This window comes from Streptosporangium sp. NBC_01755 (genome assembly GCF_035917995.1).
GTDB lineage: Bacteria > Actinomycetota > Actinomycetes > Streptosporangiales > Streptosporangiaceae > Streptosporangium.
This window is the reverse complement of record NZ_CP109131.1, coordinates 633073-690544: the sequence shown is the minus strand read 5'-3', so window position 1 is coordinate 690544 and position 57472 is coordinate 633073. Positions and strand designations below refer to the sequence as shown.

The window sequence follows — 57472 nt, the reverse complement described above, 5'->3', positions numbered from 1 at the left end:
CCATCCCGCGCTCGCCTTGTAGCGGCACAGGTAGTTGCGGCGGCCCTTGAGGATCGCGAACGCGGGCTCGTGCGGCAGCTGCGGGGCGAGGGCCTTGGCGAGGCGGGGCAGGTCGCGGTCGACGAGCTGGCGCTGGAGCGCGATGGTGGCGGTGGAGACGACCACGGCCCCCTTGGAGGTCATCGCGTGCCTGATCGAGGGGATCAGGTAGGCCAGCGACTTGCCGGTGCCGGTGCCCGCCTGGACGGCCAGGTGGTCGCCTGACTCGATCGCGTGCTGCACCGCCCTCACCATGGTGATCTGCCCGGGGCGGTCGACCCCGCCCACCGCCTCGACGGCGGTGCTCAGCAGATCCTCAACCGGGGGAATATCCACCTTTGAGGAGACGTCTTTGGATGAGGCGATGGAGTCGGTCGGCACGACAGCCAACCGTACCCGCTCGCCCCGACAAGCGCGGCGGCTCCGGTGGGTCGCCGTGTGCCCGCATCCCCGTATTCAGGAACCTGAGGTTCGTCTCGCATGGCAAACTGGCTGGATCACCCGGCTCATCAATCCTCGTAGGGTCAAAGAAGGTCTACCGTTCCGGTGTCACTGGGGCGGAAGATGGGGACGGAAAGACCGGTTCGGTAGGGTTTCCCGAGGTCGAGTGGACGAATAAAGGCTGGTTAAAGCACTATGTCCTCCATGTCGGAAGTTGTCCCGTTGCCGTCGTTCGGCGAGGTGTTCTTTGACGAGCGTGGCCAGGAGCGCGTGCTCCGGGTCACCTGGCACGAAGGCACGCTGGTGCTGAGCCTGTGGCGTGGCGAGATGTGCACCGCGAGTTTCCGCATGCCCATGAACGATGTGGGGCGGCTGGTCGACACCCTCGACGAGGGCTTCGTCCAGGCCGGTGGGCAGTACCCCGACGAGGTGGGCGAGCCCGTTCACGCCGAGCAGCAGATCCACGGTGACTATCCCGGCACCGGCCAGTACGCCAGGCCGCGGCCCGAGGACTACGCCCAGCCCCAGCAGTATGCCGACCCGGCCGGTCACGTCCCCGTGCCGGACGAGCCCCGCCAGGTCGCCACCCTCGGGCCGAACGACGTGCTCGTCGCGCGAGGAGTGGTGCCTCCCCTGGATCGGCCCGACCGGCCCGACTGGTCCCAGGATCGGATGGCGCCGGGGTACGGCTCCTCGGACGCCGTGCCGCGCGAGAACATGATCGTTAATGACTCCCTGTCCTACGGGCAGCCGCAGTCCTTCGATCCGCTCGGCACGGGCCCCGTGTCCGGCGAGGCCGCCTACCAGATGCCGGGCGACCACTACCCGCCCGCGCAGCAGCCCGCTCCGTACGGGGCGCCGCAGCCGGACCCCTACGCGGTGCCCGCCTCGCAGCCGGACCCCTACGGCACGCCCGCGCCGCAGCCAGCCGACCGGTTCGGCGTCCAGCAGCCCGATCCGTACGATGTGTCGCTCCAGCAGCGGCCCGTCGACCCGTTCGCGCCGCACGCCGAACAGTTCCCCAACTCCGCCCGCCGGCCGGATCCCGACCCCTACGGGCAGGGGCAGCAGAGCTCGACGGACCCCTTCGGGTTCGCCGCCCAGCAGCAGGCCGCCGGCCACGGGACCCCGCAGCCCGATCCGTACGGCTACCCGGCCCCCGCGCAGCCCGATCCCTACGCGTTCGGCACCGCCCAGCCACATCAGGCCGGTCACCCCGCCGACCTCAGGGACCTGTACGGCTCGCCACCCGTCTACCCGCAGCAGGACGTCGATCCGTCCGACCCGCTGGGGCTGGGAGGCCAGTCCGCGCCCGACCAGAGGCTGTCACGCCCCTACCTCCAGGACCCGCCGCACTCCACGGGTGAGAGGCTCCGCCCCGAACAGGGCCACGACGACCGGTACGACCGCCGCCGTGACGAGCACCAGTACGACGACAGGCGCCGCGAGGGACGGCGCCGGGGCGACCGGGGCGACCGGGGCGAACGCGGAGAGTGGTGACCTCCCTGTAGGGGAGGCGAGTTCCCTGGAGCGCGGTCCCGTCGTGTCCCGGCCGAGAGGTCCACGCCCGGGAGGTACCGTCGTTCCGGCCGCCGGGTGTGAAACCCGGCGCCGTGTGGCGGTTTCCGCTGTCCCGGGCGGTTCCCGAGGCGCGCGGAGGCACGGAAACCGATCGATCCTATCGGGCAGGGTGGCGTGGACCAGTCGACCGTGGTGCAGACGCTGGCCGTGTCGGTCCTTGGGATCGGGGTGGCCGCGGTGGTCAGGCGCAGGGGGTGGCCGGCGCCGCTGCTGCTGGTGCTCGTGGGGCTGGTGCTGTCGCCCGTCTTCCCCGAGTACGAGCTCGACCCCGAGCTGATCCTGCTGGTCTTCCTGCCCCCGCTGCTCTATTCGGCGGCGATCGACAGCTCCTATCTGAGGCTCAAGGACTTTCGCCGGCAGATCGGGCTGCTCTCGATCGGCCTGGTGCTGTTCACCACGCTGGTCATCGGGTGGATCACCCATCTGCTCCTGCCCGAGTTGCCGCCGGCCGCCGCGTTCGCGCTGGGCGCGATCGTGGCCCCGCCCGACGCGGTCGCCGCCGTCGCCGTGGCCCGCAGGCTCGGGTTGCCTCGCAGGACGGTCACCATCCTGGTGGGGGAGAGCCTGGCAGCAGCTGACCGTTGTGAGCTGGGCGGGCATGCGCGGAGTGGTCTCCCTCGCCGCGGCCTTCGCCATTCCGCAGACCCTGCAGGGCCGCGACCTGTTGCTCTTTCTCACCTTCTCGGTGGTGATCGGCACCCTCCTCGTCCAGGGCCTGACGTTCCCGGCGCTGATCCGCAGGCTGAAGGTCTCCAACGAGCGGGAGATCTACACCGACAACCTGGCCGAGGCGGCCGCCCAGCAGGCGGCCACCTCCGCCTCGCTGGCCCGGCTGGACGAACTGGTGGGTGAGGGCGTCGACGAGGTCTATCGGGAGGTCGTCGACCAGCTCAGGTCACGCGCCGAGCGCCGCACCCTCAGCGCCTGGGAGCGACTGGGCGGCGGCACGGGACCACAGGGGGAGGAGACGCCCGGCATGGTCTACCGGCGGCTCCGCCGGGAGATGCTGGCGGTCGAGCGCGAGGTTTTCGTACGCCTCCGCGACGAGCGGCGCATCGACGACGAGGTGCTCCGCCGGGTCCTCCAGGAGATCGACTTCGAGGAGGCCATGCTGGAGCGTGACTAGGCGGGTGGCTAGGCGGGTGGCCTCCGTACTCTTGAACATCGTTACAGATCAAGAGATAGGCCCTCGTGCTTGGAAAAGACTTGGAGCTGACATCCCGCACGGCGGAAGGGCCCCGTCGCCGCCGGTCAGCCGATGATTTTGTCCACGTAGCACCACCGCCAGTCCTCGCCCGGTTCGAACGAGGCGACGACCGGATGGCCGATCACCGTCGAGTGGGCGGTGGCGTGCTTGTTGGGGGAGGAGTCGCAGCAGCCGATGTGCCCGCAGGACAGGCACTTGCGCAGGTGAACCCAGCGATCACCCGCCGCGAGGCATTCCTCGCACCCCTGTGGTGTGTGCGGAGGCGGGTCCTGAGCCTCCGCGAGATGCTGACAGAGCTTCATCGGTTACCTCCAGCGTGGAGACCCCCGCCTTCAGGCGGGGGAGGAAACGCGGCACGGTGCCGCGTTTCTGAATGGGTTGCGTAGCCGTAGCCGTCCGCTCTCTGGAGCATGCGAACGTGGCGGTGGCCGATGCCCTGCACGGTGCCGTGCCGGGTGGTGATGTTGAAGTTTCCGGTGGTGCGGACGGCGACCCGGCCGGTGTGAACCCCGGCCTTCTTGCCTGCCGGGACGTTTGCCCGGACCAGGTCACCGGTCTGGAAGCCGCGCACGGTCTTGGTTCGGGGCAGCCGTAGTCGGGGGAACCCGTACTTGTCGGTGCGGGTCCGGCAGTACGTGCCGCGCCCGGTCGCCTTCACCACCAGGACCGTGGACGGCCAGCCGGCTACCACGTCGAGATGGCCGACGCGCAGCGCGTCCAAGGTGTGCGACTTCGCCGCGCCGGTGCGGGTACGGTTCCACTTCGTCCGGCCGCCCGAGCCGGTGGCCACGGGCAGGCCGGTGGCTTCCAACGCCCGCCACAACGCCCACCTGGTGGCGTTGACGGCGGCGGCGTCCCGTAACGGGGCCTTCGCCCGCGCCATGATGCGGGCGAGCACCTTCGGCTCTCCTGCCAGGAACTCCTCGATCGGGGTGGCGTTCTTGGTCTGGTTGCACGGGATGCACGCCAGGGCCAGGTTGCTGATCCGGTCGGAGCCGCCCCGGGAACGCGGGTGAATGTGGTCGAGGTTGAGCGGCACGTCCTGCTTGCCGCAGTACGCGCACGTGCGCCCCCACTTGGCCAGCAGATACTCGCGGACTTCGTATCCGGCGAGCGTTCCCTGCTGGTACGCCACCCCTTCGAGCGGCTTGCCCGCTGACATGGCGTGCGTGTCGAACGCGACGCGCTCGACGTGGACGGCTCGAACGGGCGCCCAGCGCCTCAGGCGTCCAACCCAGGACATGGTCGTGTCCACGCGGTGTCGCAGGGACGGGGCGAGCCACCCCTTCGGTTTGGTGCGGTTGGAGAAACGGGGCGCGCGGTAGCGCAGGTTACGGGAACGGCGGCCCCGGCGCAGCGCGGCCCGCGCGCTGAGCTTGTCGCGGATCCGGCCGCCCCGGTGATCGAGTTGGATGCTGTAGGTGCCGGCACGGTTCCCGTCGCGTTCGGTGAACACGGCGATGCCGGTGTGTTTGGAGCCGGGGTCGATGCCGACCTCGACGCCCTGGAGTGTGGAGTCGGTGGCGGCGCGGTCGCGCAGCCGGATGACGAACGGGGTATGCCGGTGGACCACGGCCCGCCCGGCCGCCAGTAGGCGGCGGGCGCGGGCAGGGTGGCACGGGTCAAGCGGGCGGCCGCGGGAGTCCAGGACGAACACGGCCGGGTGAACCTCACGGTTGGCTCCCTCGGGCGCCGTGGCGCCGTCGGGGTGACGCCGGAGCAGACGGGTGCCGTCCGCTCCGATCTCCCCTCGCCCATGTTCCACGCCGGTTACCGCGTTGAAGTTGAAGCGGTGTCCGCGTCCCGTTTCGTGCCCACCCTCGGGCGTGTCTGCTGACGCGGATTCCAGAGCAGCGGGCTGAGGAAGCACCCGCTGGTGGGTCTGCCGGCCTACGTGAAACGTAGTCGATCGAATGCACCTCCTTCTAGGTGATCGACTCGGGCTGGTCAACGCGGGGCTTCAAGACGCATCGCTGTACCTCAAGCCCCCTCCTTCGGGAGGGGGGCGTTGACGATCTCTCCTTCGTTCGAACACTGCTGATCGTATGGCCGGAGCCGCGCTCCAGCCGACAATGAACCGGCACGACAGGCACCTGCCGCACCGGCTTGTTGGGTAGGGTCTGGGCATGCGACCCCTTCTGCGACGAATCCCCGCCCTCGCCGCCTCAGCGCTCGCCGCCGTCCTGATCACCACCGGTTGCTCCGAGATCCAGGAGGTGAGCCAGGGCATCGACAAGGCACAGCAGTGCGTGCAGGCCGCAGGCATCGTCACCGAGACCGTCTCGAAGGTCTCCGGTCTGCTCGACGACCCCGCCGCGATGGAGCAGGCGCTGAAGGACGGGGGCGCCAAGCTGGGCGACCTGGCCGACAAGGCGGCCAACACCTCGCTGAAGGAGGCGGCCGACGGCGTCTCCAACACCCTGGAGGGCTTCAACGTCCCTGACGCCAACAGTGCCATCGACACCGCGCAGAAGGTGGCGACCGACTCGGTGCGGTGGGTCGAGCAGCTGACCAACGCCTGCGGGTAGCCCTCACCAGCGGAGGTCTCCGTCAACCCGGGTTCTCTAGGGGGAATGTAGCTGAAATAGCGTCGTTCCCATGGAGCCTCCCGACCACGAGCCGGATCCTCGATTCACCCTTGCCAATGAACGCACCTACCTGACCTGGCTGAGCACATCGCTCGCGCTGAGCGCGGGCGGTGTGGCCATGGCCGCGGTCTCCGCCGATATCTTCGTCCCGTGGATGCGGACCCTGCTCGCGGTGGTCCTGGTGTCGTTGTCCGCCCTGGCGGCCGCGATGGCCTACCCCCGCTGGCGCCGCGTCCAGCACGCCCTGCGCAGCTCCGCCCCACTGCCGCCTCCCGCCCTCGCGCCCCTGTTCGGGTACGGTGTGGCGGCGGTCGCCGTGCTCGCCCTGATCCTCATCCTGCTGTCCCGATGAACAGACCCTGGGACGAGGGCCTGCAGAGCGAGCGGACCCAGCTCGCCTGGATACGTACCACCGCCATGCTGGCCGTCACCGGCCTGGCCGGTGCCGGTGTCGCCCTGCGCGCGGGCACGCCCCTGATAGCCATCGTCCCCTTCGTGCCGGCCGTGTTCTGCGCCGGCCTCCTGCTGACCCACACGGGCATCCGCTTCCGCCGAGTCCAAGAGGCACTCCACCAGAGCCGTCCCCTCGACAACCGGGCCGACGCTCTCATCGCCTGGTTCGGCACTCTCGCCACCGTGGCCGGAGCCATCGCCTTCGTGCTGGCAAGGTTCGGAGGGTAAGGAATATGCGGCAAGGTATCGCGGCATGTCACGCACTGTGGGCCGGCCACGCCGACCGGCTGTCCCAGCGCGCCGACCGGTTGCCCGCTCACGCCGACCGGTTGCCCGCTCACGCCGACAGGCTGCCCGAGCTCGCCGATGCGGGTCCGGGCCGGGGCCGGGTCAGGGCCGGTCAGGGATGGGGCTCGCCGCCGAGGGCGACGGTCTCGGCGACCTCCGCGTGGCGCTCGGTCTCCTCGGCGGCGAACCGCTCGGCGTCGAGCCTCTCGGCGATGTCCTCGTCCTGCCACATCAGCCTGTCCAGGCTCTGGCCCGCCATGTCCAGCACACCCATGTCGGCATAGGCCTTCTGCAGGCGGGGGCTCCATAACCCGATGTCCTTGACGCAGGGGACGATACGGCTGAAGAGCAGGGAGCGGAAGATCTTGAGATATTCGGACTTGTCAACACATTCCATGGCCTCGGCGACCTCGGCCTTGTTCAGGCCCAGGTTCTCCCAGGTCTCCCGGCCGCGCAGCCGGTCGCGCATCAGATAGCAGCCCTCGATGACGAAGTCCTCGCGCTCGCGTAGCTCCGACTCGCTGAGCTGGTGGTAGTAGTCGCGCAGCGCCATCCTGCCGAAGGCCACGTGCCGGGCCTCGTCCTGCATCACGTAGGCGAGGATCTGCTTGGGCAGCGGCTTGGTGGTGATGTCGCGCATCACGCCGAAGGCGGCCAGGGCGAGGCCCTCGATGAGCACCTGCATGCCGAGGTAGGGCATGTCCCAGCGGGAGTCGCTCAGCGTGCTGTCGAGCAGCGACTTCAGGTACGGGTTGATGGGGTAGGCCAGCCCCACCTTCTCCTGGAGGAAGCGGGCGTAGGTCTCGGCGTGGCGGGCCTCGTCCATGGTCTGGGTGGCGGCGTAGAACTTGGAGTCGAGGTCGGGGACCGACTCCACGATCCTGGCCGAGCAGATCATCGCGCCCTGTTCCCCGTGCAGGAACTGGGAGAACTGCCAGGCGGCGCCGTGCAGGCGCACCTCCTTGTGCTGCTTTTCGTCCATCCGCTCCCAGAGCGGGGTGCCGTAGATCGCGATGGTGTTGTCGGGGATGCCGAGCACGTTGTACGGGTCGACCTCCAGGTCCCAGTCGATGCGCCTGACCGAGTCCCACTGCTTGTCCTTGCCCTTCTGGTACAGGGCGAGCATGCGATCCCTGCCGTTGTCGTACTCCCAGGTGAAGCGGGCGGCCCCGGCCGCCTCGACGTCCCACGTGGAAAGCTCGGCGGGGATGGTGTAGAGATCGTGTGTCGACATGCGGCCTCCAGGGACGTACACCGTACGTAAAGGACGAGCGTGCCACGTACGCTGTACGTACGTCAATGGAACCGATGAGGGGACAATGGTCATATGCCTGCCGAGCCACTGTCCCGAGCGCGCATCGTCGCCACGGCTATCGACCTGATCGAGCGGGAGGGCGCCGACGCGGTGTCCATGCGCGCGATCGCCGCCGATCTGGGCGTGGGCGTGATGTCGCTCTACAACCATGTGCCGAACAAGGAGGCCCTGCTGGACGCGGTGGCCGAGACCGTCCTGTCGCAGATCGAGTTCACCGACGACCCGGACGCCGAGTGGACCGACCGTGTGCGCATGCAGGCGCTCGCCTTCCGGCAGATCGCGCACCACTACCCGCGGTGCACGATGGTGGTGGTCAGCCGCCAGCTCCGCTCCACTGCGGGGCTGCTCCCGGTGGAGCGGGCGCTGGCCACGCTGCGCGGCGCGGGCTTCGGGGGCGACGAGGCGGTGCGCGCCCTGCGGGTGTTCATCGCCTACATCGTGGGCTCCCTGCTGAGGGAGGTCGGGGTGACCCCGACCTTCGCCCCGGTGCACCGTCCGGACGTTCGCGTCAACGAGGTCGACCCCCTGCTGTTCCCGCAGGTCGGCGAGCTGGCTCCGGAACTCCACGAGTGCGACCACGAGGCGGAGTTCGCCTTCGGCCTTGAGCTGCTCATCCAGGCGATGGCCCTGCAGCTCAAGAGGTGACGCCCGGGACCTCGCAGCCCCGGGCGTCGGGAGAGTGTTCCCTTCCCCTGGACACTCTCCGGGCGGGGTCAGTACCAGTTGCTCGACCGGAAGTGACCCCACGCGCCGCACGGTGACCCGTAGCGGCTCTTGATGTAGCTCAGACCCCAGTGGATCTGCGTGATCGGGTTGTATCGCCAGTCCCCGCCGCTGCCGCCCATCTTCGAGCCGGGCAGTGCCTGCGGAATCCCGTACGCCCCCGAGGAGCGGTTGTAGGCGCGGTGGTTCCAGTTGCTTTCCCTGGTCCAGAGACTGTCCAGGCAGCGGAACTGGCTGTGCGGCCACGCGCGGCGGGAGACGAGACGATAGGCGATCGTCTTGTTCCTGCTCTTGGCGGTCCTCGCGACCGCCTTCACTCTTGGCTTCACCTGGGTGACCCAGGTGAGGCGATGGACGGTTCTCGCCGTCCCCTTCCTGGACGACTCGGCTGTGCTGTCGGCCTGCCCCGACGTCGAGGACCCGACCATCGCCGAGGCGGCGAGAACGGTCACGACTGTGTTGCGCAGAACGAGGTAGCTGTTCACATGGATCCTTGTCCTCGGGCCACGTGCGGAGGCCGCAGGAGGGCACGCGGGTGCCCTCGTGCGGCCGACGATCCGGCGCCCGTGGCTCGGGCGGGGAACGTCCGCGCGGTCTCGCCGGCCTGTTTCCGGCATGAGACGCCGCGGCGGTCTCTCTAGGCGGCTTTCTAGTACGCGGGAGAGCGTCGGACGGCGGATGGGACACGCGAAGGGAAGGTGTTTGCCCGATCTTCTTGATCTACGGGAGATTCGGCGAGGGTCCGGTTACGACCGGCGAATCGCCCATGCGTGGAGACGGTGTGAAAATCACCCCGTCATGGGGTTTCAGATCACCGCTCTGTGATCAGTACCAGCCTCGGGAGCCGAAGTGCGCCCACGCCCGGCACGGCGAGCCGTAGCGCTGCTTGATGTATCCGAGTCCCCATCTGATCTGCGTCCGGGGGTTGGTGCGCCAGTCGCGGCCGGCGGTGGCCATCTTCCCCGCGGGCAGTGCCTGCGGGATGCCGTACGCACCCGAGTGGCGGTTGCGGGCGCGGTGGTTCCAGTTGCTCTCCCTTGTCCAGAGCCTGCTGAGGCAGTCGAACTGGGTCCTGCTCCAGCCGTGCGCGGCCACCATCGGCCTGGCGACGGCCTGGTTGCCGGTTCTCGCCGAGGACGCCTGGGCGACCGTGGTGGTGGTGCCGAGGGTGAGTGCCGAGGCGATCACCAGCACACCGGTACGGCGTAGCGTCGACATGGGACTCCCTTGTGCCTTGGGGGTGAGGGACGGCCGCCACGATGCCCGGCGATTCGTCGCCGGACCAGTCGACATCGCCTGTCAGGAGTCATGTCAAAGATCGGTAAGAGAACGATCAGGGCCTTGGTGAGGGGGGTGCCGTCTCATCTGTGGCTTCTGTCACATTTCACTTTATGGGCGACATAACTCTCAAATGTGACAAGGGGATTAGGGTGCGGAGCATGGGAATCCGTGATATCGCCATCCACACCCTCTCCGACGCGCCCACCACCCTGGCCGAGCTGGCCGGAGAGCGAGCGGTCCTCGTCGTCAACGTCGCTTCCAAATGCGGGCTGACCCCCCAGTACGCCGCTCTCGTCGACCTTCAGCGGACCTACCGCGACCGGGGTTTCACGGTCGTGGGGGTGCCCTGCAACCAGTTCTACGGACAGGAGCCGGGCACCGCGGAGGAGATCCAGGAGTTCTGCTCCACCACCTACGGCGTCGACTTCCCGCTCCTTGCCAAGGCCGAGGTCAACGGCGAAGGCAGGCACCCGCTCTACGACTCGCTCACCCAGACCCCTGATGGGGAGGGCAAGGCCGGCGACGTCGAGTGGAACTTCGAGAAGTTCCTCGTCTCGCGCGACGGGGAGGTGCTGGCCAGGTTCCGGCCGCGCGTCCTGCCCGACGACCCCGCGGTCATCGAGGCGATCGAGAGGTCCCTCTAGCCGCGCAGCTACCCCTGACGATCAGCTCGGTGGGCAGCAGCACCCCGCGTGGCCGTCTGCCGCCGCCGCGCAGCACCAGCTCGGCGGCGCGGTAGCCGATGTCCTGGGCCGGCTGGGCGATCACCGTCAGCGGCGGTGAGCACAGCTCCGCCCAGGGCACGTCGTCGAACATGATCAGAGACAGGTCCCTGGGGATGCGCAGGTCCAGCTCCCTGGCCGCCAGCACCGCCGCCTCGCCCAGCAGGTTGCCCCCCGCCAGCACGGCGGTCAGGTCGGGCCGGTGCTGGAAGAGCCCGGCCGCGGCGGCGTAGGCGGAGTCGCGGCTGCCCCGGGCGGCGACGACCAGTTCCTCGTCGACAAGGGGTCCCAGCGCCTGCCGGAAGAAGGACAGGCGCTGCTCCTGCCCCGGACCGCCCAGGTAGGCGATGCGGCGGTGCCCCAGTCCCTTCAGATAGTCGACCGCGATCCTGATCCCCGCGCGGTCGTCGGCCAGCACCGCCGGGATCTCCTCGTGCCCGGCCGAGAGCCGGTGCGCGAACACGGTGGTCAGCCCGGCCCGCAGGGTCGGCGCCCAACCGTCGCCGTCACCGGAGGGGACCGCGATCACCCGGTCCACGCCCTGTTCGAGCAGCGTGCCGATCAGCTCGGCCTCACGCTCGGGATCGTCGCCGGTTGCGCCCAGGATCACCGGTTCTCCCGCCGAGCGCGCGCAGGTGAGCACGCCGTCGGCCAGGCGGCCGTAGAAGGTGTCGGTGATGTCGGGCAACAGCAGCCCGATCCCGCCCGAGCGCCGCTGGCGGAGATTGCGCCCGAGCGCGCTGGGACGGTAGTCGAGCTGGGCCGCGACGTTCAGCACCCGTTCCCTGGTCTCGGGACTCGCCGACCCGCCGGACAGCACCCGGGACACCGTGGCGACCCCCACCCCGGCCGCCTCGGCCACGTCCTTGATCGTCGTACGACGCATGTTCATGGAAACGATTCCATCATATTTTCCGTTTTCGATCCAGCGCGAAGCGGTAACGACTGCCCTTCTGACAAGCCAGAACCGTTAAGCCTCTTGACAGAGATATCCGTTTCCGGTGAGATGCATGAAAACGTATCCAATATCGGGTGAACGCGGGGTTGGCCCGAGGCGCTAAGGACTTCCATGGCATCCATCGTTCTCAGCAAAGTCGACAAGATCTACGCGGGCGGCGTCAAAGCCGTGAACGGCCTCGACCTTGAGATCAGGGACGGGGAGTTCATGGTGCTGGTCGGGCCGTCCGGCTGTGGCAAGTCCACCGCCCTGCGCATGATCGCCGGGCTTGAGGACATCAGCGGCGGCGAGATCGCCATCGGCGACCGGGTGGTCAACCACCTGCCTCCGAAGGACCGCGACATCGCCATGGTCTTCCAGAACTACGCGCTCTACCCGCACATGACCGTCGAGGAGAACCTCGCCTTCGGTCTGAAGCTCCGCAAGATGCCCAAGGCGGAGATCGCCAAGCGCGTCAACGAGGCGGCCAAGATGCTCGGCCTCGAGCAGTACCTCAAGCGCAAGCCCGCCGCCCTCTCCGGTGGCCAGCGCCAGCGTGTCGCCATGGGCCGAGCCATCGTGCGCGAGCCGCAGGCCTTCCTCATGGACGAACCGCTCTCCAACCTGGACGCCAAGCTCCGCGTCTCCATGCGGGCCTCCCTCAACACCCTGCACGAGCGTCTGGGTGTGACGACCGTCTACGTCACCCACGACCAGGTCGAGGCCATGACCCTCGGCGACCGCGTCTGCGTACTCCGCGACGGCCTGCTCCAGCAGGTCGACACCCCGCAGAACCTCTTCGACAAGCCGGTCAACCTGTTCGTCGCCGGCTTCATGGGCTCCCCGTCGATGAACTTCGTCAACGCCGAGCTGGTGCGCGGTGACGGCGGCGCCGCCGTCGCCTTCGCGGGCTTCAGGCTGCCGGTGCCGAACGAGACCTTCGCCGAGAAGCACGGCCTCGACCAGTACTTCGGCAAGAAGATCATCCTGGGCATCCGCCCCTCCGACTTCGACGACTCGGTCGCCGCCAACGGATCCTCGGGCGGCTGGACCCGCCTGCAGGTCCGCGCCGAGGTCACCGAGGAGCTGGGCTCCGAGATCAACGTGCTCTTCCTGATCGACGCCCCGCCCGTCCAGCACCAGGACACCGTGGCCGCCGCCGACGCCGACGGCGACGAGGAGGCGACGCTGCCGCTGGTGGGCGACAAGTCGCTGTGGACCGCCCGGGTCAACTCCCGCAGCCACGTCCGCCCCGGTCAGAGCATCGAGCTGGTCGTCGACACCCGCAACCTGCACTTCTTCGACCCGGTCTCGGGTCTGGCGATCGGCCACGAGGCCAACACCCGCGTCTGATCGACCCGGCGGCCCGTGAGGTCCGTGAGGCCCGCCCTCGATCGCCCCCGCAGGCCGGAAAGGGCCCGCGCCGCGACCGCCTCCCGTGGCGCGGGCCCTTTCTGTCAGCGTCAGCGGCGTCTTCTGTCAGCGGCGCCGAGCCGTCGGCGTCCTGTCGGCGGTGTCCCGTCGGCGGCCAAGTCGACGTGAGACCTGGCTGATCAGGTTGAGGGGAAGCAACCTGCCGACCCTGACGATGGCCTTGTAACGCAGATCGGGGATGCTCACCAGCACACCACGGGCCAGATCGCGCATGGCCTCGCGGGCGACGTTGTCCGCCGACAGCCACAGGAAGCCGGGGATGCTCGACGTGTCCATCGAGGCGCGCTCGTGGAACTCGGTGTGCACGAAACCCGGGCACAGGGCCATGACCCGCACGCGGGTACCGGCCATCTCCATGGCCGCGGACTCGCTGAAGCTGACCACCCATGCCTTGGACGCGTTGTAGGACCCCCGGGTGAAGAACGCCGCCACCGACGCCACGTTGATCACCGCGCCCCGGTCACGCTCCCTCATTCCCGGCAGCGCGGCCAGCGTCAGCCGCAGCACCGCCTCGCAGTGCAGCCTGAGCATCCGCACCTCCTCCTCCACGGGAACGTCGAGGAAGTTGCCCTGATGACCGAAGCCCGCGTTGTTGACCAGCAGGTCGACCCCCTCGCGGAGCCGCCGTTCCACCGACTCCAGGCCCTCGTCGGTCACCAGGTCGGCGGCGAGCACCTCGCTGCTCACCCCGTAGCGCAGGCGCAGCTTTTCGGCGACCGAGACGAGGCGTTTCTCGTCGCGGGCGACCAGGACGAGTGAGAATCCGTCGGCGGCCAGGCGGCGGGCGAAGGCGGCGCCGATGCCGGCCGTCGCCCCGGTGATCAATGCGGTTGGCATACCCGCAGTCTAGGGATGACGCGGGGCCCAGGGTCGCGTCCATGGACGTGGTGTACGAGCGCCCGAATCCGGTGAGCCGGTCACGGTGGAAAAGCGCGGTGTTGTCCGTGGTGAAAAGCGCGGTGTTGTCCGTGGTGAAAAGCGCGCCGAGGACCGTGGAGTGGTTCAGGGCCGCTCACCGGTGTCGCGTCGTGCGGAGTCGAAGGTCAAAAGCGCGCCGAGGACCGTGGAGTGGTTCAGGGCCGCTCACCGGTACGGGTCCGCCGCGGTGCGGAAGGGTTCGGGGCCGCTGCTCGCCGCCGCCTCGCGCGGGGTACGAAGGTCCGCGGGGCGTCCGGTCAGGGGTCGCCCTCGGCTGAGGTTCCCCCCGTACGACAGCCACCGATGGTGTGGGATCACGAGGTTGCGTCTGAGGGCTTGTAGAGCTCTTCGAACGCGATTGGACTGTTCATGTCGATGCTGGAATGACGCCTATACGGGTTATACCAGCACTCGATCCATTCAAACATCGCGCTGGCCAACTCGGCTCTTGTTGACCATTTATTAACGTCGAGCAGTTCGAGCTGCATCGTTCCCCAGAACGATTCCATCATGGCATTGTCGTAGCAATCTCCGACGGTTCCCATCGAGCCGAGGAGTTCAGCATCGCGGAGCCGTTTCCCATACGAGAACGATGTGTACTGTGTTCCGTGGTCAGAATGCAGGACCGTCTTCTTGCTGGGCGGGTTACGGCGGGCGACGGCCATGACCATCGCGTCGACGACCAGAGCGCTAGTCTGGCTTATGTCGATAGAATGGCCGATGATGCGACGAGAATAGGCGTCCATGACAGCGGCGCAATACAGTTTCCCTTCGTCAGTGGGGTGCTCGGTGATGTCGCTGACCCACAGCCGGTCCGGCGCTTCCACGGTGAAGGCCCGGCGGACCAGATCCTCCTCGGTGGCGGCGTTGACGAGGTTGCGGCGGCCCTTGCGCCGGTAGATGCCCTGGATGCCGGCCTCGCGCATGAGCCGTTCGACGTGCTTGCGGTTGATCTCCAGGTCCAGGCCGAGCGTCAGCTCCGCGTGGACCCGCGGTGAGCCGTAGCTGTAACGTGACGTCTTATGGATGTCACGGATCAGCTTCAATAGTTCGGTGTTTCTTTGGTCGCGTGGAGACTGCGGCCGGCCAACCCAGTCTTTGTAACCCGATCTGGAAATGTTCAACACCCGGCAGGCCACCGCGACAGGAAAGTCATCATCGGCGAGTTCACGGACCAGCGCGTACCCTATTTTGGGAGCACGTTCTCCCGGGCGAAATACGCAGCAGCCCGCTTGAGGATCTCATTCTCCAGCTCAAGCTGCCGGGTTCGACGCCGCAGATCGGAGAGTTCCTTCTTCTCCGCGCTGGTCAGCTTCGCGCCGCCGTTGTCATCGGTGTCGGCCTGGCGCATCCAACTCCGCAGACAGGAATCGCTGATACCCAGGTCTTTAGCAAGGACAGAGACCGGTTTATCACCCTTACGGGCAAGCTCGACGGCACGCTGACGGAACTCGATCGGGTGAGGTGCAGGCACGAAGCACTTCCTTCCCAGCCGACACAGGGTCAACTCAGGTGAGGTGGCCGTGCTACGGGGGGAAGCTCAGGCCGGGTGTGGGGACGAATCGGGCCTTCCACCACGAAAAGCGGCCCACCCGAGGGGTGGCAGTGGCGCCTTCCTTGATCTGGGTGAATCCGCACGCCCCCAGCGTGCCAACTCATCCAGATCATGGAAAATCCCCGATCGTCACCGCCACGGCCCCGCCTCCACGCCCGCCATGACCCGCTTTGCCCCCTCCCGGAGCTCCACCGGCCCGCCCCCGGTCACCCACACCCGCCCAACGCCCGCCACCACCCCGTGCGATGCGTTGCCGGTGAGCGGTCCTGAGCCACTTCGCCGTCCTCGCCGCGTTTTTGATCTTCGGCCCCGTGCGATGTGTTGCCGGTGAGCGGTCCTGAGCCACTTCGCCGCCCTCGCTGCGCTTTTTCCCACGGACGACGCCGCGCTTTTCAACGGCGATCAGCCAGGCGCGACGCAGGTACCGATCTCAAACACTCGTACACCACCTGCGCGGACGCGACCGCCCAGGCGCCTGGCGTGGTGAGATCCTCCAGCACCCGGGGGAGGACGGTCGCCCGTTCCCGAACGGTGGCGGCCGCGAACGGTGGCGGCCGCGGTGGTGGATCCGATCGTCGAACCGCGTGTCAAAGATCGAATAAAGATCGACAATCGTTCGGTAAGGGACGCGAGCCGGGCAAACCATTCGGTGTCATTAGGGGGATAGAACGGGTTCCGGGGACATATCGCTTGTGTTTAAGTGCTCTGTTCCAAGCTTGCTTTTCACCATAGGAGGCCTGAAATGGTCAGAAGATATGTAGTGCCCTTTCTCCTCGCGGTGATAGCCGCTGGTGGACCGGTAGCCGGGGCCACCGCGGCGGCAGCGGCCGGAACCGGCACGATGCCACCCGTGGTCGCCGTGGAGACGCCGCCCTACCCGCCGCGGCCTCAACACCAGCCTCAACACCAGAATCTCGAATCCAGAAACCAGAACAACTCCTCCATAAAACTGGAGAAAAACGGCAGATGCCACAGAAACCACTGCGGCAGGCGCGGCTGCGGGAGAGGCGCCTGCGGGGCCGGCTGCGCGGGAGGCCGGAGGCACTGCTCGCGCCCGCATGCTCAGGGCGCGACCGGCGGACTGCCCTTCACCGGAGCGCCACTGGCGCTGGCGACCGCTGTGGGCGGTGGCCTGCTGGGCATCGGGGTCATCAGCACCCTGATCTCGGTAAGGCGTCGCCGCTCTTCCGATGTCGGCTAGAAGACACCGTTGTCGGCTAGGAGACACCGTTGTCGGCGGAGACACCGTGGGATCGCGATGGCCGGTCTGCTGGCCCTCGCAGTCCTGTCGGCCGGAGGCTGGTCGGCACACCTCGGCCTGAGCGTGCGAGAACACCTGGAGGCGACGAGAAGCGCGTTGCTCCGGCTGCGCGCGGTGGCGGGCGTACACGATCCGGGCCTCATGGCCGGGCCACTCGCGGACGCCCGGTGGCACGCGGCCGAGGCGCGCCGGCTGACCACCGGCGTGCCCTGGTCGACCGTCACCTACCTTCCGGTGCTGGGGAACGCCGCGACGGCCGTGCGAGGGCTGGCGGAGAGCGCCGCGGAGCTGACCGACGTGCTGGGCGGTCTGCAGCGGGCAGGCGCGATGCTCGCCGCGGCGCGAGCACGCTTCCCCGGTGACACGAGGCACCTGCTGGTCGCCGTCAGAACGGCGGAGCCGATCCTGAACGACGCCCTCGGCGGGCTCGCCTGGGTGAGCTCCGGCCTGGCGGCCATCCCGCGGGACACCGGCGTCGACCTGCTGGAGCAGTCCCGCGGCACCGCACTGCGTGAGGTCGAGGAACTGCGTGGCCGGGTCGCCGCCGCGGCGGCCGCCGCCGCGTTGCTCCCCCCCATGCTGGGCGGAGACGGCCCGCGCCGCTATTTCCTGGCGTTCCAGACCAACGCCGAGGCACGCGGCACCGGAGGTCTGGTGGGGGCCTACGGCATCCTGAGGGCCGACCGGGGCCGGATGACCGTCGAGCGCCTCGCGGCCAACACCGCCCTCGCGACGAGTCCGGTACCCGTCGTCCGCCACGGCCGGGACTTCCACCGGCGTTACGGGCCGGGCGCGACCAGGATGTTGTCCGTCTCCAACCTCTCTCCGCACTTCCCGTACGCCGCGGCGACCTGGGCGGGGCTGTGGGAGCGGCAGGGTGGCGAGCGGCTGGACGGCGCCGTCGCCACCGACCCGGTGGGCCTGGCCCGCCTGCTGGAGGTGATCGGCCCGGTCACCCTGCCCGACGGTGAGCAGGTGAGCGCGAGCAACGTCGTCGACCTCACCGAGCGGGAGGCCTACGCCCGCTACCTCGACCCCGCGGCGCGCAAGCGGTTCCTCATCGAGATCGCCGCCGCCGTCGGCGCGGCGCTGCCCGCCGCCCTCGCCGACCCCGTCGCGCTGCTGCCCGTGCTGGGCCACATGGTGAGCGAGCGGCGGATCCAGATCTGGAGCCGGCACGAGGCCGAGCAGCGGCGCCTGTCACGCATGCCGATCAGCGGCGTGCTGCCGACGCGGCGGGGGCCGTTCGCGGGACTGGTGGTCAACAACTCCGCCGGAGGCAAACTCGACTACTACCTGGAGCGCTCCCTCGACTACGAGCTGGGTCCCTGCCGGGGCGGGCTGCGCCCCTCGACGGTGCGGATCCGGCTCACCAACGACGTCCCGCGAGGAACGACGCTGCCCTCCTACGTCACCGGCCGGCTCGACGTCCCCCGGCGCAGCCACCTACCGGGTTCCAACCTGCTCTGGGTGTCGCTGTACGGCGGGTCCGGGGCGAGGATGACCGAGGCCCGGCTCGATGGCCACCGGACGGAGGTCATCAGGGAGATCGAACGCTCCCACCCCGTCTACTCGGCTCTGGTGGAGTTCACCCCCGGGCAGTCCAGGAGGCTGGAGTTCGACTTCAGCGAACCCGCCTCCGCTGAGCCGCCGCTGGTTCCGGTGCAACCGCTGGTCCGTCCCCAGCGGACCCGCGTCACCCAGGACCAGCGGGGTTGCGCCCCCTGACGCCGAACTCCCCGACGGGACAAGCCCGGACCCGTCCCGCGTCGTATCGGCAGAAAAGAGCAAAGGACCGCGCGCCGCGGGCGGCGGCGCACCGAGGGCGATCTACCTTCGCGCCATGATGTTCAGCGAGGGGACTGCCGGGTTTGCCCGGCAGGTGAATTGCTTCCCGGTCATGGCTCCGATGTTTGAAGCGGTCAGGGCTTGGCCGTCGCCCACCTCGGCCGAGGGAGGCGAGAAGCCGCCCTCCTCGGAGAGCGGAGGAGTCACGAAGGCTTCACCGCGGACCGGTGGGAGCGCGCGGGACTCCGCGGCCCTCGTGTCCGGCCCGGGCAGTGGCGAGAGCGCCCCGGCCGGACACGAGGGCTGCGGGCCGCGCTGCTGGCGGGATGTCCGGGAGGCGCAGGTACCGCGAGACGGTGTCCGCTTCCGCGTCCTCTATGTGTGCACCGGCAATGTCTGCCGCTCCCCGCTGGCCGAGCGGCTGACCCGCTCGGCCCTCGGGCCGTGCCCGGCGGTCCAGGTGATCAGCGCGGGCACTCACGCGGAAACGGGACGGGAGATGACGGGGCATGCCCGGCGGGTCCTGATACGGCTCGGCGGCGATCCCACCGGCTTCGGCTCCCGCCCGCTCGTGCCGGAGCTGGTGGCCGCCGCGGACCTCGTGCTGACGGCCACCTGCGGGCACCGCGCGGAATCGGTGGCCGTGCACCTCGCGGCGGCCGCGCGGACCTTCACCATCGCCGAGTTCGGCGTGCTGGCGCGGGCCGTGTCGCCCGAGGAGATCACCCGGCACCGGGATCCCGTACGGCGGGCCCGCGCGCTGGTCGACGAGGTACGGGCGCTGCGCGGGCTGGTCCGGGTGGACCGGCCCGACATCGCCGACCCGTACCGGCGGTCCCGGCTGGTCTACCGGATGGTGGGACGGAGCATCGCGAGGTCGCTCGCCGTCCCGCTCGGGTTGCTCACACATTCACCGGCTTCTTGACCGGCTTCTTGGCCTCGGCCTCGTAGCCGTACCCGTAGTTGTAGCCGTAGTACGTGCCGCTACCGGCCGGGACGAAGTTCAGGACGGTTCCCACCACGCGGGCGCTGATCGACGTCAGCAGCTCCGAGGCGCGGGCCATGTGCTCCCGGCGTGTCCTGCCGTACCGGGCGACGAGTAGCGCGCCGTCGCAGAGCGCGGCGATCGCCGCCGCGTCGGTGATGGGCAGCAGTGGCGGCGCGTCGATGATCACCATGTCGTACGCCCCGGTGAGCTGTGCGAGCACCTCACGCATCCCGCCCGAGCCGAGCAGCTCGCTCGGGTTCGGTGGGATCTGGCCGCTCGGCAGGACGGACAGACCGGCCTCGCCCCAGACCTGGATGACCTCGTTCAGGCGTGCCCTGTCGATCAGCACGTCCGTCAGGCCGACCGACCCCTCGATGCCGAGGTAGCGGGGAATACTGGGACGGCGCAGGTCGCCGTCCACCAGGACGACCCGCCAACCGGCCTGGGCCAGCGTGATCGCCAGGTTGGCGGAGGTCGAGGACTTCCCCTCGCCGGGCAGGCAGCTGGTGACCACGAGCGACTTCGGCTGCCGATCGACGCCGATGAACTGCAGGTTGGTCCGGAGCGCGCGGAACGCCTCGGACCTGGAGGAACGGCCGCGGTTGCGCAGGATCAGGGGGTATTGCCGCGCGTCCCGCTCGTAGCCGATGACCCCGAGGGTCGAGCTGCCCGACGCCTCCTGCAGCGCCTCGGAGGACTTGATGGTCGTATCCAGACGGTCGCGGAAAATGATCACGGCCATGGCGCAGAGCAGCGCGACCAGCACGGCGATCACCAGGTTGGCCAGTGGCTTGGGACTGACGGGCCTCAGGGGGACGTCGGCCTGATCCACTATCGTGATCTTGACGGCGGGGCGGCTGCGCGGAGTGGGCCGCTCGATCTGGTCGATCAGCTCGGCGAACCGGGTCCCCAGGGCGTTGGCCAGTTGGGAGGCCCGTGCGGGGTCGGTGTCGGTGACCGTGGCACGCAGGAACACGGTGCCGGGGACGGCCTCGGTGGTGATGTTCTCCTGGAGGCGCCCGATGTCCTCACCCTCGACGATCTGGCCGACCACCCGGCGGCTGGACAGCAGGCTGGCGTAGGAGTGCACCCGCTGAGCCGACAGCATGCCCGCCTGGTAGGCGGTGGAGAGGCTGCCCTCCCTGTCGTAGCCCGACACCAGCATGGAGATCGTCGCGACGTACTTCGGCGGCGTGTTCGCGGTGATGGCGAGTGCCGCGCCCACCGCCAGGATCACTGAGAGGAGGATGAGCAGCCAACTCCTGCGCGCCAGCCGTACGTAGTAGAGCAGATCCACGGGGTCAACGCCGCCTTTCGCGAATTTTCTGAGGGGGCCTGAGGTGCTGGACCGGTGAGTGGACGTTCACGCCCCGCAGCAGGCCGATGAGAACGGCGGCGATCATGCCCGCGACGACCAGCACGATGAGCGGTGACAGCCGGCCCAGAACCATCGCCAGGCAGAGGGCGCCGGTGATCGCTGTGATCGCGCCCAGCGTCGCGGAGACCGTTCGGGTCCCCAGTCCGATGTGACGTAGCCGGTGAGACAGGTGATCGGTGCCGCCCTGCAACGGTGAGCGGTTCGCCAGCATCCGGGAGAGGAAGACCACGCAGGTGTCGACGGTCGCGACGAAGGTCGGCAGGAGCAGTCCGGCGATCGTCGCGGCCGGCGGCCGTCCCGTGACCAGGACGGCCGCGGAGCAGGCCAGCGTGAATCCGAGGAACAGCGATCCGGAGTCCCCCATGAACATTCTCGCGGGTGCCCAATTGTGCGGCAGGAAGCCCAGACACGCGCAGGTGAGCGCGGCCAGCAGCACCGCGAGCGCGATATGGCCCTGGACCAGGGCCGTGGCCGCGAGGAGAGCGGCGGTCACGGAGGTGACGGTCCCCAGCGCGCCGTCCATGTTGTCCAGCAGGTTGAAGGAGTTCGTCATCACGACGACCCACACCACGGTGAGGGCGCCGTCCAGCCATGTCCCGGTCACGGTCGCCTGGACGCCGGAGAGCACCACCCCGATCGCCACCATGGTCTCCACGGTCAACCTGGTGGCAGCGGAAAGGGGGGCGATGTCGTCGATCAGGCCGAGGACGCACACCGCGGTGGCGGCGAGGAGGATCGCGGCGATCTGCAGATCGGCGAAGCCGATCGCGATCGCGGTGGGCGCGACCGTGCCCGCCGCGATCGCGATGCCGCCGAGGTAGGGGGTCGGGCGGGTGTGGGCCCTGTGCCCGCCGGGGCGGTCGACGAGATCCCAGCGCAGCGCCAGGCGCCTCAGCGGCACGGCGGTCGCCACGCTGAGAAGGCAGGCCGTGCCCGCGGTGAGGGTGATCGTTCCGTTCACCGGGGGCACGCCGCCGGATCGCCGACGGACTCCCTGATGATCTCGGTGAGGATCCTGTCGAGAGAGCGCCGGGGAGCCCAGCCGGTGAGCGCGCGGAGCTTCGCGGTGTCCGGAACCCTGCGGGTCATGTCCTCGAATCCCCGTTCGTAGGCCTCGGAGTAGGGGATGAGGTCGATTCCCGAGGTGGAGTCGGTGAACTCGATGATGAGTTTCGCCAGTTCCATGATGCTCACCTCGTCGGTGGAGCCGATGTTGAAGGTCTCACCGATGGCCGCGTCCTCGTCGAGCAACCGGAGCAGCGCGTCGACGACGTCCGCGACGTGCGCGAAGCACCGGGTCTGGGTCCCGTCGCCGAAGACCGTCAGCGGCGTGGCCGACAGGGCCTGCCGGACGAGGCTCGGGATCACCATGCCGTAGGTCGGACTCTGCCGCGGGCCCACGGTGTTGAACAGCCGGACGACAATCGTCGGCAGGCCGCGTTCCTTGTGATAGGCGTTGGCGAGGATCTCGTCGACGGCCTTGGCGGTGCTGTAGGCCCAGCGGACCACCGCGGGGCTGCCGAGGATGCGGTCGGCGTCCTCGCGCAGCGCGTTGGAGGAGTTCTTGCCGTAGATCTCGCTCGTGCTGGTGATCAGGATCTTCTTCCGGTACCGGTGCGCGGCCTCGATGACGATTTCCGAACCCCGGATGTTGGTCGTCAGCGACCGCAACGGTTGCTCGACGATCAGCTTGACGCCGACCGCGGCGGCCATGTGGACGACGACGTCGCACCGGTGGACCAACTCGTCGACAATGAGTTCGTCCAGGACCGAACCGTGTACGAAACGCAGCTCCGGATGGGGCCGCAGGTTCTCCAGCCGGCCTGTCGAGAGGTTGTCCAGGACGACGACGGAGTCACCGCGCGCGAGCAGCGCGTCGGCCAGATGCGATCCGATGAATCCGCTGCCACCCGTTATCAGATAGCTGGTTCTTGATGCTGTGCTCACGGGGTTTCCTCATCACGTGCTTGGAGAGATCTCTGTTACCGGGAGGAAGCGGTGGTTCACGCGTGCGTGCCGAGCCCCGCCTTGATGCTCGGGACCTGTGACTTCTCGAACCAGGCCACCGTCGTGCGGAGCCCGTCCTCAAGCGGGACGGGGCACACACCGGGGAACAGTTCGCGCAACAGATGGGGAGAGGCCTGGGATTGTCGGATATCGCCTGCCCGCGGCGGCAGGCGGATCGACTCGACCGGGCGGCCGAGGACCTCGGAGAGGACGTCCATCAGGTGCCGGAGGGAGACGAGGGTGCCGAACGCCAGGTTCACCGGCTTCGTGCTCGTCATCCGGTGCACGGCCGCGTCGGCGAGGACCTGGGTCACCGACCCCACGTAGGTGAAGTCCCGCGCCTGGCGGCCGTCGCCGTGCAGCGGCACCGGCTCGCCCCGCAGCGCCGCGGAGACGAACGCCGGGATCACGGCCGCGTAGGCGTGTCCGGCGGTCTGCAGCGGGCCGTAGACGTTGAAGAAGCGGAACGGCAGGACCGGCAGGCCGTAGCTGTGCGCGTAGGCCATCGCGTAGGCCTCGGTGGCGAGCTTGCTGGCCCCGTACGGGCTGAGCGGCCTGGTGGGCAGGTCCTCGTGTTTGTACGGTTCGGGGCTGTCGCCGTACACCGAGGACGAGGAGGCGAGGATCACGTGCGGCCTGCTCGCGCGGCACGCCTCCAGCACGTGCAGGGTGCCGGTCGCGTTGACGGCGTGCGAGGCCAGCGGATCGGCCAGGGAGCGGGGGACCGAGGGCCGGGCGGCGAGGTGGATCACGTGGGTGACGCCGGCCACCAGGTCGGTCAGCAGGTCCCGGTCCAGTATGCTGCCCGTCACGACGTCGGCCTCGACGCCTTCGAGGTTGGCGAGGTCCCCGCTGCTGAGGTCGTCCAGCACCGTGATGTGCCCGACCTCGGGCCGCTCCGCCAGTGCCCGGCATGTGTGCGCGCCGATGAAACCGGCTCCGCCCGTCACCAGTACCCTCATCGGTTGCTTTCCCCCGCCACGAGCCGTCGGCCGGCCTGCCCGCACAGCGACCGGTACAGGTGCTCGGTATCGGAGACGAGGCGCTCCACGCCGAACGCGTACTTCGTCCAGTCGTGGGCGGACTCGCCCATCCGGCGGGCCAGGCCCGGATCGCAGAGCAGGCGGATGGTGTGCGCCGCGAGCTCGGCCGGGTCGGTCGACGCCAGCAGACCGGTGTGCCCGTCCCTGACGACCTCGGCGACGCTTCCCACCCGGGTGGAGACGACCGGCCTGCCCGCCATGCCCGCCTCGATGAGTGTGAGCGGGGTGCCCTCGTTGTCGGAGGTCAGTATGACCACGTCGGCGGCGGCGTAGACGGTCTCCACGTCCTTCCTCCAGTCGAGCAGGTGGAAGGAGTCGCGGACGGGCTCGACGTCCAAGGCGACCTGCCGCCTCAGCTCGCCGCCGCCGCACACGACGAAGCGGCAGCCGGGGATCTGCCTGGACACGGCGTCGGCCACGGCGAGGAACCGGTCGGGCCGCTTCACCTGGGTGAGGCGGCCCACGTACGCCACGACGGGCGCGTCCGGTGGGAGCCCCAGCTCGGCGCGGGCCGTCCCGCGGTCGGGGACCGGTCCCAGCCGGACGCCGGGAGGGATCACCACGTACTGCGAGGGGCGCCCGATCCCGGCCTGGAGCAGATCGTCCCTGACCCTGGACCCCACCGTCACCAGCCGGTCCGACATGGAGGCCAGGATTCGTTCCGAGCGCACGTAGAGCCCGCGCCTGACCGGGGAGAAGTAACCGTGCAGGAGGTGCCCGTGGAAGACGTGCACCCGGGCCGAGGCGACACCGGACAGGCGGGACGCCGTCCTGCCCAGGGCGCCCGCCTTGGCCGTGCGGGTGTGCACGATGTGCGGGCGGAACGTCCGTATGGCGCGGATCAGTGAGAAGAGCGCGCGGCAGTCGTCTCCGGGCCTGACCGACCGGCCGAGGCAGGACACCCGGTGCACCCGGGTTCCCGCGTCGTGCAGCCGGAGGTGGTCGCCCTCGTGCTCGTCGACGTGACCGGTGTAGAGGCGGTGGTCGAACTCGTCGGTGTTCAGCCCTTGCAACAGCCCCGACACCTGGGTGGCGGGGCCGCCGACGTTCATCCTGGCGATTATCTCCATGATACGAATCCGGCCGTCCGGCTTCATAGGGGCTCCTTGATGACGGGCCTGGCTCACGTCGGAGAAACTAGTTCTCCACCCGAGTCGTTTGCCGACGCCATCACGGTGGTGGCGCGATGTTTTTCCCATTCCCTACCTAGGCATGATCTAGTTGGGTCGCCCCAAGTGTTCGCAGTCCACCCTTTGGTCCCCATCGGGAGTGACGACGTGGTGAGTGGCTGTGACGGCGGCATAGCGAAATGGGCCTTTTGCTCTATGTCCGCATTTCTGTGTTTCGCTAGTGGAAAATCATCTGGAGTCCAAACATTCGAGGTCGGTGATGTGCCGCAACGAAGCGATCCAGAAACCGGTGCCGAGTATGGCGACGGCCAGCGCTCCCCAGGCGAAACAGAGCGATGCCTGAAACGGGCCCGAGGCGGTCCAGGCGGCGGCCAGGAGCACGCCCAGGAGCATGACCCCCTCCGCCGAGAGATACGCGAGCCTCCAGCCCGGCCTGCCGAGGGCGAGGGGAAGCACGTTGGACCAGCACACCGATCCCTTCACGCACGCGGCGCCCAGGAGCACCACGGCGACCACGCCGATGTGGGCGTACTGAGCTCCATAGGCCATGCCGATGACGGCGTCGGTCGTCGGGAGCGCGACGGCGAGGGTCGCCGCTCCGGCCACGGTGAACAGCAGGGCCGTGCGCGAGATGTCCCGCCTGATGGGCGCCGTCCCGGCTCCCGCCGTGGCGGCCCGGATGATCCGGGGATAGAGCATCGCGGCCACCGGGACGGCCAGATTGGCGTAGAAGCGGCCGGGGGCCGATGCGATCTTGAGGATGGTCACCAGGTTGGGGCCGCCCAGCAGGCCCGCGAGGGTGAGGATGCCCGAGTCGGAGATTCCGGCCACGCTGGTTCCCATGGACGTCTTCACGGTGAAGGCGACCATGCCCGAGGGCAGCCGGACCCGTGCGACGGCCGGTCCCAGCTCCGCGACGAGCCCACGGGTCGCCAGCAGGTAGAACACCACCGCCATCACCAGCGCGCCCGCGGCCTGGCCCGCCAGGTAGAGCAGGGGCCCGCCGAGAAGGAGCCCGCCGAGGGACAGTCCGAACGACAGAAGCGCGCACCGCGTCCTGAGCGCGCCCAGCGTGCGCAGCCGGTCCGTCAACGCGAAGGCCGCACCCGCCGTGCCGTACGACGCCATGGCCCCGCGGGCGACGATCGCGAGAGCGAGCATGAGCGCGAACTCGTCCGAGACGTGGTCCAGCAGGCGCGCGGTCAGCAGCGCCGTGAGGCTGAGGCCGGTCGCGGCCACGCCGATCGCCACGTCCCAGTGGATCAGGCGCATGAACAGCGCGGAGCCCCGTCCGCTCCGCTGCTGTTCGATGGGGACGAACCGCTGGGCGGCGTTCTCCAGACAGGGGTCGCACAGCAGGAACCAGACGGTCGCGACGGACTGGGCGAAGACCACCTGGCCGGATGTCTCGCTTCCCGTCAGGCGTACCAGGGCGATCAGGCTGAGAGTGGGAAGAACCGCCTCGCCCAGGCCGGCGGCGGTCAGCGATGCGAAGGTCCGCAACTGGCGCCCGCCGGGCGGGCGCATCCGGTGGACGGCGCGTCCGAGAGTGTTGACCATGTCCTAGGAGCAGACCTCGTCGTACAGCCGGTCGAACCAGTCGGCAGCCCGGCTGATGTCCACGAGTTCCGCGCTTTCCCGCGCTCCCTCGCGAAGGCGGGCGTGGGTCTCCGGTTGTGCCGCCCGCAGGATGCCCTCGGCGAGGGCAACGGGATCTTTGGGCCGGACGAGGAGGCCGTTCACCCGATCCTCGATCAGATCGGGTACTCCGCCCACGGCGGTGGACACGACCGGCACGCCCGCGGCGAGAGCCTCCATGACGACCACGGGCAACCCCTCGTAGCAGGAACTGAGTACCAGCAGGTCGGAGGAGGCGATGAGCCGGCCGGCGTCGGGCACGTGACCGAGCAGGCGCACGTTGCCCAGGCCGAGTTCCTCGACCCGGCGGGCCACCCGAGCCTGCAGGGGACCGGATCCGGCGAGAAGGAACACGAGCCGGGGATCTCGCTCCTCGACCCTCGCCGCGGCCTCGACGAGCAACTCGTGGTTCTTCTGCGGGTGGAAGTTGGCGACGTGCACGATCAGGAAGGCGTCCGGGGAGACGTTCCACTCCCGCCTCGTCTGTTCCGATCGGGTCGCCCAACGGCGCTGTTCCGCGACCTGGACGCCGTGCACGCGAACGGACAGGCCACGTGAGCGCCTGCCGGTGCGAGCACGGGCGACCTGCGGAGAGACGGCCACGGTCCGGGTGTCCAGCCAGCCCGTCGCCCGGTCGAGCAGCATCGTCGGCAGCCGGTAGCGCACATTGTGCACGGTCGAGATCAGGGCCGGGCGGGGACTCAGCAGCTGGGACACGGGCCGCAGGAGCGACGCGGGAAGGGGGGAGTGGATGTTGAGAACGTCGGGTTCCAGTCTTCGCACCACGCACGCGAGGCGAGCCGCGCGAAACCAGCGCGGGTAGGTGGTGAGGTCGACGACTCCGATGCCCGCCGCTCGCAGCCGTCCGCTCAGCTCGCGAGTGGAGGCCCGCAGGCATACGACGGTGTAGCGCTTGCCCGTCGGGGGAGCGGCGAGCAGCCTCTCGACAAGCAGTACCTCCGCGCCGCCCACGTCCAGCGTCTTGATCACTTCGCAGACGTGCAGGCTCCTCATGACACGCCCGCGGCAAAGAGAGAGGGCCGTCCGGCCAGGAACGTCTCGTACCACTTCTCGATGTGGCCGGCCACCAGCGGCCAGTCGTGCTCCGCGACGGCCCGCACACCGCGTTGCATCAGCCGCAGGCAGAGCACCTCGTCGTCGAGGACCGTCCGCAGCTGGGTCAGGAGGTCCTCCGCGCTCTGCGTGCGGAAGACGCGGTAGGCGTCCTCGTCCGCGATGGCCGGGTCGAGTGAGGAGTCGGAGGAGACGATGACGGCGGTGCCCAGTGCGAGGGCCTCCATGGGAGCCGTGGGAATGCCCTCCCCGATGGTGGGGAACCTGTGGGAGGCGTGTACGAGGATCTGGGCCCGTCCCATCAGGGAGTAGACGTCGTCGGGGGAGAGGTGCCCGGCGAACTCGATCCCCGAGCCGATCCCGGCGAGCCGCTCAAGCCGGGCGCGTTCGGGGCCGTCCCCCGCGATGACGAGTCGCACGCCAGGACGGGTGGCGCGCAGCCTGTGGAAGGCATGGATGGTCAGCGCGTGGTTCTTCACCTTCACCAGGGAGCCGACGCTGACGATCAGTCCCGGTTCGACGGGATGTCTCTCCCGAAGCCGGGTGAGGTGATCGAAGGCCACGCCGCTGGGAACGATCCGCATCAGCCGGTCCGGTATGCCGGCCGCCAGCAGTCCGGCTCGGGGCCGCTCCCCGGAGACGACGAATCCGTCGATGTGGCGCAGGGCCCACGGCATGATCCGCTGGTGCCGCACCGTGAGAGCACCGTGCACGTGGAGCACGACGGGGATGCCGAGCCGCCGGGCGGCGGCGCCCAGACCGAGCGCCTCACGGTGGTCGCCGTGCAGGTGAACGATGTCGAACCGGCGCGCGCGGCGAAGCGCCCGTGCGCACTCCATGCCGAAGGCGACCACGTCCGATCTGCTGGAGACGGCGCGGCTGACGCCGGTTCGCACCGGCGGGAGCGTCCGCGCGCCGTGCGGGACGTCGCCACGCCGGTGGGCGACGGTCACCGTGTGCCCCCGCAGTGCCTGCTCGTGGACGAGCCGCTCTATGTAGCGCTCTTTCCCCCCGGGTTCGGGCGGGAGCCGGTATCCGATGTGGAGAATCCTCATGTCAGCTTCCCTGAGAGATCTGTTCCTTCGGGCGCTCGGTCACGTCGCCCGGACAGGTGCTCGTCTGGCACGTGTCCGGTGGTCGGTGATGAGAGTGGAGAAGTGTGCCCTGGCTGCCATAGGTCAGCAGGATCGCCTCGGCAGTGGAATAGACCGTCTCCACATCTTTTCTCCAGCCGATCAGGTGGAAATCATGCCGGGGTACACCGGAGAAACTAGCCCGGAATCCGACCTGCCGGGCGGTGCCGTAACGGCGGTGGCGAAATGTTTTCCCATCGTCTACCTGCGCATGATCCAGGCGCTGCGGGCGGAAGGCCGGATCGGCGCATGCTGGAGGTTGTCCTGCCTGTCATGACGTGGCATCCGAGGGTGAGATGCCTCGGGCCACCCGCCTCGAGTGATGGTAATACCTGTGAGAAGCAGGCAAATTCTCGTCGTGTCGTCGTGCCGATACCTGTTCGCGGGGTCATACTGCCTGATCCGTGTGTTTTATCCGAGGCGATGACAGCAGGATTTGGAGTTCATCGTACATATCCTTCTCGAAGAGAGGCGGTGCCATGGGGTCGCGCTGTCGGGCCGCCGAGCGGGCGCCTGGATTCCCGGAGGTCTCCGGAGGTTTCCGGAGTGCGAAGATGCATGCCGCGTTCCAGGGGGCCTGCGGCGGGTGACGTTGAGACGGGCTGGAGGTGATTGTGTATGGAATACATTCTTGTTGCTTTTTGTGTAATTATTTTGGTGTTTCTGGTTCAGGTGAACTTCGAGACGGGTGTGGCGGGGCGAGTGCTTTCGGTGCTGTTGGCGGCTTTCGCGGTCAGGCTGGCCATCCATGTTCTGCTGATCCGAAACGGAGGCATGTGGTACGGCGGGGACAACCTGATCTATGAGATCAAGGCCATGGAGATCGTCGAAGAATGGCGGCGGCAGGGTTTTGACTTCGTCGTTCCCGGAGAGGGCGAGATTCAGAAGTCCGTGGCCCTGCCGTGCAACCTGTTCGCGATTGTGATCTATCTGTGCGGCGGGAAGGCCCCGCTGGCCTGTACGGCTCTCGTCGCTCTCGTTGCCTGTGCGCTGTGCATCGTCATCTACAGGTTTGCGCGACTGCTCGGCGCGGACGAGCGAGCGGCTTTTCTACTGCTTGTCCTCTCGGCATTCACACCGGCATTCCTGGTGCACACGTCCGACATGTTCAAGGACGGTTTCAGTGTTTTCCTGGTGGTTGCCTGCCTCGGTCTGTCCTGTTCGAACATGCAACGCTTTGACATGCGTAAGCTGTTCATGCTCGTACCGTTCATGTGGGCGTTGTGGCACGTACGGCCCTATATGGTTTTCATGTGCATGCCACCTCTGCTGCTCAGCCTCCTGGGCTCCCGGAGGGCACTGTCTCCGCGTATCATGACCGTCTTCGCCATGGCGCTGGTCGGTACCCTTTACTTTTTTGGCGACTTCGCCGGCATCGGCGTCCTGGAAACGATGGAAGATCAGCTGGAGTACGGGCAGTCGGATACCGTTCGTCGTTCCATCTCCAGTCAGGATTCAGGCGTGACGTTCGCGGACGACGGTAACCCGTGGGGTGCGCTCGGTTCCAAACTTCTGTACACGCTTCTGTCTCCGTTCCCCTGGACGGAGGGGAGCATGATGCTGCAGCTGGGGAAGATCGAAGCATTTATCTGGTACTTCCTTCTCTACAGTGCCGTACGGGGGGCTCGCCGGATGTGGTGTTACGACCGCAGGATGCTCTTCGTCCTCCTGCTGTTCATTGTTCCGGGCATTGTCGCCTATGCCACCACCATGGGAAACATCGGCCTCATATTCCGCCAGCGCATGCCGATCCTTATGGTCACAAGCGTGCTCTCGGCGGTGGCGTGGACCCTGCACAAAGGACCGGAAAAGAAATTTTCGAAAGCTCGTGTCCGAGACACCTCTGAGGTGCCCGCGTCACCAGGCTAGGGCGTATGGAGATAACCTCGCCCGCTCATGGTTCTGTGCCGATCCCATCCGAACCGGTGAGAGCCGGTCGATCAGACAGGTTACCGCGGAGCGGGCGGCATCTTTTAAGGTCAGGGTGGCTGCCAACGGCGTTCGCGGGAACCTTCACCGCTGCCGTTCTGAGTTTCTATGGTGTCTCCGCCTGGGATATGGTCGTTTTTGGGGCCTATATCGCACTGGGCCTCGCTCTCCCGGGCGTGCTGCTGATCCGGGCCTTGTACGGCGGTGTCCGCACTCTGGCCGAGGAGATCGCCCTCGGATTAACACTCGGTTATTCTCTGGAAATATTCGCCTATGTCTTCGCCAGGGCCGTCGATGCGCCGCTGCTCGTCCTGGTGTGGCCACTCAGCGCGTACACGCTGTTCATCGCCGTGCCCCGGCTACGGAAACACTGGAGAGGGGTCCCTCGCCCGGGCGCCCCCATCTGGTGGTCGTGGTCGCTGGCGCTGGCGGTCGTCTATCTGGTCGCCTGGAGCGCGATCACGTTCTTCGGCCCTTATGCGCTCACCTGGCCGGGGCTGGGGGCATCCCATGTCGACAGCTCCTTCCACCTGTCTCTGATCGGTGAGCTGAAGCACCACGTGCCCCCCACGGTGCCGGGGGTCGCCGGGGAACCGCTTTTCTATCACTGGTTCATCTACGCGCACCTGGCGGCCGGAAGCTGGGTGACCGGCCTGGAACCGGTGGTTCTGCTTCTCCGGCTGGCCATGCTGCCCATGCTGGCCGCACTCGTCGTCCTCGTGGGCATGCTCGGGCACCGGGTCATCGGCTCGCGTCCAGGCGCGCTGGCGGCTGTCCTGGGTGCGATGTTCATGGCGGCTCCCAGCCTGTATCTGGGAACGAACGGGATATTCACCTGGGGAGGGATTCAGGACGCGGCATGGACCAGCCCGACCCAGACCTTCGGGGCCGTTCTGTTCGCACCGGTGGTGCTCCTGCTCGTCGATCTTCTGGAGGGACGATCACGCCGTGCCGGTAACTGGTTCCTACTGCTGGTCTTCCTCCTGGCGGTGATGGGTTCCAAGGCGACCTACCTGCCGTTGCTGGTGGTGGGACTGGCCGCGGTGACCGCTGTGGAGGCGATCAGGAGCCGCCGGTTGCCGAGATCCCCGCTCATCGCGCTGGGGATCACCACGATGTGTTTCCTCTATGCGCAATTCGTCCTCTTCGGGCGCGCGCAGCAGGGGGTGACCCTTGCCCCCCTGTCTCTGATGGAAAAAATCTGGGGCGACCTGACCGGCCGGCCCTCTGCCGTCGACTTGACCCCGGCGACGGCGGTCGGCATCACATCGGTATACCTGCTGTGCTGGATCGTCACGTGGTGCGGAGTGCTCGGGCTGTTGAGCCGGCCGAGCCTGCTGCTGCGTCCCGCTGTGGTGATCATGCTGAGTATGGGAGCCGCCGGTCTCGGGGGGGTCCTCCTGTTCGGAAGCGCTCATGGGAATCAGCTCTACTTCCTCAGAGCGGCCTACCCCTATATGGCGATCGTCTCCGTCTACGGGCTCTTCGTCGTCGTACGTCAGGCGCGTGCGTCGCGCGGGGCGGTGGCGGTGGCGGCCGGGGTCGGAGTGCTGGCCGCCTACCTGATTCCGCTTCTCTGCGGTGTCGAGATTCCCCGGCGGCCCGGGCAGACGACCGCCGCCCTGTACCTGCCGTACGTCGTCCTGCTGGGTTTCGTCCTGTTGACGGTCGTCGTCCTGATCGCCACCAGACGGGGCTGGAGCCGGTGGGCGCTCGCCCTGACGATGATCGCTTGCATAGGCCTGCCCGCCGCGGCGCACACCCGGGTCCTTTCCGTGCTTCACCGCGTCGCCGAAGACGATCTGGACGGGGTGGTCAGACAGCCGGCGGCCGAGGCGATCCCGCAGGGGGCCCTGGCCGCCGGACGGTGGCTACGGGATCATTCCGGCCCGGACGATGTGATCGCCACGAACGGGCACTGCCGCTGGGGGCACGAGGTTCCCTGCGACGGCCGTCACTCGTGGGTGGCGGCGTTGACCGAACGACGGGTGTTCCTCGAAGGGTGGGCGTACACCGCGAAGAACTGGGATCGCTGGCGGCCGGGCACGGTGCTGGAAAACCAGCCGTTCTGGGACGGTGAGCGAGTCCGATCGAATGACGCGGTGTTCCTCGCGCCCTCGCGGGAGTCGGTCCTGCTCCTGGGAGAACGATATGGAGTGCGCTGGCTTTTCGCCGACAAACGCCGGATGGATCCGGAACGGAAGGTCGATGACTATGCGAACCTACGTTTCACGTCGGGCGACTACGCCGTTTATGAGATTCCAGGCGACTTGAAATGACCAAGATCGACAAGGTGGTTCGGAAAAGCGATGTCGAAGCCTGCGGCATTCGATTCCGCGATCAGGGCTGATATCGGGGGCGGAAAGGCGCGATCTCCGGGTTCATCTTGAGCCCGGAGATCGCGCCTTTCCGCATCGTGGCCGACAGGCCCGATGCGCTGAGGTGGTGACCGGCGACGGCGTCACACGCGCCGGTTCACCGTCACGCTAATCGGCGTCGAACACCACGTCGACCCAGTAGTTGGTGGACTGGTAGGTGCTGGTCGGGAAGGTGCTCGTCGCGCCGTACGTGTAGACGCCGTTGCCGCCTTCCGCGCCACTTGCGAGCGCCAGCAACGGCTCGTTCGTGTATTGCGTGGAAAAATATGGGCGCGTTACCGAGTAGCGCCCGGACACTGTGTGGTAAGAGGCGACATAGGTGGTGTTCGCGTTTACCGCGACTGGTGTCGCGAAGTTCACCTGTTGCCAGCCGGATGCCGTCTCGTTGGTGAAGGTGGCGCTCGCGAGCGACTGCCCGCCGCTCGTCCACAGGGTTCCGACGTGGGTTCCGGTGTTCTCCGAGCCTTTGTAGAATCGGATGCCCCTGATGGTGCCGCTCGTCATCGCCCTGAACTTGACACCGACCGACACGGGCTGACTGTCGGCCTGGGACGGGATGGCGGGTACCTCCTTGTTCTCCCACAGGCTTCCGGACGGCACGAAGGCCACGTCGACCCAGTAGTTGGTCGCCTCGCTGGTGCTGGTCGGGAAGGTGTTCGTCGCGCTGTACGTGTAAACGCCGTTACCGCCCTCATCGCCGTTCTGGAGCGCGAGGAGTGGACCGTTTTGGTATCTTTCAGCAAAATACGATGCTTCTGTCGAGTAATAGCCAGATATAGTGTGATAAGAGGCAATATAGGTGGTGTTCGCGTTTACCGCGACTGGTGTCGCGAAGTTCACCTGTTGCCAGCCGGATGCCGCCTCGTTGGTGAAGGTGGCGCTCGCGAGCGACTGCCCGCCGCTCGTCCACAGGCTTCCAGTATGGGTTCCGGTGTTTTGCGGGCCTTTGTAGAATCGGATGCCCGTGATGGTGCCGCTCGTCAGCGGTTTGAACTTGACGCCGACCACGATGGCGCGGTTGTCGGCCTGAGAGGCGACCGGCGGGATCGTCTGGTCGTCCCACAGACTTCTAGCCGGCACGAACAGCACGTCGACCCAGTAGTTGGTGGATTGGTAGGTGCTGGTCGGGAAGCTGCTTGTCGCGCCGTAGGTGTAAACGCCGTTACCGCCCGATGCCGCGCTCGCCGGTGCGACGAACGGGCCATGCGCGTAGGGCAATGAGAAATATGGGCGTGTTATCGAGTAACCTCCGGGAACCGTGTGGTAGGAGGCGATATAGCTGGTATCTGCGGTTACTGTGATAGGCGTTGCGAAGTTCACCTGTTGCCAGCCGGACGCCGTCTCGTCGGTGAAGGTCGCGCTCGCCAGGAGCTGCCCACTCGAGCTCCATAGGTTGCCGATGTGCGTCCCCGTGTTGGCCGGGCCCTTGTAGAACCGGATGCCCCTGATGACGCCCGCGAACGTGGTCCGGAATTTCACCCCGACCTCGACCGCGTTGGCGTCGGCTGTCGAGGCGGTGGCGGGCACGGTGCTGGGCGGCCAGAGAGTGCAGGCGCTGCACGACGGGTCCACGGTAACCGTGATCGTGGTCGGGATCTCCTGGAGGTTGCCGATGTCGTCAACCGCTCGAACCGCGACCGTGAAGGTTCCAGAACTCAAGGGTGTCCAGCGGTACTTCCAGTTCTCCCGGCCCGTCGCCGGAAGCCAGCTGGTGCCGTCGTCGACCGAGACCTCGACGTCGGCCACGACGCCCCCTCCGGTGTCGGCGGCCGTTCCCTGGATCACGATGGTCGTCAGCGCGGTGCCGGAGGCTCCACTCGCCGGACTCGTGATCGCCGAGGTCGGCGGACTGGTGTCCGTCGACGCGGTGGCCGGGACCAGGCCGGACTGGAGGCTCGCGGGCTGGGAACCCATGTCGGCGAGGAGGTTGACCGTCGCCTGCTGCATCCGGATGTCCGTGGGGGAGCCGGCCCGATCATGGTTGGCGTCCAGCCCCCACGCCCACTGGGTGGTCCCCGCGCCGAAGACGAGCGCACCGCTCGCGCTCCGGTAAAGCGTCAGGTGGTGTGTCGCGCTTCCGACGCCGTAGGTGCTGCCGTAGTCGACCAGGTATTTGGAAGGCAGGTTCACCAGTGTTCCGGAAAGCCTGGCCCGGCCGGTCGGTTCGACCGCGTTCTCAGGTGAGACATCCCATTCGTAGCCGAGCGTTCCATTGGGGAAGACAGCTTTCTGCCCTGCCGGGAGGGTCGCTATGGACGTGTTGCGCCACAGGCGCATCTTGCCGTACTCGGCGGGGACGGTCATCGCGTCGTTGGCGACGCCGTTGACCCTGAACCATGTCCCCGTGACGGCGTTCTCCGGCCTTCCACCGTCCGAGGGCGGGGAGAAACGCGGGTCACGCCAGGTGCCGGTCCACTGGAGGGACGGGTCTATCTTGGCGTTCGCCAACGTCTCCTTGTAGGAGACCAGAGTTCGATACGGGGTGCTCGTCCCGTCACTGCTGTTCTCCCAGCGGGTTTTCCAGAAAATTTCGTTCCCGGAGAAGAAAGCCAGGTGAACGCCGTTGTCCCGGGCGCTCGTGGCGTTGCTCCGCATCTCGTTGGACCAGTACTCGTCATGGCCGGAGGACACGAAGAGCTTGTGTTCGAGAATCTCCGAGCCGCGCGTCGCGGTGTCGACGTTGCTGGTGTAGCTGACGTCGTAGCCGTTGGCCTCGATCCACCTGATCATGGGGTACTCGGAGTCAAAGAACCAGCTCTCCACCGAACCGCCGCAGCAGCCGGAGATGCGGGTGATGAACGGCCGGTTGTAACTGACCTTGTAGGCCCGTCCGGCCGGTGAGATGGAGGAGGAGTACAGGCTGCTGTTGCCGTATCTGTTGTACGCCTGCCAGGTGGCGTCGGAGGTCTGCAGCAGGATCTCCGATCCGCGGTCGTCGTCTCGGACCACGAATATCATCTGGCTGGCGCCGCTCACCCCGTCCTCCCGGATCAGATTCGCGATGTAGACCCCGGAGACCGCGTCGGCCGGCACGGCCCACGAGGCGGACACCGCCCAGGTCCCGCAGTCGACCAGCCCGGTCGCCGCCTGGGTGAAGCAGTCCGGTTGGGCCTGGGGCAGCGGGACCGAGGGCTGGACCGTCGTCACCTTCCGCGCGCCCATGCCGCCGTAGTACCCGATGCGATAGATGTCCACGCGATAGTCGCTTGACTGGGTGTTCACCTTGAACTGGGCGATCTCCCCCTTGTTGACACTCATGTTGGTCACGTATCCCTGGATGTCGGTGCTGCCGCCTCCGGGGATGTTCCACTCGCTGGACGGGTTGCCGGGAAGGTTGTTCTCCAGGCAGATGACCGAGGTCGGCGGGCAGTCCGCGCGGTGCGCCCGGGAGCGGGGGGACGCGTTCGCGATGATCTTCCGCTTGGCCCGCTCGGCGGCGTCGCCGCGGTGCCGGACGTCGGTGTCCACGGCGGTGACCGATTCCCGTGCCTTGCCGGTCACGGTGCCGCTTTCCGCGCCGGTGCCGGGGACCGGACTCCAGGCGGCACAGAGCAGGCTGATCGCGGCGAGGACACCGGTTCGGAAACGGATCGGCACGGTCAGCGGCGACCGTCGTCTGCAGCCGGCCTTCCCGGCGTCGTCTGGGTTCTGTGGCATATGTGACCTCCCGGGCACTTTCTGGGGTGTACATCTCCGCCCGGGACGGAGTAGCGACCAGAAAAGAGACAAGCACGCCGAGGTTACGCCGGAAATGATATTTGAATAACGGCGATTTCTTTACAAAAAGGGTTTTCGCTCCAATATTGGTCTAGAGGACTACTTTTGAGATAAAGGTGATTTTCTCTGGCGGGAATATCAGCTGGAAGTCCAAACAGCCCGTCCCTGGCCTCACATAAAGGACTGGCAAGAAAACCACCGAAAGCCTGCGTCCGGAGTCGTCCGGGGGACGGGCGTCATCATGCTTGCGCTCATGGAGACGACGTCACCGGCGCGGGGTCACGCGCCGAGCCCACCGCCACCCGCACATGTCACCCAGGCAGGTGAGCCGCGCCGCGGTGAACGCCGGCCTGCCCCGCCTCGGATCCCGGGTATCCGAGCCGTACCGCGCTGGTTGCCCGCGGTCTTCGTCGTCGCCCTCACCGTTGCCGCGCTCCTTCTCCACGAGGTGACGGCCGACGATATCATTCGCTTCGCCGCCTACCTCGCCTTCGGCCTGGCCCTGCCCGGCACCCTGATCATCCGGGCGGTCTACCGCGGTGAGCGCACCCTGGCCGAGGAGCTCGCCCTGGGCGTCGCCCTGGGCTACGCCCTGGAGATACCCGCCTACCTCGCCGCCCGCGCCGCCGGCCTGCCCCTGCTCACCCTGGCCTGGCCCGTCACCGTCTACGTCCTCTTCCTGGCCGTGCCCCGCCTGCGCCGGCACTGGAAGAGGCGGCCCCGCCCCGCGGCCCCCATGTGGTGGTCATGGTCACTGGCCCTGGCCATCGCCTACCTCACCGCTCTGGGCGTGGTCCGCTTCTTCCGCGGCCAGGCCCTCGCCTGGCCCGCCCTGGCCACCTATTCGGTCGACATGCCCTTCCACCTGGCCCTGATCGGCGAGCTCAAACACCACGTGCCCCCGACCGTGCCCATGGTCGCCGGCGAACCCCTGCTCTACCACTGGTTCATCTACGCCCACTTCGCCGCGTCCAGCTGGATCACCGGCATCGAACCCCTGGTGCTGCTCTTCCGCCTGGGAGCGCTGCCCATGACGGCCGTGCTGCTGATCCTGCTGGCCATGGTCGCCCGGCGGGTCACCGGCTCCCGCGCCGCCACGCTCCTGGCCGTCGTCGGCACGGTGTTCATGACCGCCCCGAATCTCTACCTGGGGGTGAACATCGGGAACTTCACCTGGAGGGGCTTCCAGTCCTGGACGGGACTCACCCAGACCTTCGGCGCCATGCTGTTCGCCCCGGTCGTCCTGCTCCTCGCCGACCTGCTCGACGGCCGCGGACGCCGGGCCGGCAGATGGCTCCTGCTCGGGGTCTTCCTGGCGGCGGTCATGGGTGCCAAGGCCACCCACCTGCCGCTGCTGGCCGCCGGACTGGCCGCCGTCGCCGGAGTCGAGATGGTCAGGCGGCGCCGGCCGCCGTGGCGGGCGCTCGCCGCGCTCGCCATGACCGCGGTGTGCTTCGGCTACGCGCAGGCGGTGCTGTTCGGCGGTGCGCGGCAGGCGATGACGGTCGACCCCCTCTCCATGCTGCGCCGGGCCTGGGGGGAGCTGACCGGCGGTGCCGGCGCGGCCGAGCCGACGCCGGCCTCGCTGCTGGGTCTCACCGCGCTGTACCTGGTGTGCCTGGCCGTGACCTGGTGCGGGGTCCTCGGGCTGCTGTGCAGGCCGAAACTGCTGCTGCGGCCGATGGTGGTCCTGCTGCTCGGGATGGGCGCCGCGTCCACCGCCGCCGTCCTGCTCCTCGGCCATCCTCATCTCGGCCAGCTCTACTTCTTCGGGGCGACCTATCCCTACTTGATGATCGTCGCGGCCTACGGGCTCGTCGTCGCCGTGCGGCGGGCGCGGATGCCCTCCAGGAGGGTCGCCTGCGCGGTCGGCGCAGGGGTGGTGGCCGCCTGTCTGATCCGCGCGCTCTGCGACGTCCGGGCTCCCCTGAGCGCGGGGCGGTCGGAGTTCGCCCTCTACCTGCCCTACGCCGTGCTGCTCGGCGTTGTCGCCCTGGCGGCCGCCGTGCTGGTCGCGACCGGGCGCCGAGCCCTCCGGAACTGGGTCTTCCTGCTCGTCGCGTTCGCGGCGGTCGGTGCGCCCGCGGCCTGGTGCGCGCGCGTCCTGCCCGTCGCGGGTGACGTTCCGGTGGCTCGTCCCTTCGGTGAGGTCCTGCCGGTGGCGCCCCAGGACGTTCCCGAAGGAGCCGTGACGGTGGCCCGGTGGCTGCGCGCCCACTCCGGCACCGACGATCTGGTCGCCACGAACGTGTACTGCCGTTGGGGGTACGAGGATCCGTGCGACAGCCGTCAGTTCTGGGCGGCGGCTCTGTCGGAGCGGCGCGTGCTCGTCGAGGGATGGACGTACACCTCCGCGAACATGGGCCGCTGGCGTCCGGGACTGCTGCCCGAGTACCTGCCCTTCTCCGACGGCGAGCGGCTCCGGGCGAACGACGAGGCCTTCCGCGCGCCCTCGGCGTCCGCGATGCGACGCCTGCGCGAGGAGTACGGGGTGCGCTGGCTCCTCGTCGACGAACGCCGTCTGGACCCCGGCTCGAAGATCGGGGACTTCGCCGAGCCGAGGTTCCGCTCCGGCGACTACGCGCTCTACCGGCTGGCCGACGGACAGACCGGCGTGATCTAAGACTTGCGTAATGGATCGCCAAGGAACGACGGCGCGACGCGTGTCGGACGGGCCTTTCGTTGTTCACTTCGGCCGTGAACGTAACCGACCTGACGATGGTCCCCTTCAACCGGACGCACATCTCGACGAACGAGCTGGAGTACCTGGGGGAGGCCGTGCGCCGGCGATCCACCTGCGGAGACGGGCCGTTCACCCGGCGGGCGGCCGAGCTCCTCGGAAAGATCACCAGGGCCGGCCAGGTGCTGCTGACCACCTCCTGCACGCACGCGCTGGAGATGTCGGCGATCCTGCTGGATCTCCAGCCCGGCGACGAGGTGATCATGCCGTCGTTCACCTTCGTGTCGACGGCCAACGCCTACGCGCTGCGCGGGGCGGTCCCGGTCTTCGTCGACTGCAGGCCCGACACCCTCAACGTGGACGAGCGGCTGATCGAAGCCGCGATCACCGATCGCACCCGGGCCGTCGTGGTCGTCCACTACGCGGGCATCGCGTGCGCGATGCGGGAGATCGCCGAACTCTGTGACCGGCACTCCCTCACCCTGATCGAGGACAACGCCCACGGCCTGGGCGGGTTCTACCGGGGCCGGCCGCTTGGATCGTTCGGCAGTATGGCCGCGCAGAGCTTCCACGAGACGAAGAACGTGCAGTGCGGGGAGGGAGGCGCGCTGCTCCTGAACGACGCCGGTCTCGTCGCGCGTGCCGAGGTCGTCCGGGAGAAGGGCACCGACCGCAGCCGGTTCTTCCGCGGCCAGGTCGACAAGTACCGGTGGGTGGACATCGGCTCCAGCTACCTGCTGTCCGATGTCCTGGCCTCACAGCTGACCTCACAGCTGGAGTCGTTTGAGGAGGTCCAGTCACGGCGCCATGCCGTCTGGTACCGCTACCACGAGGACCTGGCGGACTGGGCGATCAAAAACGGGGTCTCCCAGCCGGCGATCCCGGAAGGCTGCGCGCATCCGGCGCATCTGTACTACCTGCTGCTCCCGGACCTGGAGAACCGCCAGGCTTTCATCGGCCGTCTCCGGAGCGAAGGCGTGCAGGCGACGTTCCACTACCAGCCCCTGCACGCCGCGCCCGCTGGGGCGCGGTTCGGCCGGGTGGCCCCGGGCGGCTGCCCGGTCACCGAGCGGGTCGCCGACCGTCTCGTCCGGCTGCCGCTCTTCGCCGATCTGGACGAGAGCGGCGTGGCACGAGTGATCGACGCCGTCCGGTCCTACGAGGTGAGCTGATGGCCTGGTGCGACATGATCGGGTCGCGGGCCGTACGGGCCGTGGAGTCGCCGTTGGAATCGGTCCGATTCGGATGCTCCGTGGAGCGGCTCACCGTCCCCGCGGAGGCCGGGACACCGTTCTCCACGATCGCCGAGGCGCTCCTGGGGTCGGCCGCGGACGTCGTCGTGCTCCGGTATCCGGCCGAACACGTCGGCTGGTTCGCGAAGCTGACCGCTTTCGACAGGACGGCCGTGTTCGCGGACTCCCTCGTGTACTGGCGCCTGCGCGCCGGGCGGGGGCGCGAGCCCGCTCCGTCGCCTGACCTGCGGACGTCGGAACCGGTCGACCCCGCCGCGGTGAAGGCGCTGGTCTCCGACATCTTCGGCGCGTACGGGAACCACTACCTGGCCAATCCGCTGTTCGACGCCGCGGAGGCACTGGCGGGCTATCAGGAGTGGGCACTGAGATCCTGTGCCGAGGGGGGATGTCTGGCGTTGGAGGATCGAGGCGCGGGAGCGGAGAGTCCGCGCGTGCTCGGGCTGGCCACGCTGGAGGAGGACGGCCCCCGGACGGAGATCCTGCTGGCCGGGGTGGTCTCCGGCTCGCAGGGGCGTGGGCTGTACGCCCACCTGCTCAGGGCCGTCGAGGACCGCGCGCTGGCACGTGGCGCGGCAGAGGTCGTCATCTCCACCCAGGGGCACAACACGCGGGTGCAGCGGGCATGGGCGAGGTACGGATTCGAGCCCGTCCAGACCTTCCTCACCGTTCATCTGGTCCGGAGCCGGCTCCTGCGTGCGCGGGAAGGCTAGGGCCGCCGGGCCGCGGGGGAAGGGCGGCGGCCGGCGACCCGGCACGCTCGCGCACCACGTACGTCGGGCGGCCCATGCCGTTTCCGTGAATGCGGCCGATGTACTCACCGAGGACTCCGATGGACACCAGCTGGGCGGACGAGAAGAGCGCGACCATCGAGGCGACGGTGGTGAACCCGGCCACGGTGGTGTCGCCCGCGGCGAAACGCCACAGGACGGCGCCCCCCAGCACCAGGCCGATCACGCCGACGAGGAATCCGAGGTAGCTCGCCGCGCGGAGCGGAGCGGTGCTGTAACCGAGGAGCATGTTCATCGCGTGCCCGACCAGCAGGCACGGCGTGTAGTTCGATTGCCCGTGCTCGCGCTCGTTCATGTGCACGCCGACGGAGCCCACCTGTGCGGTGGCCCAGGACAGGGCCACGTCGATCGACGCGTGCGGCCCGGACAAGTCCTCGAAGCCGTCGCGCAGGTGCGTACGGAAGGCCCGGAAGGCGCTTATCGTGCGCGCGGTGCGGATGCCCAGCGCACCGGCCATGGCGGCCTTGACCGACCGGGACGCGAGACTCCGCAGGAACCCGTGCTCCTCGTCGTGCGGGACGCCGTACACGAGGTCGAGGCGGTCGCCTTCGAGGGCGGCCAGCAGCAGGGGGATCTGCTCGGGCGGATGTTGCAGGTCGTCGTCCATGGTGACGACGACCTCGAATGCCGCCTCCCTGATGCCGGCGACCAGCGCGTTGTGCTGCCCGTAGTTCCGGGAGAGCCGGATCGCCCTGACGGCGTCGAACCGGCGGGTCAGCTCGGCGGCGGTCTCCCAGGTGTCGTCCGGGCCTCCGTCGACGACGAGGATCACCTCGTGCCGGACGGACAGGCCACGCAGGACCGGTATGAGCCTGTCCACCAGCGCCGGAAGGGTCCGCGCGGAGCGGTAACACGGAATAACCACCGACACCGACATTAATCCCCCGATTATTGTTCGCCGCCTACTACAATCCTTTTTTGCCCCACTGTCGGATCACGATCCGGAGCGACCGTCACATGGTTGAAGTCGAAAACAGAACCGCCCGGAACGATAATTCGCTTTTCGGGCGGCTGGCCGTGATCTCGGCCTTTGGTGACCACCGCATCACATACCTGCTCGCCGGCGCCATGACGGCCGTGGTGTATTGCGCTCTCCTCGGCCTAGGATTGCTGGCCGCTGAAGATCGCGTCCCCTATCTTTTCCTGGTCGTGGTCAGCCATTTGACGACCGTGGTGATCGTCTACCCCTGGTACCGGCTGGTGGTCTTCCGCGGTTCCGGGGACTCCTGGATCGGGGGCTACCTGCGGTTCTATGCGGTCGGACTGAGCTTCCTGGCGGTGTCCGTCATCGGGGTCCCGCTTCTGGTGGAGCTCGCCGGGATCCCGGTCATGGTGGCCCAGGGGGTGGTGATAGCGACGAGTCCGCCGCTGAGTTATGCGATAAATCGGGCCTGGGTGTTCCGTAATCGAGGAAGAGTTTGAAATCGGCAACACGTCATGCACCGTTCGGTAAAGACGCGGGCCGGTGCGGAGGCGTCGATTCTGGTTCTCGATAAACTCCGGCGGACATGTGGCCGCACGGTCATGCGTTCTTCGCGGAAGGACCCAAAGAGCGTTGAAGGCACTCGTTCTGGCGGGCGGCAAGGGGACGAGGTTGCGCCCGCTGACCCATACCTCGGCGAAACAACTGGTCCCGGTCGCCAACAAGCCGGTGCTCTACTACGGGCTTGAGGCGATCAGGCAGGCCGGTATCACCGGCGTGGGCATCGTCGTCGGCGACACCGGCCACGAGATCCGGGCCGCGGTGGGCGACGGCTCGCGGTTCGGGCTGGACGTCACCTACATCCCCCAGGAGGCTCCCCTCGGGCTGGCGCACTGCGTTCTGATCGCCAAGGAGTTCCTCGCCGACGAGCCGTTCGTGATGTACCTGGGGGACAACTTCCTGGTGGACGGCATCACCGGTCTGGTGGACGACTTCCGTCGGAACGACCACGACGCGCAGATCCTGCTCACCAGGGTCGCCGAACCGCAGTTCTACGGGGTGGCCGAGCTAGGGCCGAAAGGTGAGATCATCGGCCTGGAGGAGAAGCCGGAGCGCCCGCGCAGCGACCTCGCGATCGTCGGGGTCTACATCTTCTCCCCGGCGATCCACGAGGCGGTTCGGGCGATCACCCCGTCGGCGCGCGGCGAACTGGAGATCACCGACGCCGTCTCCTGGCTCGTCGGCAACGGTTTCCGGGTCCACTCGCACCTCGTCAGCGGCTACTGGAAGGACACCGGACGCCTCCAGGACATGCTGGAGTGCAACCGCATCGTCCTCGAACGCGTCGAGCCCGACGTCAGGGGAACCGTGGACGGCCTGAGCGAGATCACTGGGCGGGTCGTCGTCGAGGCGGGCGCGGTGGTGGAGAACTCGATCCTCCGCGGGCCGATCGTGATCGGCGCGGACACCAAGATCCTCTCCTCCTACGTCGGCCCCTTCACCTCGATCGGTTCCGGCTGCCTGGTCGACGGCGCCGAGATCGAATACTCCATCGTGCTCGACGGCTCCTCGGTGCGGGGCGTCTCACGCGTCGCGCACTCCCTGATCGGGCGCAGCGTCGAGGTCAGTCGCGCGGCCGGGGTGTCCAACACCCACGAGCTCATGGTGGGCGACCACAGCAGGATCCAGGTGCGAGGCTGAGAGCCCTCGTCGCCGGCGCTGCCGGGTTCGTCGGGTGGTACCGGACGCCCAGGTGTCAGGGCGCCCGCTCCAAGGAGCGGGCGCCCTGACAGTGGCGTCGGATCCGGGTGTCAGCCGGCCACCGGAGAACCTGGGGCGGAAAGGGCCCGGGTCACTCGTTGAAGACCGGGTCGACCCAGTAGTTCGTCGACTGGTAGCCGAGTGACGGGAAGCCGGCGGTGATGCCGTATCGGTAGATGCCGTTGGGGCCTTCGGCGCCGTTGGCCAGAGCGACCAGGGAGCCGTTGGCGTACTGCGAGGTGAAGTAGGGCCGGGTCACCGAGTAGTTGCCGGATGTGGTGTGGTAGGCGGCGATGTAGGTGGTGCCGGCGGTGACGTTGACGGGTGCCGCGAAGTTGACCTGCTGCCAGCCGGTGGCGGTCTCGTCGGCGGGGGTGGAGGTGGCGCCGACCAGCCGCTCGCCGTTGGCGGCGTACAGGAGCACGGTGTGGGTGCCGGTGTTCTGCGCGCCCTTGTAGAACCGGACCCCGCTCACCTTGCCGTTCGTCGTCGGCTTGAACTTGACGCCGAGGGTGGTTCCCCGCGAGTCGGGCTGCGACAGGACGGCGGGCGTCGCCACCTTGTCCCACAGGCTGTTCGTCGGGACGAACACGACGTCGACCCAGTAGTTCGTCGCCTGGACGCTGCTCGTCGGGAAGGTGCTCGTCGCACCGTAGGTGTAGACGCCGTTGCCGCCCTCGGTGCCGTTGGCCAGGGCGACGAGCGGGCCGTTGGTCTGCGAGGTGGTGAAGTAGGGCCGGGTCACCGAGTAGTTGCCGGACGTGGTGTGGTAGGCGGCGATGTAGGTGGTGCCGGCGGTGATCGGCACCGGTGTCGCGAAGGTGGCCTGCTGCCAGCCGGTGGGGCTCTCGTCGGTGAAGGTGGCGCTGCTCAGGAGGCTGCCGCCGCTCGTCCACAGGCTCCCGGTGTGGGTGCCGGTGTTCTGCGCGCCCTTGTAGAACCGGACGGCGGTCACGGTCCCGCTCGTCGTCGCCCTGAACTTGACGCCGACGGTGATCGGCTGTGGATCCGCCTGCGACGCGGCGGGTGTCCCCGAGTTGTCCCACAGGCTGTCCGAGATGTTCACGGTGACGGGCACCGACGTGCTCGGCGCGAAGTGGATCAGGGCTTCGTGGTCGAAGGTGTCGCCCCCGAGATAGACGGCGATGATCTGATGCTCTCCCCCGACGAGGTCGGATACCGTGATCCGGGCGGGGCCCTGGTCGTCGTGCCAGGCCGAGCCGAGGACCGTCGAACCGTCCTTGAAGACCACTTCGCCGGCCGGCACGATCGAGCCGCTGACCGCCTGCACCGCGGCCGTCAGGGTGATCGGGTACCCGGTCCACGCGGAGCTCGCCGAGACGGTCAGGTTCGTGGTGGTCGGCGGGTCGTTCGGCACGGTGACGCGGGTGTGCGGCAGGCTGTTGGTGCCCTGGATGGAGACCGTGATGCCGAGCCCGAAGGCGCGGCCGATGACGTTGGCGCCGCTGTTCACCCCAACCGAGTTCTGCGCCAGGATGTTGCCGCGGAACGTGCAGTACGTCCCCAGGGTCGCCGTGTCGCCGACCTGCCAGAAGACGTTGTCGGCCTGGGCGCCGCGCAGCAGGGCGATGTTGCTGATGCTGGCCGCGGTGAGGATGGTCGACTTGAAGATGAAGACGGCGCCCGGATCACCCTGGGCGTCAAGGGTGAGGGTTCCGTCGATCGAGAAGTTGCCGCTGGTGCTGTTGTAGACGCCCGGCCCCTTGGTCGTCCCGCCCAGCTGGGGGGACACGGTGGCGGTGGGGGCGCGCCCGACGATGTCGTTGTAGGCGGCGACCGCGTCGGCCTTGGCCTGCGCCGCGGTGGCGTCGGCCAGGTGCGTGCTCCCCGACACCACGCCGGGGGGGAAGCCGACCAGGGTGTTTCCCGGGCTTATCCCGAGGTCGCCGGTGACTGTGGTGGAGTCCGAGTTGCCGACCGAGCTTCCGGCTAGAACCCCGAACGAGGCGGCGCTGCCGATGTCCACCGGATCGATCGCGCGCGTACTCCTGTCGGCCGCGTTCGCGCTTCCCGGTGTGCCGGTGACCGCGCCCATCGCGAGGGCGGCGACCACGGTCGCCTTCAGCACGGTGCGGCCAAAGGCTCGCGTGCGGCGCAGGGAAAGCGGCAGGCGCCGGGGACGCCCGGCGTCGACTGTGGTCGTGGTCGTGGTCGTGGTCGTGGTCGTGGTCGTGGTCGTGTCTGTCGTCTGGTCGAGCGCGTCGCGAACGGGTTTTGACATGCGACACAACTCCTCACTGATCTCGTGCTGTGTCAGGCGCCCGGTACGGTCCGTCACCTGCGAGCTGTCATGAATGGAACTTGAGGCCGCTATCGGGCTTCTGTGATTTGTGGTATTAATCCCAGGAGGCGATTAAAGGCCGGTTGAAAGGTAAATCGCCGAAATGTTGTCACGTGGCGAAGGACGCCGTGCGACACGCTGATGACTGTGCCGTGGAGGGGGGTGTGCGCGAGCCTGTGCGCGATCAAGAAGGTCATATCTCGATATGCGGCTGATAGAAAATTTACTCGGCAGTACTTCCTGATATTACTTATTTTTCGGTACTAAATTGATCTCTGTGCTGTTCGGGGGGATGGAGAGATGAGGTGGGGAGGAGCGGCGGAAGCCCGTCTGACCGCCCGTCGATTGGTTGCTGCATATACATAAAATATATAAATATGTATTTAAAGTTATTGAGTGGTTATTTAGGACTTTAATCCTGCTTTCAATGGCGGGATCGGTCTCGTTCGCGTGCCTGAATGACTCCGGGCATTGGGCGACACGCCCGGAGAGCGACAAGATGGGCGGTGCGGGAAAGCAAGACTCCTACAGTCGAGGTCGTATCTCATCTCGAATCGACGGGGGTTCTGCCGTGAGAGAGAAACTGGTTGTGATCGGCCAGGGTTATGTCGGTCTGCCTCTCGCGATGCGGGCCGTCGAGGCGGGGTTCGACGTGGTGGGCATCGACGTCGACGACCGGAAGGTCAAACGGCTCGATGCCGCCGAGTCCTACGTCGAGGACATCGGGGACGAGACGCTGGCCGCGGCCCACCGCTCCGGCCGCTACCTGGCCGCCACCGACTACGCCGCCGCCGAGGGGTTCGACGTCTGCGTGATAACCGTGCCGACGCCGCTGCGCGAAGGCGTTCCCGACCTGAGCCACATCGGCGAGGCGGGGGAGTCGCTGGCCCCGCTGCTGCGGCGCGGCGCCACAGTGGTGCTGGAGTCCACCACCTATCCGGGAACCACCCGGGAGTACCTGCTGCCACTGCTGGAGGAGGGCTCCGGGCTGCACGCGCCGGAGGACTTCCACCTCGGCTACAGTCCCGAGCGGATCGACCCGGGCAACACGCGCTGGCGCCTGGAGAACACGCCGAAGGTGGTCTCCGGCGTCGACGAGGCGTCCCTGGAGAGGATCCGGGCGTTCTACGCGAGGATCGTGGGCGAGGTCGTCCCGGTCTCCTCGCCGCAGGTGGCCGAGTTGTGCAAGCTCCTGGAGAACACCTTCAGGCATGTCAACATCGCCCTGATGAACGAGTTGTCGATCTTCGCGAGGCAACTCGACATCGACGTCTGGGAGGCCGTCGACGCCGCCTCCACCAAGCCGTTCGGCTACCTGCGCTTCACTCCCGGGCCCGGTGTCGGCGGGCACTGCCTGCCGATCGACCCGTCGTACCTGTCGTGGAAGGTCAAGCGCAGCCTGGGGCACAACTTCCGGTTCGTGGAGCTGGCCAACGACATCAACGACCACATGCCCGACCATGTCGTGCACCGGCTGGTTCTCGCGCTGAACCAGCTGCGCAAGCCGGTCAACGGCAGCCGGGTGCTCGCGCTCGGCCTCGCGTACAAGAAGAACACCGGTGACTGCCGCGAGTCACCGGCGATCGACGTGGTCAGGGGCCTGCGCAAGCTGGGCGCGGACGTGCGGGCCGCCGACCCGCACGTGGACTGCTTCCTGCTGCCGCAGGACATCGAGGTTGTCGCGTTCTCGGAACGGGAGCTGGCGGCGGCGGACGCGGTGGTGGTTCTCAGCGACCACGACTGCTTCGACTACGAGCTCGTCCAACGGGCGAGCGCCTTCGTCCTCGACACCCGCAACCGCTGCCGCGGGTCCAACGTCGAGAGGCTGTGACCCACCTCGCCCCGCCGCGCGCCTTCCTCGGGACGGCGCGTCGGCGGCGCGGGGAATCCCGGTCCCCCAACGGGCCGAGAGGAGGTCGACGACGGTGGCCCCGCCGGACTCCGCGGGGGCTAGGACTTCATGACGCGGGCGATCAGCTCCTCGACCTGGCCGTTGAGCTTGGCTCCCCGGGGCCACCCGGCGTAGTGGGTGAGGAAGATGACGATCTCGCGCAGTTCGTCGGGGGTGAGGTCGCCGGTCCTCAGCGCCGCGTCCAACTGGAGCCCGACCTCGTCGTCCATGCCCTGCCCGACGAGCAGGCCGACCAGCAGCAGCCGCCGGTCGCGGGTCGAGATCCCCTCCCTGGACCACACCTCGGCGAACAGGTGCTCGACGGTCATCCCGAAGAAGTCGCCCGGCCCGTCCCCGACGTGATCCCAGCCGTAGACCTGTTTCATGATCTCCAATCCGCGGGTCCGGCGGTCAGGAGCGGTGTCATCCGCGTGATCGCTCATGGGGCACTCCGAGTCCGTCGGCCAGCTGTTCCAGGGCGAGGGCGGCCAGGGGGTATTCACCCCTCTGGCCGGTGCCGGTTCCAGCGCGAGGGAGAGATCTTTCTCCCTCAGAGTCCTACCATGTAGCAATATGTCGTACCAGGGATCGTCCGGCGTTACAGGTCCCGTCGTCTTCCGCAACATGATCGCTCCCGGACCGCCGGTGCGATCCCTGTCCCTCGCGTCTCCGGCCCGGCCCGATTCGGTCCGGGGGCGGCGCCGTTCAGCACCATCGGGTCTTCGAGGTCGGACCCCGCCGGCACACCACGGAGAAAGACGACATTGACCAGGGCCGCCGCCCGTTGCGGTGAATGTGGGAAGAGCATCCCGTTTCCATAATTGTATCGCTCCATACCCTAGAAAATCCCTATAGAAGCATGTATGGGCGGCGAAGGGATAAAAGGGGCATCGCTTTGAGTGGATTCCCTTGGGGGTTCCCGCCGCGGGCCGAGGCGGAGGGGACGCCCGTCTGCCTCCGGTCTGCGGCGGAGGCGGAGGCGGAGGGTTCAATGATGTGGTGAGGCCAACGGCGGAGATTTGTAACAAGTGAAGTCGGGTTCCCGGCAAGATTTGGTCAAGATTCCTAAGGAGAATGGGTCGAGACAGGAGAGAGGCGCTTAAAAAACGGGCACAACCACCTCGTTAACCCGTAAAGCGGAGGTACAGCCCTGGTGAGAAGATCGAGGGCCGGGTTCGCCTTGGTTGCCGTGGCGGTTGGTTCCGCCATGGCCGGCGGGCTCACGGGATGTGCACGTGCGGAGTTCACCTACGTCCGCCACGACGACGGGCAGACATACTTCAAGGTTCCGGCGGCCTGGCAGAAGGTCGACCAGACGGCGCTGGACAAGGCGACCATCGGAGCCGACCTCGAATCGGCCACCGCGCAGCTGCGCAAACAGCTCATCTGGTCGACCGCCTACGACGCCCACAGCAAGCCGTCTCCAGATCACCTGCTCGGCTACGGCACCGAGGACGAACCATTCGTCTTCGCCCGGATCGCCAAGCTCCTCCCCGAGGAGCAGGACGCGCTCTCCCTGAACAGCATGCGTAACTCCGTCCTGCCCGTCACCGAGACGGTGCGCAAGGAGTACGCGGAGATCCCCGGCTACCCGCTGAGGAACTTCGAGCTTCTCGCCGACGAGGTGCTTCAGCCCGGAGACGGCCTGCGCGGGGTGCACGTGCGGTTCAACTACGCGATCGAGGGCGCCGGGACGGAGACCTTCGACCTCACCTCCTATCTGGCCCCGGACGGCAAGCAGATCTCCACCCTGCTGATCCGCTGCTCGGCCGCCTGTTACCGGAAGCGCGCCGGGGAATTCGACAGGATCGCGCAATCTTTCAAGGTCAAACGACTCGCCGGGTGAGGAGAAGCCCGTACATGAAGTCACCTCCGCCGCCCCCCACCTTCGAAGGACTGCGGGCCCCCGGCTCAGGTCCGACGGACCCGCATCCCGACAAACGCAAGAAGATGCCGTTCTGGGACCGGATCAAATTCCTCCTCATCCTGACAATCATCTACTTCATCCTGGTATGGAGCGAGATGGCCTCATTCGAGGGCATCATGACGTTCCAGGATGCGATGATCACCACCGCTGTCGCGGCGCCGTGGATCTTCTGGTTCCTGGGGGCCGAGTTCCTGCGCCAGCTCCACTTCTTCGTCAGCGAGCGCTCCGCCGGATACAACCGGTTCTGGACGCGCGGTGTGTTCGGCGGCTTCGAGAGCTGGACCCACCGCCGCTTCTCCGACTGGAACCGCTTCAGGATGGCGCGTGCCATCAAGTGGCTGTTCTGGATCGCGGTGCTCGCCCTCATCCTGGGCGAGGTGCTGGACACCTCTCCCGCGCTCGCGCTGTTCCAGGCGCCCGCGTTGCTCTGGCAGGCGCTGCCGTACGTGGCACAGCTCGCCTTCGCGTTCTTCTTCATCGCCTTCCAGTTCATCGGCCTGTTCTGGCTGCTGTCGCGGGGCGGTGTGGAGACCTACTTCCCCGACGACATCAAGACCCGCTTCACCGACGTCTGGGGACAGGACCACGTCGTCGAGCGGGTCAAGGAGAACATCGTCTTCCTGGAGCGGCCGGACGCGATCGAGGAGCGCGGTGGCTACGTGCCCAGCGGCCTGCTGCTGTGGGGCCCGCCGGGCACCGGCAAGACCCTGATGGCCGAGGCCGTGGCGGGGGAGACCGGCAAGCCGTACGTGTTCGTCGACCCCGGCGCGTTCGTCAACATGTTCATGGGCATCGGCATCCTGAAGGTGAAGTCGCTGTTCAGGAAGCTCCGCAAGCTGTCGCTGCGGTATGGGGGCGTGATCGTCTTCTTCGACGAGGCCGACTCCCTCGGACGGCGTGGCTCGCTGGCGCAGCAGGGGCCCAGGGGTGGCCCCGGATTCTCCCCGCACGCCGCAGGATGCCATGGATTCGGCTACCTCAGCGAGGACACCCGCTGGTTGCTGACCCGCAACGGCGCGGCGGAACAGCAGGAGCCGGACACCGGCCGCAGCCGCTTCATGATGGGCGGTATGGGCGGCGGAGGCGGCGACCCGGGCACGCTGCAGGCGCTGCTCACCGAGCTGTCGGGCCTGAAGAAGCCGCGAGGCATCGTCAACCGGCACGTGCGAAGGCTCTTCGGCATGCGGCCAAAGCCGCCGCCGAAGTACCGGATCCTGGTCATGATGGCCACCAACATGCCCAACTCGCTGGACGAGGCGCTGCTGCGGCCGGGCCGTATCGACCGCATCTACAAGGTGGGCTACCCGTCGAAGGCGGGCCGGGTCCGCACCTACCGGGGCTACTTCGACAAGGTCGACCACGAGCTGACCGACGAGCAGCTGGACAAGCTGGCGACGATCACGCCCTACGCCACCGGTGCCACGATCAAGGACCTGGTGAACGAGTCGTTGATCACCGCGATCCGTGACGGCCGGGAGATCATCACCTGGTCGGACGTGACCAGGGCCAAACGGCTCAAGCAGCTCGGGCCGCCCGAGGACGTGGAGTACATCGAGCGCGAACGGCACGCGGTCGCCGTGCACGAGGCATGCCACGCCGTGGCGGCCTACCGCACCCGCTACCACCTCGAGATCGACATCGCCACGATCGAGAAGGGCGCCGACTATCTCGGCATGGTCGCGAGCATCAAGCCCGAGGACCAGTTCACCCGCTGGAAGTCCGAGCACGAGGCCGACATCATGGTCTCGCTCGCCTCGCTGGCGGGGGAGCGGATGTTCTTCGGCGAGGACAACTCCTCCGGCGTCTCGGGTGACCTGTTCTCCGCGACGTACCTCACCGCGCTGATGGAGGCGCACTGGGGCATGGGGCGTGGGGTGACCTCGGTGCCCGCGCTGCAGGAGTTGGAGATCATGGGGGGCAAGTCGATGCCCAAGCCCGGTGGCGGGGGCATCGGTTTCACCAAGGCGCCGGGCGGCGGGCAGCCGCCGGCCCCCGACGTGCTGGGTGAGCGCATCGAGTTCAACCTGGTGCGCCTGCTGGAGAGGACCGAGGAACTGCTGCGGGAGCACCGGAGAGACGTCCTGTGCCTGGCCCACGCGCTGGAGACGCACAAGACGCTCAACGGTGAGGACGTGGTCGCGATCCTGGAGCGGAGGCAGGGGCCGCTGGTCGACGGCTCGGTCTATCTCTCGGACGACTTCTACACCGAGATCGAGGAGTATCACCTGGAGGCGGCGCGGGCGCATCGCGAGCACAGCCACGTGTCACGCACCCTTCCCGTCCCGACGGTCCTGCTCCGGCTCGAACCCGCCGCCGCGGTCGTCCAGGGGGCGGTGCTCACGGGCAACGGCCACGGCTCCATAATGTCGGCCGCGCCGGCCTCGGCGGTCATGGCCGAGCCGGACTTCGTACCGTGGGGTGACGACGGTCCGGTGCCCAGGCCGTCACCGCCACCGCCTGTGCCGTTTCCACCACCGCCTCCACCGCCCGTCGTCCCCGCGCCGCGCGGTGGGCGGCTGAGGGTGGTGCTCCTGGTCGCGGCCGGCCTGGCGGCGCTGGCGGCCTTCACGCTGCTGGGCGTCTACACGCTCAACGGCGGGACGCTCGCGACGGGCGGGGCGGGTTCGCCGGAGACCGGCATGTTCACGGTGGTGTTCGTCGCCGCAGTGGCCGCGATCGTGGGAGCGGGCATCGTCGCCGCGGTCACCCGGGGATCACAGGCCGCCAGGGCCAGGGCGGAAGCCCAGCGTGACAGTGCCGTGGAACGGGCACAGTTGCTCGCCGCGGCGATGGACCCCGAGGTCGCCATGCGGGTCCTCGGCTACAAGGGCACCGATGAGCGGCCTTTACGCTGACGGCTTCGAACACGCACAGCCCGCCGGGCCGAGGCCGCGGGCGGGCTGTGCGGTCGGAAGGTTCCGGGGGAACCGGTGAGGTTCCCCCGGAGGTCCGTCAGTCGAACTCGCCGTCCTTCACACCGCCGACGAAGGCGTCCCATTCGCTCCGGGTGAACGCCAGAGCCGGGCCGCCCGGGTCCTTGGAGTCGCGGACGAGGTAAAGCCGATCGGCGTCGGCCTTGTGCCGGGCAACGGCCGGATCACCGGGGACGACCGCCACCTCCACACAGTCGCCTCCGTTGGTGCTGCGACCGCTCTTACGCCACTCGGCGTCGGACAGATCCATCGTGGACCCTCGCACTTTTTCTTCCTTCTACGGCTAGGGGGTGGAAAACCTTCTCGCCATCTGGGCGATGAAAGCCGCCGAAGCCTCCTGGCCGAGTGCCATCTCGCAGAGGCTCTCGAACATGGAGGCGTATCGGCTGACCTGCTCCGGGTCGTCCGGCACGAGCCCGCTCGCGGCCTGCTCCAGATAGAGCAGGTCGGGAACCTCGGGCTCGGGGAAGCTGAGCAGGCAGAACTTGCCGTCCATCGCCGCGTGCGCTCCCGCGGAGAACGGGGCGACCCGGATCTCCACGTTGGGCAGCGCACCGAGGTGGACGAGATGCTCCAACTGCTCCGACATGACGTCGCGCCCGCCGATCCGACGCCGGATCACTGCTTCGTCGAGCACCGCGACAAGGTGGATCGGGTCACCGGGTCCGTGCAGCAACCGCTGGCGCGAGATGCGCACGGAGACCGTCTCCTCGACCTGGGAGGGGGTCTGGACAATGGAGGTCGCCTCGATCACCGCGCGTGCGTACGGTTCGGTCTGCATCAGGCCGGGGACGACGAGCGGCTCGTACGAGCGCACGAGCGACGCCTCCGCCTCAAGCCCGATGTAGGAGTCGAAGCCCGGTTTGAGGGCTTGGCGGTGGGGGTGCCACCAGCCTCGCCGCCGGGCTTCCACGGCCATCTGGATCAGGGATTCACGTGCCTCCCCGGTCACGCCGTACACATCGGTGAGGGCCGACACGTCCGAGGGGCGGGGACGGGTCAGGCCCGTCTCGTATCTCCAGACGGTGGTGTCGGTGGAGCCGATCCGCTCGGCCACCTCCACCCGTGTCAGCCCGCTGTCCTTTCGCAGACGGTTCAGTTCAGCCATCAGGCGGCGATGACGGGCCGTGGGGCTGCGTCGAGAAGCCACGCATCTACCTCCCTCCGTCCTTTGATAGGAAATCTGCGGAATCTCAACATGAGGTATTGCAGTCCTTGATAGAACAGTTCACCGTGAGTGAGTGTGCCATCTCAGAGGGCGATGTGCATGGAATATGCGTGTCGGGGAGTGAGGTCAACCATGACGACCGGACGGCAGGCCGTCTCACCTCGATCCACCGTGACCCTCAAGGGGGTTCCGGAATCGGTGTCCATGGCGCGGAGCCGGGTCAGGGAACTTCTGGGCGAGGGGCACCCCGCGTCCGACGACGTCATTCTCCTGGTGAGCGAGGTGGTGACCAACTCGGTGCTCCACTCGGGTTCCGGAGGGGGCGGAGAGGTCGCGATGACCGTGGCGGTGGGGTCGGCCGCCGTGCTGGTCGAGGTCTGTGACGCCGGGTCCGGCGCGTCGATGCCGCACGTGCGCAACGACCCCGAGGCGGAGGGCGGCCGAGGCATGTTCCTGGTGGACCTGCTCGCCGACAACTGGGGCATCCAGGACGACGCTCCTGAGGGCGCCAGGACGCTCTGGTTCGAGGTCGTCTTCTGATCTCGGCGCGGAAATCACGCGGCTCCTGAAATTTGGGCCTTTGCTAATCAACATCCCTGTCTGACTCTCAGTGGAGGCACGCGACAAACCCCTAGAGCGCGTGTCTGAGGAGGACGCAGGTGAGACGCCGTCTGATCGTGGTGTTCGCCGCCCTGGCGCTGTTATGTCTCGGTGTGACCGGGGCGGGAGCCTCGGCCGAGCCGCCACCGAACAGCCAGTACAAGGTCCAGGGGCCGAGCACCTCTCAGCAGCGAAGCGCGATCGCGGCCACCGGTGCCGCGATCGACCAGGTCGATCCTGACTCGGTCGTGGTCACCGCCAGCGAGGCCGAGGTCGCCGAGATCAAGAAACTCGGCCACACCGTTACGAAGATCCCCAAGTCCTTATCCCAGACCGGACCCGAACAGCGTTCGGACTTCCCCTCCGCCGACTCCGGCTACCACAACTACGCCGAGATGACCGCCGCGGTGAACCAGATCGTCGCCGACCACCCGGCGATCGCCCGCAAGATCAGCTACGGCACCTCGTACGAGGGACGCGACCTGATCGCCATCAAGATCAGCGACAACGTCAACGTCGACGAGGACGAACCCGAGGTGCTGTTCACCCACCACCAGCACGCTCGCGAGCACCTGACCGTCGAAATGGCGATCTACCTGCTCAACCTGCTCACCGATGGTTACACCACCGACGGTCGGATCGCCAACCTGGTCAACGGCCGTGAGATCTGGATCATGCCGGACCTCAACCCCGACGGCGGCGAGTACGACATCGCCAACGGTTCCTACCGCTCCTGGCGTAAGAACCGGCAACCCAACTCCGGCTCGTCGTCCGTGGGCACGGACATGAACCGCAACTGGGGCTACAACTGGGGCTGCTGCGGAGGCTCCTCCGGCTCCACCTCCAGCGAGACCTACCGGGGTTCCGCGGCCGAGTCGGCTCCCGAGGTCAGGGCGGTGTCCAACTGGGTCCGCAGCAGGGTCGTCGGCGGGGTGCAGCAGGTCAAGGCGCACATCGACTGGCACACCTACGGCGAGCTGATCCTGTGGCCGTACGGCTACACCTACAACGACACCGGCCCCGGCCTGACCCAGGACGACCGCGACGCCCACGCGACGCTGGGCCAGAACATGGCCACCACCAACAACTACACCCCCCAGCAGGCCAGCGACCTCTACATCACCGACGGCACGATCGACGACTGGCTGTGGGGCGTCCACAAGATCTTCAGCTACACCTTCGAGATGTATCCGGCATCCTCCTCGCCGGGCTTCTACCCTCCCGACGAGCAGATCGTCCCGCAGACCACCCGTAACCGCGAAGCCGTGCTCCGCTTCCTGGAGTACTCCGACTGCGTCTACCGCATCATCGGCAAGGAGTCGCAGTACTGCGGCACCGGCACCCCGCCGGTGACCGTCTACTCCGACACCTTCGAGACGGCGACCGGCTGGACGGCCAACCCCTCGGGCACCGACACCGCCACCTCGGGCCAGTGGGAGCGCGGCGTCCCGCAGGCCACCACCTCCAGCGGCGCCAAGCAGCTCGGCACCACGGTCAGCGGCACCAACGACCTGGTCACCGGCCGCCTCGCCGGCACCGCGGCGGGTGACCACGACATCGACGGAGGCGTCACCGCCATCCAGTCACCGGCCATCACCCTGCCGTCGACCGGGACGCTGAACCTGTCGCTGTCGTGGTACCTGGCGCACGGTTCCAACTCCTCCACCGCCGACTTCCTGCGCGTCAAGGTCGTCGGCTCCACCACCACCCAGGTGTTCCAGCAACTCGGCGCGGCCTCCAACCGCAACGGGGCCTGGGCGGTCGCCACGGCCAACCTCTCCGCCTTCGCGGGCCAGACGGTCCGCATCCTGATCGAGGCCTCCGACGCCTCGACCGCATCCCTGGTCGAGGCCGGCATCGACAACGTCAAGATCACTCAGCAGCCCTGACCAATTCTCGGGGCGCCCTCGCCGGGGCGCCCCGAGACCTGCTCCGCGAGAACCTCGCGGCAAGGTTCCGGCGCCGGTCAGACGCGGCAGATCAGCTCGCCGTGGAGCAGCGACAGCCAGCCGTCCCGCTCCCCGGCCCAGGCGCGCCAGCCCTCGGAGAGGCGGCGCAGGTCCCCCTCGGTGGCGCCGCCCGAGGCGAGGGCCAGGCGGGCCATGTCGGACTTCAGAACCCGCTCGGCCCACATGCCACCCCACCATGCTCGGTCCTCGGGCGTGGCGAAGCACCAGGTCGATGAGGTGGCCGAGACGTCGGTGAATCCCGCCGTGTGCGCCCACGACAGCAGTCGCCGCCCGGCGTCGGGCTCGCCGCCGCACGCCCTCGCCACCCTGCGGTAGAGGTCCAGCCACTCGT

The 57472-nt window shown here is 67.9% G+C and carries 48 protein-coding genes and 1 pseudogene (2 of these 49 running past the window's edge); 24 read left to right on the top strand and 25 right to left on the bottom strand.

Annotated elements, in window-relative coordinates:
• A protein-coding gene (locus OG884_RS02870; protein WP_326641827.1) for an ATP-dependent DNA helicase crosses the window boundary here: on the bottom strand, nucleotides 1-420 show its start. The gene continues 1665 nt to the left of window position 1, outside the view; only the first 420 of its 2085 coding nucleotides appear in the window; it begins with the start codon at nucleotides 418-420; its stop codon lies off the left edge, out of view.
• 264 nt (nucleotides 421-684) lie between these two features.
• On the opposite strand from OG884_RS02870, the gene OG884_RS02865 reads away from it, so the two are divergent.
• The 3 genes and pseudogenes from OG884_RS02865 to OG884_RS02855 all read left to right on the top strand — a co-directional run bounded on the left by OG884_RS02865 (nucleotide 685) and on the right by OG884_RS02855 (nucleotide 3187).
• Nucleotides 685-1980, top strand: coding sequence for a hypothetical protein (locus OG884_RS02865; RefSeq protein WP_326641825.1), 1296 nt, complete (start codon nucleotides 685-687; stop codon nucleotides 1978-1980).
• Between the two features lie 195 nt (nucleotides 1981-2175).
• A pseudogene (locus tag OG884_RS02860) lies at nucleotides 2176-2568 on the top strand (cation:proton antiporter domain-containing protein); the annotation flags it as partial.
• A gap of 91 nt (nucleotides 2569-2659) precedes the next feature.
• The gene (locus tag OG884_RS02855; protein WP_326641823.1) at nucleotides 2660-3187 is read left to right on the top strand and encodes a hypothetical protein; all 528 of its coding nucleotides are present in this window, start codon (nucleotides 2660-2662) and stop codon (nucleotides 3185-3187) included.
• A 125-nt stretch (nucleotides 3188-3312) separates the two neighbouring features.
• On the opposite strand, the gene OG884_RS02850 is transcribed toward OG884_RS02855, so the two are convergent.
• Complete coding sequence (locus tag OG884_RS02850; RefSeq protein WP_326641821.1) at nucleotides 3313-3570, bottom strand: ubiquitin carboxyl-terminal hydrolase 14; 258 nt, start codon at nucleotides 3568-3570, stop codon at nucleotides 3313-3315.
• A complete protein-coding gene (gene iscB / locus OG884_RS02845) occupies nucleotides 3567-5033 on the bottom strand; it encodes an RNA-guided endonuclease IscB (protein WP_326641819.1) in 1467 nt (488 codons plus the stop codon). Before iscB ends, OG884_RS02850 begins: the two co-directional genes overlap by 4 nt.
• 361 nt (nucleotides 5034-5394) lie before the next feature.
• Between iscB and OG884_RS02840 the strand changes: the two genes are divergently transcribed.
• From OG884_RS02840 to OG884_RS02830, 3 genes are all read left to right on the top strand, one after another.
• Nucleotides 5395-5796, top strand: a complete 402-nt coding sequence (locus OG884_RS02840) for a hypothetical protein (RefSeq protein ID WP_326641818.1) — start codon at nucleotides 5395-5397, stop codon at nucleotides 5794-5796.
• 70 nt (nucleotides 5797-5866) lie between these two features.
• Nucleotides 5867-6208: a YidH family protein gene (locus tag OG884_RS02835; protein WP_326641817.1), complete on the top strand. Its 342-nt coding sequence runs from the start codon at nucleotides 5867-5869 to the stop codon at nucleotides 6206-6208.
• Nucleotides 6205-6537, top strand: coding sequence for a DUF202 domain-containing protein (locus OG884_RS02830; RefSeq protein WP_326641815.1), 333 nt, complete (start codon nucleotides 6205-6207; stop codon nucleotides 6535-6537). The genes OG884_RS02835 and OG884_RS02830 overlap by 4 nt, the downstream gene beginning before the upstream one ends.
• Before the next feature lie 172 nt (nucleotides 6538-6709).
• On the opposite strand, the gene OG884_RS02825 is transcribed toward OG884_RS02830, so the two are convergent.
• Nucleotides 6710-7831, bottom strand: a complete 1122-nt coding sequence (locus tag OG884_RS02825; RefSeq protein WP_326641813.1) for a ferritin-like domain-containing protein — start codon at nucleotides 7829-7831, stop codon at nucleotides 6710-6712.
• 93 nt (nucleotides 7832-7924) lie between these two features.
• On the opposite strand from OG884_RS02825, the gene OG884_RS02820 reads away from it, so the two are divergent.
• Nucleotides 7925-8557, top strand: coding sequence for a TetR/AcrR family transcriptional regulator C-terminal domain-containing protein (locus OG884_RS02820; protein WP_326641811.1), 633 nt, complete (start codon nucleotides 7925-7927; stop codon nucleotides 8555-8557).
• Nucleotides 8558-8625: 68 nt separating this feature from the next.
• Here the strand turns inward: OG884_RS02820 and OG884_RS02815 are convergent, their stop codons facing one another.
• Nucleotides 8626-9120, bottom strand: a complete 495-nt coding sequence (locus OG884_RS02815) for a transglycosylase SLT domain-containing protein (protein WP_326641809.1) — start codon at nucleotides 9118-9120, stop codon at nucleotides 8626-8628.
• Nucleotides 9121-9460: 340 nt separating this feature from the next.
• Entirely contained in the window at nucleotides 9461-9853 is a 393-nt protein-coding gene (locus OG884_RS02810; protein WP_326641807.1) for a transglycosylase SLT domain-containing protein, read from the bottom strand.
• 221 nt (nucleotides 9854-10074) lie between these two features.
• On the opposite strand from OG884_RS02810, the gene OG884_RS02805 reads away from it, so the two are divergent.
• Nucleotides 10075-10560, top strand: coding sequence for a glutathione peroxidase (locus OG884_RS02805; RefSeq protein WP_326641805.1), 486 nt, complete (start codon nucleotides 10075-10077; stop codon nucleotides 10558-10560).
• On the opposite strand, the gene OG884_RS02800 is transcribed toward OG884_RS02805, so the two are convergent.
• Complete coding sequence (locus OG884_RS02800) at nucleotides 10532-11530, bottom strand: LacI family DNA-binding transcriptional regulator (RefSeq protein ID WP_326641803.1); 999 nt, start codon at nucleotides 11528-11530, stop codon at nucleotides 10532-10534. The genes OG884_RS02805 and OG884_RS02800 overlap by 29 nt on opposite strands.
• A 177-nt stretch (nucleotides 11531-11707) precedes the next feature.
• On the opposite strand from OG884_RS02800, the gene OG884_RS02795 reads away from it, so the two are divergent.
• Nucleotides 11708-12928 (top strand): ABC transporter ATP-binding protein, encoded by a 1221-nt coding sequence (locus OG884_RS02795; protein ID WP_326641801.1) that lies wholly within the window; start codon nucleotides 11708-11710, stop codon nucleotides 12926-12928.
• A 126-nt stretch (nucleotides 12929-13054) separates the two neighbouring features.
• Here the strand turns inward: OG884_RS02795 and OG884_RS02790 are convergent, their stop codons facing one another.
• The 3 genes from OG884_RS02790 to OG884_RS02780 all read right to left on the bottom strand — a co-directional run bounded on the left by OG884_RS02790 (nucleotide 13055) and on the right by OG884_RS02780 (nucleotide 15401).
• Nucleotides 13055-13846, bottom strand: a complete 792-nt coding sequence (locus OG884_RS02790; protein ID WP_326641799.1) for an SDR family NAD(P)-dependent oxidoreductase — start codon at nucleotides 13844-13846, stop codon at nucleotides 13055-13057.
• 395 nt (nucleotides 13847-14241) lie between these two features.
• Nucleotides 14242-15066, bottom strand: a complete 825-nt coding sequence (locus tag OG884_RS02785) for an IS3 family transposase (RefSeq protein WP_326641797.1) — start codon at nucleotides 15064-15066, stop codon at nucleotides 14242-14244.
• Between the two features lie 47 nt (nucleotides 15067-15113).
• Nucleotides 15114-15401: a transposase gene (locus tag OG884_RS02780; RefSeq protein WP_326637890.1), complete on the bottom strand. Its 288-nt coding sequence runs from the start codon at nucleotides 15399-15401 to the stop codon at nucleotides 15114-15116.
• Between the two features lie 1339 nt (nucleotides 15402-16740).
• Here OG884_RS02780 and OG884_RS02775 point away from each other — a divergent pair.
• The gene (locus OG884_RS02775) at nucleotides 16741-18471 is read left to right on the top strand and encodes a DUF4012 domain-containing protein (RefSeq protein WP_326641795.1); all 1731 of its coding nucleotides are present in this window, start codon (nucleotides 16741-16743) and stop codon (nucleotides 18469-18471) included.
• 172 nt (nucleotides 18472-18643) lie between these two features.
• Complete coding sequence (locus tag OG884_RS02770) at nucleotides 18644-19456, top strand: arsenate reductase/protein-tyrosine-phosphatase family protein (RefSeq protein ID WP_326641793.1); 813 nt, start codon at nucleotides 18644-18646, stop codon at nucleotides 19454-19456.
• Here OG884_RS02770 and OG884_RS02765 read toward each other — a convergent pair.
• The 8 genes from OG884_RS02765 to OG884_RS02730 form a co-directional block, all read right to left on the bottom strand.
• A complete protein-coding gene (locus tag OG884_RS02765; protein WP_326641791.1) occupies nucleotides 19434-20816 on the bottom strand; it encodes a polysaccharide biosynthesis tyrosine autokinase in 1383 nt (460 codons plus the stop codon). The two genes, OG884_RS02770 and OG884_RS02765, sit on opposite strands and share 23 nt — an antisense overlap.
• 4 nt (nucleotides 20817-20820) lie before the next feature.
• Nucleotides 20821-21858, bottom strand: a complete 1038-nt coding sequence (locus OG884_RS02760; protein ID WP_326641789.1) for a glycosyltransferase family 4 protein — start codon at nucleotides 21856-21858, stop codon at nucleotides 20821-20823.
• The gene (locus OG884_RS02755) at nucleotides 21855-22844 is read right to left on the bottom strand and encodes an NAD-dependent epimerase/dehydratase family protein (protein WP_326641787.1); all 990 of its coding nucleotides are present in this window, start codon (nucleotides 22842-22844) and stop codon (nucleotides 21855-21857) included. The genes OG884_RS02760 and OG884_RS02755 overlap by 4 nt, the downstream gene beginning before the upstream one ends.
• Nucleotides 22845-22900: 56 nt before the next feature.
• Nucleotides 22901-23866 (bottom strand): NAD-dependent epimerase/dehydratase family protein, encoded by a 966-nt coding sequence (locus OG884_RS02750; RefSeq protein ID WP_326641785.1) that lies wholly within the window; start codon nucleotides 23864-23866, stop codon nucleotides 22901-22903.
• On the bottom strand, nucleotides 23863-25044 hold the full coding sequence (locus tag OG884_RS02745) for a glycosyltransferase (RefSeq protein ID WP_326641783.1): 1182 nt from the start codon (nucleotides 25042-25044) through the stop codon (nucleotides 23863-23865). The genes OG884_RS02750 and OG884_RS02745 overlap by 4 nt, the downstream gene beginning before the upstream one ends.
• A gap of 261 nt (nucleotides 25045-25305) precedes the next feature.
• On the bottom strand, nucleotides 25306-26637 hold the full coding sequence (locus tag OG884_RS02740) for a hypothetical protein (RefSeq protein ID WP_326641781.1): 1332 nt from the start codon (nucleotides 26635-26637) through the stop codon (nucleotides 25306-25308).
• 3 nt (nucleotides 26638-26640) lie between these two features.
• Nucleotides 26641-27729 carry a glycosyltransferase gene (locus OG884_RS02735; RefSeq protein ID WP_326641779.1) on the bottom strand — a complete coding sequence of 363 codons (1089 nt, stop codon included), beginning with the start codon at nucleotides 27727-27729 and terminating at the stop codon, nucleotides 26641-26643.
• Complete coding sequence (locus OG884_RS02730) at nucleotides 27726-28844, bottom strand: glycosyltransferase family 4 protein (protein WP_326641777.1); 1119 nt, start codon at nucleotides 28842-28844, stop codon at nucleotides 27726-27728. The genes OG884_RS02735 and OG884_RS02730 overlap by 4 nt, the downstream gene beginning before the upstream one ends.
• 88 nt (nucleotides 28845-28932) lie before the next feature.
• Between OG884_RS02730 and OG884_RS02725 the strand changes: the two genes are divergently transcribed.
• The 3 genes from OG884_RS02725 (at nucleotide 28933) to OG884_RS02715 (ending at nucleotide 33130) form a co-directional block, all read left to right on the top strand.
• Nucleotides 28933-29199 carry a hypothetical protein gene (locus OG884_RS02725; RefSeq protein WP_326641775.1) on the top strand — a complete coding sequence of 89 codons (267 nt, stop codon included), beginning with the start codon at nucleotides 28933-28935 and terminating at the stop codon, nucleotides 29197-29199.
• A 341-nt stretch (nucleotides 29200-29540) separates the two neighbouring features.
• Nucleotides 29541-30791 carry a hypothetical protein gene (locus OG884_RS02720; protein WP_326641773.1) on the top strand — a complete coding sequence of 417 codons (1251 nt, stop codon included), beginning with the start codon at nucleotides 29541-29543 and terminating at the stop codon, nucleotides 30789-30791.
• A 188-nt stretch (nucleotides 30792-30979) separates the two neighbouring features.
• Complete coding sequence (locus OG884_RS02715; RefSeq protein WP_326641771.1) at nucleotides 30980-33130, top strand: hypothetical protein; 2151 nt, start codon at nucleotides 30980-30982, stop codon at nucleotides 33128-33130.
• Nucleotides 33131-33337: 207 nt separating this feature from the next.
• On the opposite strand, the gene OG884_RS02710 is transcribed toward OG884_RS02715, so the two are convergent.
• Nucleotides 33338-36886 carry a DUF4082 domain-containing protein gene (locus OG884_RS02710; protein WP_326641769.1) on the bottom strand — a complete coding sequence of 1183 codons (3549 nt, stop codon included), beginning with the start codon at nucleotides 36884-36886 and terminating at the stop codon, nucleotides 33338-33340.
• Between the two features lie 508 nt (nucleotides 36887-37394).
• Between OG884_RS02710 and OG884_RS02705 the strand changes: the two genes are divergently transcribed.
• From OG884_RS02705 to OG884_RS02695, 3 genes are all read left to right on the top strand, one after another.
• Complete coding sequence (locus tag OG884_RS02705; RefSeq protein WP_326641767.1) at nucleotides 37395-39569, top strand: hypothetical protein; 2175 nt, start codon at nucleotides 37395-37397, stop codon at nucleotides 39567-39569.
• Nucleotides 39570-39643: 74 nt separating this feature from the next.
• Nucleotides 39644-40798: a dTDP-4-amino-4,6-dideoxygalactose transaminase gene (rffA, locus tag OG884_RS02700; RefSeq protein WP_326641765.1), complete on the top strand. Its 1155-nt coding sequence runs from the start codon at nucleotides 39644-39646 to the stop codon at nucleotides 40796-40798.
• Nucleotides 40798-41589: a GNAT family N-acetyltransferase gene (locus OG884_RS02695; RefSeq protein ID WP_326641764.1), complete on the top strand. Its 792-nt coding sequence runs from the start codon at nucleotides 40798-40800 to the stop codon at nucleotides 41587-41589. The genes rffA and OG884_RS02695 overlap by 1 nt, the downstream gene beginning before the upstream one ends.
• On the opposite strand, the gene OG884_RS02690 is transcribed toward OG884_RS02695, so the two are convergent.
• Nucleotides 41540-42532, bottom strand: coding sequence for a glycosyltransferase family 2 protein (locus OG884_RS02690; protein WP_326641761.1), 993 nt, complete (start codon nucleotides 42530-42532; stop codon nucleotides 41540-41542). The genes OG884_RS02695 and OG884_RS02690 overlap by 50 nt on opposite strands.
• Before the next feature lie 92 nt (nucleotides 42533-42624).
• Here OG884_RS02690 and OG884_RS02685 point away from each other — a divergent pair, with 92 nt between their 5' ends.
• Both OG884_RS02685 and OG884_RS02680 read left to right on the top strand, forming a co-directional pair.
• Nucleotides 42625-43089 carry a GtrA family protein gene (locus OG884_RS02685; RefSeq protein ID WP_326641759.1) on the top strand — a complete coding sequence of 155 codons (465 nt, stop codon included), beginning with the start codon at nucleotides 42625-42627 and terminating at the stop codon, nucleotides 43087-43089.
• A 133-nt stretch (nucleotides 43090-43222) separates the two neighbouring features.
• A complete protein-coding gene (locus OG884_RS02680; RefSeq protein WP_326641757.1) occupies nucleotides 43223-44290 on the top strand; it encodes a glucose-1-phosphate thymidylyltransferase in 1068 nt (355 codons plus the stop codon).
• A gap of 151 nt (nucleotides 44291-44441) precedes the next feature.
• On the opposite strand, the gene OG884_RS02675 is transcribed toward OG884_RS02680, so the two are convergent.
• Nucleotides 44442-46592: a DUF4082 domain-containing protein gene (locus OG884_RS02675; RefSeq protein ID WP_326641755.1), complete on the bottom strand. Its 2151-nt coding sequence runs from the start codon at nucleotides 46590-46592 to the stop codon at nucleotides 44442-44444.
• 631 nt (nucleotides 46593-47223) lie between these two features.
• Here OG884_RS02675 and OG884_RS02670 point away from each other — a divergent pair.
• Nucleotides 47224-48483, top strand: coding sequence for a nucleotide sugar dehydrogenase (locus OG884_RS02670; protein WP_326641753.1), 1260 nt, complete (start codon nucleotides 47224-47226; stop codon nucleotides 48481-48483).
• Between the two features lie 119 nt (nucleotides 48484-48602).
• On the opposite strand, the gene OG884_RS02665 is transcribed toward OG884_RS02670, so the two are convergent.
• The gene (locus OG884_RS02665; protein ID WP_326641752.1) at nucleotides 48603-48986 is read right to left on the bottom strand and encodes a carboxymuconolactone decarboxylase family protein; all 384 of its coding nucleotides are present in this window, start codon (nucleotides 48984-48986) and stop codon (nucleotides 48603-48605) included.
• Between the two features lie 746 nt (nucleotides 48987-49732).
• On the opposite strand from OG884_RS02665, the gene OG884_RS02660 reads away from it, so the two are divergent.
• Complete coding sequence (locus tag OG884_RS02660) at nucleotides 49733-50389, top strand: hypothetical protein (RefSeq protein WP_326641750.1); 657 nt, start codon at nucleotides 49733-49735, stop codon at nucleotides 50387-50389.
• 14 nt (nucleotides 50390-50403) lie between these two features.
• Nucleotides 50404-53325 (top strand): AAA family ATPase, encoded by a 2922-nt coding sequence (locus tag OG884_RS02655; RefSeq protein WP_326641748.1) that lies wholly within the window; start codon nucleotides 50404-50406, stop codon nucleotides 53323-53325.
• Nucleotides 53326-53422: 97 nt separating this feature from the next.
• On the opposite strand, the gene OG884_RS02650 is transcribed toward OG884_RS02655, so the two are convergent.
• A complete protein-coding gene (locus OG884_RS02650) occupies nucleotides 53423-53653 on the bottom strand; it encodes a DUF397 domain-containing protein (protein WP_030922935.1) in 231 nt (76 codons plus the stop codon).
• A gap of 33 nt (nucleotides 53654-53686) precedes the next feature.
• Nucleotides 53687-54511: a helix-turn-helix domain-containing protein gene (locus tag OG884_RS02645; RefSeq protein WP_326641746.1), complete on the bottom strand. Its 825-nt coding sequence runs from the start codon at nucleotides 54509-54511 to the stop codon at nucleotides 53687-53689.
• Between the two features lie 192 nt (nucleotides 54512-54703).
• On the opposite strand from OG884_RS02645, the gene OG884_RS02640 reads away from it, so the two are divergent.
• The gene (locus OG884_RS02640; RefSeq protein WP_326641744.1) at nucleotides 54704-55111 is read left to right on the top strand and encodes an ATP-binding protein; all 408 of its coding nucleotides are present in this window, start codon (nucleotides 54704-54706) and stop codon (nucleotides 55109-55111) included.
• 119 nt (nucleotides 55112-55230) lie between these two features.
• Nucleotides 55231-57060, top strand: a complete 1830-nt coding sequence (locus tag OG884_RS02635; RefSeq protein WP_326641741.1) for a M14 family zinc carboxypeptidase — start codon at nucleotides 55231-55233, stop codon at nucleotides 57058-57060.
• A 77-nt stretch (nucleotides 57061-57137) separates the two neighbouring features.
• Here OG884_RS02635 and OG884_RS02630 read toward each other — a convergent pair whose 3' ends face one another.
• A protein-coding gene (locus OG884_RS02630; protein ID WP_326646842.1) for a methyltransferase domain-containing protein crosses the window boundary here: on the bottom strand, nucleotides 57138-57472 show its 3' portion. Its footprint extends 247 nt past the window's final position; only the last 335 of its 582 coding nucleotides appear in the window; its start codon lies off the right edge, out of view; the stop codon is at nucleotides 57138-57140.

What these genes read in the sequence shown, in the direction of transcription:
- OG884_RS02865 (WP_326641825.1), top strand. Translation starts at nt 685, where the DNA reads ATGTCGGAAGTTGTCCCGTTGCCGTCGTTCGGCGAGGTGTTCTTTGAC.
- OG884_RS02855 (WP_326641823.1), top strand. Translation starts at nt 2,660, where the DNA reads ATGCGCGGAGTGGTCTCCCTCGCCGCGGCCTTCGCCATTCCGCAGACC.
- OG884_RS02850 (WP_326641821.1), bottom strand. Translation starts at nt 3,570, where the DNA reads ATGAAGCTCTGTCAGCATCTCGCGGAGGCTCAGGACCCGCCTCCGCAC.
- OG884_RS02840 (WP_326641818.1), top strand. Translation starts at nt 5,395, where the DNA reads ATGCGACCCCTTCTGCGACGAATCCCCGCCCTCGCCGCCTCAGCGCTC.
- OG884_RS02835 (WP_326641817.1), top strand. Translation starts at nt 5,867, where the DNA reads ATGGAGCCTCCCGACCACGAGCCGGATCCTCGATTCACCCTTGCCAAT.
- OG884_RS02830 (WP_326641815.1), top strand. Translation starts at nt 6,205, where the DNA reads ATGAACAGACCCTGGGACGAGGGCCTGCAGAGCGAGCGGACCCAGCTC.
- OG884_RS02825 (WP_326641813.1), bottom strand. Translation starts at nt 7,831, where the DNA reads ATGTCGACACACGATCTCTACACCATCCCCGCCGAGCTTTCCACGTGG.
- OG884_RS02820 (WP_326641811.1), top strand. Translation starts at nt 7,925, where the DNA reads ATGCCTGCCGAGCCACTGTCCCGAGCGCGCATCGTCGCCACGGCTATC.
- OG884_RS02810 (WP_326641807.1), bottom strand. Translation starts at nt 9,853, where the DNA reads ATGTCGACGCTACGCCGTACCGGTGTGCTGGTGATCGCCTCGGCACTC.
- OG884_RS02805 (WP_326641805.1), top strand. Translation starts at nt 10,075, where the DNA reads ATGGGAATCCGTGATATCGCCATCCACACCCTCTCCGACGCGCCCACC.
- OG884_RS02800 (WP_326641803.1), bottom strand. Translation starts at nt 11,530, where the DNA reads ATGAACATGCGTCGTACGACGATCAAGGACGTGGCCGAGGCGGCCGGG.
- OG884_RS02795 (WP_326641801.1), top strand. Translation starts at nt 11,708, where the DNA reads ATGGCATCCATCGTTCTCAGCAAAGTCGACAAGATCTACGCGGGCGGC.
- OG884_RS02790 (WP_326641799.1), bottom strand. Translation starts at nt 13,846, where the DNA reads ATGCCAACCGCATTGATCACCGGGGCGACGGCCGGCATCGGCGCCGCC.
- OG884_RS02775 (WP_326641795.1), top strand. Translation starts at nt 16,741, where the DNA reads ATGGCCGGTCTGCTGGCCCTCGCAGTCCTGTCGGCCGGAGGCTGGTCG.
- OG884_RS02770 (WP_326641793.1), top strand. Translation starts at nt 18,644, where the DNA reads ATGGCTCCGATGTTTGAAGCGGTCAGGGCTTGGCCGTCGCCCACCTCG.
- OG884_RS02750 (WP_326641785.1), bottom strand. Translation starts at nt 23,866, where the DNA reads ATGAGGGTACTGGTGACGGGCGGAGCCGGTTTCATCGGCGCGCACACA.
- OG884_RS02745 (WP_326641783.1), bottom strand. Translation starts at nt 25,044, where the DNA reads ATGAAGCCGGACGGCCGGATTCGTATCATGGAGATAATCGCCAGGATG.
- OG884_RS02740 (WP_326641781.1), bottom strand. Translation starts at nt 26,637, where the DNA reads ATGGTCAACACTCTCGGACGCGCCGTCCACCGGATGCGCCCGCCCGGC.
- OG884_RS02735 (WP_326641779.1), bottom strand. Translation starts at nt 27,729, where the DNA reads ATGAGGAGCCTGCACGTCTGCGAAGTGATCAAGACGCTGGACGTGGGC.
- OG884_RS02730 (WP_326641777.1), bottom strand. Translation starts at nt 28,844, where the DNA reads ATGAGGATTCTCCACATCGGATACCGGCTCCCGCCCGAACCCGGGGGG.
- OG884_RS02725 (WP_326641775.1), top strand. Translation starts at nt 28,933, where the DNA reads ATGAGAGTGGAGAAGTGTGCCCTGGCTGCCATAGGTCAGCAGGATCGC.
- OG884_RS02720 (WP_326641773.1), top strand. Translation starts at nt 29,541, where the DNA reads ATGGAATACATTCTTGTTGCTTTTTGTGTAATTATTTTGGTGTTTCTG.
- OG884_RS02715 (WP_326641771.1), top strand. Translation starts at nt 30,980, where the DNA reads ATGGTCGTTTTTGGGGCCTATATCGCACTGGGCCTCGCTCTCCCGGGC.
- OG884_RS02710 (WP_326641769.1), bottom strand. Translation starts at nt 36,886, where the DNA reads ATGCCACAGAACCCAGACGACGCCGGGAAGGCCGGCTGCAGACGACGG.
- OG884_RS02695 (WP_326641764.1), top strand. Translation starts at nt 40,798, where the DNA reads ATGGCCTGGTGCGACATGATCGGGTCGCGGGCCGTACGGGCCGTGGAG.
- OG884_RS02685 (WP_326641759.1), top strand. Translation starts at nt 42,625, where the DNA reads ATGGTTGAAGTCGAAAACAGAACCGCCCGGAACGATAATTCGCTTTTC.
- OG884_RS02675 (WP_326641755.1), bottom strand. Translation starts at nt 46,592, where the DNA reads ATGTCAAAACCCGTTCGCGACGCGCTCGACCAGACGACAGACACGACC.
- OG884_RS02665 (WP_326641752.1), bottom strand. Translation starts at nt 48,986, where the DNA reads ATGAGCGATCACGCGGATGACACCGCTCCTGACCGCCGGACCCGCGGA.
- OG884_RS02655 (WP_326641748.1), top strand. Translation starts at nt 50,404, where the DNA reads ATGAAGTCACCTCCGCCGCCCCCCACCTTCGAAGGACTGCGGGCCCCC.
- OG884_RS02650 (WP_030922935.1), bottom strand. Translation starts at nt 53,653, where the DNA reads ATGGATCTGTCCGACGCCGAGTGGCGTAAGAGCGGTCGCAGCACCAAC.
- OG884_RS02645 (WP_326641746.1), bottom strand. Translation starts at nt 54,511, where the DNA reads ATGGCTGAACTGAACCGTCTGCGAAAGGACAGCGGGCTGACACGGGTG.
- OG884_RS02640 (WP_326641744.1), top strand. Translation starts at nt 54,704, where the DNA reads ATGACGACCGGACGGCAGGCCGTCTCACCTCGATCCACCGTGACCCTC.